Origin of the sequence: Lactobacillus delbrueckii subsp. jakobsenii ZN7a-9 = DSM 26046, assembly GCF_001888925.1 — a bacterium.
GTDB classification, from domain to species: domain Bacteria; phylum Bacillota; class Bacilli; order Lactobacillales; family Lactobacillaceae; genus Lactobacillus; species Lactobacillus delbrueckii.
Window position 1 is genome coordinate 1,660,918 of sequence record NZ_CP018218.1, and the last position, 57,671, is coordinate 1,718,588.

At 50.2% G+C, this 57,671-nt stretch carries 46 protein-coding genes, 8 tRNA genes, 3 rRNA genes, 1 pseudogene and 1 riboswitch (2 of these 59 only partly in view); of the genes and pseudogenes, 10 read left to right on the forward strand and 48 right to left on the reverse strand.

Translation table 11 applies throughout. The annotated features are described in order from the left end of the window. Positions 1-71, forward strand: the final stretch of a protein-coding gene (locus LJ046_RS08450; protein WP_002879794.1) for a peptidylprolyl isomerase PrsA. Its footprint begins 853 nt before the window's first position; the window shows 71 of its 924 coding nt (coding positions 854-924); the start codon falls outside the window, past its left edge; it ends in the stop codon at positions 69-71. Positions 72-151: 80 nt separating this feature from the next. Here the strand turns inward: LJ046_RS08450 and LJ046_RS08455 are convergent, their stop codons facing one another. The 7 genes from LJ046_RS08455 to LJ046_RS08485 all read right to left on the reverse strand — a co-directional run bounded on the left by LJ046_RS08455 (position 152) and on the right by LJ046_RS08485 (position 8,712). After that, a complete protein-coding gene (locus LJ046_RS08455; RefSeq protein WP_231128103.1) occupies positions 152-985 on the reverse strand; it encodes a chorismate synthase in 834 nt (277 codons plus the stop codon). Then, positions 907-1,275 carry a shikimate kinase gene (locus LJ046_RS08460; protein ID WP_072557750.1) on the reverse strand — a complete coding sequence of 123 codons (369 nt, stop codon included), beginning with the start codon at positions 1,273-1,275 and terminating at the stop codon, positions 907-909. Before LJ046_RS08460 ends, LJ046_RS08455 begins: the two co-directional genes overlap by 79 nt. Before the next feature lie 380 nt (positions 1,276-1,655). Then, positions 1,656-2,606 carry a 3'-5' exoribonuclease YhaM family protein gene (locus LJ046_RS08465; RefSeq protein ID WP_002879791.1) on the reverse strand — a complete coding sequence of 317 codons (951 nt, stop codon included), beginning with the start codon at positions 2,604-2,606 and terminating at the stop codon, positions 1,656-1,658. After that, a complete protein-coding gene (locus tag LJ046_RS08470; RefSeq protein ID WP_002879790.1) occupies positions 2,599-5,025 on the reverse strand; it encodes an AAA family ATPase in 2,427 nt (808 codons plus the stop codon). The genes LJ046_RS08465 and LJ046_RS08470 overlap by 8 nt, the downstream gene beginning before the upstream one ends. Continuing rightward, positions 5,022-6,227 carry a metallophosphoesterase family protein gene (locus LJ046_RS08475; RefSeq protein WP_003613943.1) on the reverse strand — a complete coding sequence of 402 codons (1,206 nt, stop codon included), beginning with the start codon at positions 6,225-6,227 and terminating at the stop codon, positions 5,022-5,024. Before LJ046_RS08475 ends, LJ046_RS08470 begins: the two co-directional genes overlap by 4 nt. Positions 6,228-6,229: 2 nt before the next feature. Next, positions 6,230-6,583 carry a YlbF/YmcA family competence regulator gene (locus LJ046_RS08480; protein WP_002879787.1) on the reverse strand — a complete coding sequence of 118 codons (354 nt, stop codon included), beginning with the start codon at positions 6,581-6,583 and terminating at the stop codon, positions 6,230-6,232. A 41-nt stretch (positions 6,584-6,624) separates the two neighbouring features. Then, positions 6,625-8,712 (reverse strand): PBP1A family penicillin-binding protein, encoded by a 2,088-nt coding sequence (locus tag LJ046_RS08485; RefSeq protein WP_035176796.1) that lies wholly within the window; start codon positions 8,710-8,712, stop codon positions 6,625-6,627. Positions 8,713-8,852: 140 nt separating this feature from the next. Here LJ046_RS08485 and LJ046_RS08490 point away from each other — a divergent pair, with 140 nt between their 5' ends. Further along, positions 8,853-9,701 carry an RluA family pseudouridine synthase gene (locus LJ046_RS08490; protein ID WP_002879784.1) on the forward strand — a complete coding sequence of 283 codons (849 nt, stop codon included), beginning with the start codon at positions 8,853-8,855 and terminating at the stop codon, positions 9,699-9,701. Between the two features lie 94 nt (positions 9,702-9,795). Here LJ046_RS08490 and LJ046_RS08495 read toward each other — a convergent pair whose 3' ends face one another. The 4 genes from LJ046_RS08495 to LJ046_RS10490 all read right to left on the reverse strand — a co-directional run bounded on the left by LJ046_RS08495 (position 9,796) and on the right by LJ046_RS10490 (position 16,232). Beyond that, positions 9,796-10,707, reverse strand: coding sequence for a class II fructose-bisphosphate aldolase (locus LJ046_RS08495; protein WP_002879783.1), 912 nt, complete (start codon positions 10,705-10,707; stop codon positions 9,796-9,798). Positions 10,708-10,832: 125 nt separating this feature from the next. Then, entirely contained in the window at positions 10,833-11,537 is a 705-nt protein-coding gene (locus LJ046_RS08500; RefSeq protein WP_035176794.1) for a L,D-transpeptidase, read from the reverse strand. 223 nt (positions 11,538-11,760) lie between these two features. After that, positions 11,761-12,051 (reverse strand): sortase, encoded by a 291-nt coding sequence (locus tag LJ046_RS08505; RefSeq protein ID WP_002879781.1) that lies wholly within the window; start codon positions 12,049-12,051, stop codon positions 11,761-11,763. Between the two features lie 44 nt (positions 12,052-12,095). Then, on the reverse strand, positions 12,096-16,232 hold the full coding sequence (locus tag LJ046_RS10490; protein WP_231128027.1) for a glycoside hydrolase family 70 protein: 4,137 nt from the start codon (positions 16,230-16,232) through the stop codon (positions 12,096-12,098). Positions 16,233-16,300: 68 nt separating this feature from the next. On the opposite strand from LJ046_RS10490, the pseudogene LJ046_RS08520 reads away from it, so the two are divergent. After that, positions 16,301-17,223, forward strand: a pseudogene (locus LJ046_RS08520) (IS982 family transposase). A gap of 19 nt (positions 17,224-17,242) precedes the next feature. Here LJ046_RS08520 and LJ046_RS08525 read toward each other — a convergent pair. From LJ046_RS08525 to LJ046_RS08540, 4 genes are all read right to left on the reverse strand, one after another. After that, positions 17,243-17,467, reverse strand: coding sequence for a hypothetical protein (locus tag LJ046_RS08525; RefSeq protein ID WP_002878981.1), 225 nt, complete (start codon positions 17,465-17,467; stop codon positions 17,243-17,245). Positions 17,468-17,567: 100 nt separating this feature from the next. Then, a complete protein-coding gene (locus LJ046_RS08530) occupies positions 17,568-19,121 on the reverse strand; it encodes a Rib/alpha-like domain-containing protein (RefSeq protein ID WP_002878980.1) in 1,554 nt (517 codons plus the stop codon). A 15-nt stretch (positions 19,122-19,136) separates the two neighbouring features. Then, complete coding sequence (locus LJ046_RS08535) at positions 19,137-19,988, reverse strand: NAD(P)H-hydrate dehydratase (protein WP_002878979.1); 852 nt, start codon at positions 19,986-19,988, stop codon at positions 19,137-19,139. A gap of 1 nt (position 19,989) precedes the next feature. Then, positions 19,990-21,276 carry a serine hydrolase gene (locus tag LJ046_RS08540; protein ID WP_002878977.1) on the reverse strand — a complete coding sequence of 429 codons (1,287 nt, stop codon included), beginning with the start codon at positions 21,274-21,276 and terminating at the stop codon, positions 19,990-19,992. Positions 21,277-21,374: 98 nt separating this feature from the next. Here LJ046_RS08540 and LJ046_RS08545 point away from each other — a divergent pair. Beyond that, positions 21,375-21,458 (forward strand) — tRNA-Leu (locus LJ046_RS08545). 203 nt (positions 21,459-21,661) lie between these two features. Here the strand turns inward: LJ046_RS08545 and spxB are convergent. From spxB to leuS, 5 genes are all read right to left on the reverse strand, one after another. After that, positions 21,662-23,512, reverse strand: coding sequence for a pyruvate oxidase (spxB, locus tag LJ046_RS08550; RefSeq protein WP_072557738.1), 1,851 nt, complete (start codon positions 23,510-23,512; stop codon positions 21,662-21,664). A 221-nt stretch (positions 23,513-23,733) separates the two neighbouring features. After that, positions 23,734-24,897, reverse strand: a complete 1,164-nt coding sequence (locus tag LJ046_RS08555; protein WP_002878809.1) for a hypothetical protein — start codon at positions 24,895-24,897, stop codon at positions 23,734-23,736. A 161-nt stretch (positions 24,898-25,058) separates the two neighbouring features. Next, positions 25,059-27,473 (reverse strand): phosphoenolpyruvate synthase, encoded by a 2,415-nt coding sequence (gene ppsA / locus LJ046_RS08560; protein ID WP_002878808.1) that lies wholly within the window; start codon positions 27,471-27,473, stop codon positions 25,059-25,061. A gap of 365 nt (positions 27,474-27,838) precedes the next feature. Next, entirely contained in the window at positions 27,839-29,458 is a 1,620-nt protein-coding gene (locus LJ046_RS08565; protein WP_002878807.1) for a putative polysaccharide biosynthesis protein, read from the reverse strand. Between the two features lie 94 nt (positions 29,459-29,552). Further along, the gene (leuS, locus tag LJ046_RS08570) at positions 29,553-31,967 is read right to left on the reverse strand and encodes a leucine--tRNA ligase (RefSeq protein ID WP_002878806.1); all 2,415 of its coding nucleotides are present in this window, start codon (positions 31,965-31,967) and stop codon (positions 29,553-29,555) included. Positions 31,968-32,263: 296 nt separating this feature from the next. Here leuS and LJ046_RS08575 point away from each other — a divergent pair, with 296 nt between their 5' ends. Continuing rightward, complete coding sequence (locus tag LJ046_RS08575) at positions 32,264-32,923, forward strand: phosphatase PAP2 family protein (protein ID WP_035176628.1); 660 nt, start codon at positions 32,264-32,266, stop codon at positions 32,921-32,923. A 54-nt stretch (positions 32,924-32,977) separates the two neighbouring features. Here the strand turns inward: LJ046_RS08575 and LJ046_RS08580 are convergent, their stop codons facing one another. The 12 genes from LJ046_RS08580 to LJ046_RS08635 all read right to left on the reverse strand — a co-directional run bounded on the left by LJ046_RS08580 (position 32,978) and on the right by LJ046_RS08635 (position 41,518). Beyond that, entirely contained in the window at positions 32,978-34,426 is a 1,449-nt protein-coding gene (locus LJ046_RS08580) for an MDR family MFS transporter (protein WP_002878803.1), read from the reverse strand. 62 nt (positions 34,427-34,488) lie between these two features. Further along, positions 34,489-35,685, reverse strand: a complete 1,197-nt coding sequence (gene metK / locus LJ046_RS08585) for a methionine adenosyltransferase (RefSeq protein WP_002878802.1) — start codon at positions 35,683-35,685, stop codon at positions 34,489-34,491. After that, positions 35,683-35,770, reverse strand: a riboswitch (SMK box riboswitch). It overlaps the preceding gene by 3 nt. A gap of 65 nt (positions 35,771-35,835) precedes the next feature. Continuing rightward, a tRNA-Val gene (locus LJ046_RS08590) sits at positions 35,836-35,908 on the reverse strand. Positions 35,909-35,911: 3 nt separating this feature from the next. Beyond that, positions 35,912-35,983: transfer RNA gene (locus LJ046_RS08595), tRNA-Glu, on the reverse strand. 160 nt (positions 35,984-36,143) lie between these two features. After that, a tRNA-Met gene (locus LJ046_RS08600) sits at positions 36,144-36,217 on the reverse strand. Between the two features lie 6 nt (positions 36,218-36,223). Next, positions 36,224-36,314, reverse strand: a tRNA-Ser gene (locus LJ046_RS08605). A gap of 8 nt (positions 36,315-36,322) precedes the next feature. Further along, a tRNA-Asn gene (locus LJ046_RS08610) sits at positions 36,323-36,395 on the reverse strand. Between the two features lie 7 nt (positions 36,396-36,402). Further along, positions 36,403-36,519, reverse strand: a 5S ribosomal RNA gene (rrf, locus tag LJ046_RS08615). A gap of 71 nt (positions 36,520-36,590) precedes the next feature. Further along, positions 36,591-39,498: ribosomal RNA gene (locus LJ046_RS08620) — 23S ribosomal RNA — on the reverse strand. A 127-nt stretch (positions 39,499-39,625) separates the two neighbouring features. Then, positions 39,626-39,698, reverse strand: a tRNA-Ala gene (locus tag LJ046_RS08625). Positions 39,699-39,767: 69 nt separating this feature from the next. Beyond that, a tRNA-Ile gene (locus tag LJ046_RS08630) sits at positions 39,768-39,841 on the reverse strand. Positions 39,842-39,954: 113 nt separating this feature from the next. Beyond that, a 16S ribosomal RNA gene (locus tag LJ046_RS08635) occupies positions 39,955-41,518 on the reverse strand. Together the 16S, 23S and 5S rRNA genes with 7 tRNA genes alongside form the textbook arrangement of a ribosomal RNA operon. A gap of 545 nt (positions 41,519-42,063) precedes the next feature. Between LJ046_RS08635 and LJ046_RS08640 the strand changes: the two genes are divergently transcribed. Together LJ046_RS08640 and LJ046_RS08645 are read left to right on the forward strand one after the other, a co-directional pair. After that, a complete protein-coding gene (locus LJ046_RS08640) occupies positions 42,064-42,990 on the forward strand; it encodes an NAD(P)/FAD-dependent oxidoreductase (RefSeq protein WP_002876600.1) in 927 nt (308 codons plus the stop codon). Positions 42,991-43,024: 34 nt separating this feature from the next. After that, positions 43,025-43,684, forward strand: coding sequence for a VTT domain-containing protein (locus LJ046_RS08645; protein WP_002876599.1), 660 nt, complete (start codon positions 43,025-43,027; stop codon positions 43,682-43,684). Positions 43,685-43,756: 72 nt separating this feature from the next. On the opposite strand, the gene LJ046_RS08650 is transcribed toward LJ046_RS08645, so the two are convergent. The 6 genes from LJ046_RS08650 to LJ046_RS08675 all read right to left on the reverse strand — a co-directional run bounded on the left by LJ046_RS08650 (position 43,757) and on the right by LJ046_RS08675 (position 48,488). After that, positions 43,757-44,362, reverse strand: coding sequence for a TIGR01906 family membrane protein (locus LJ046_RS08650; RefSeq protein WP_002876598.1), 606 nt, complete (start codon positions 44,360-44,362; stop codon positions 43,757-43,759). Then, positions 44,359-45,129, reverse strand: a complete 771-nt coding sequence (locus LJ046_RS08655; RefSeq protein WP_002876596.1) for a TIGR01457 family HAD-type hydrolase — start codon at positions 45,127-45,129, stop codon at positions 44,359-44,361. Before LJ046_RS08655 ends, LJ046_RS08650 begins: the two co-directional genes overlap by 4 nt. Beyond that, positions 45,126-45,659: a YutD family protein gene (locus LJ046_RS08660; protein ID WP_002876595.1), complete on the reverse strand. Its 534-nt coding sequence runs from the start codon at positions 45,657-45,659 to the stop codon at positions 45,126-45,128. Before LJ046_RS08660 ends, LJ046_RS08655 begins: the two co-directional genes overlap by 4 nt. Then, positions 45,619-47,037 carry a bifunctional metallophosphatase/5'-nucleotidase gene (locus LJ046_RS08665; RefSeq protein WP_002876594.1) on the reverse strand — a complete coding sequence of 473 codons (1,419 nt, stop codon included), beginning with the start codon at positions 47,035-47,037 and terminating at the stop codon, positions 45,619-45,621. Before LJ046_RS08665 ends, LJ046_RS08660 begins: the two co-directional genes overlap by 41 nt. A 10-nt stretch (positions 47,038-47,047) precedes the next feature. Beyond that, positions 47,048-47,380: a hypothetical protein gene (locus LJ046_RS08670; RefSeq protein ID WP_002876592.1), complete on the reverse strand. Its 333-nt coding sequence runs from the start codon at positions 47,378-47,380 to the stop codon at positions 47,048-47,050. Between the two features lie 106 nt (positions 47,381-47,486). Next, a complete protein-coding gene (locus LJ046_RS08675) occupies positions 47,487-48,488 on the reverse strand; it encodes a substrate-binding domain-containing protein (protein ID WP_002876590.1) in 1,002 nt (333 codons plus the stop codon). Positions 48,489-48,640: 152 nt separating this feature from the next. Here LJ046_RS08675 and pepQ point away from each other — a divergent pair, with 152 nt between their 5' ends. Further along, on the forward strand, positions 48,641-49,747 hold the full coding sequence (gene pepQ / locus LJ046_RS08680; protein WP_002876588.1) for a Xaa-Pro dipeptidase: 1,107 nt from the start codon (positions 48,641-48,643) through the stop codon (positions 49,745-49,747). A 64-nt stretch (positions 49,748-49,811) separates the two neighbouring features. Here pepQ and LJ046_RS08685 read toward each other — a convergent pair whose 3' ends face one another. The 3 genes from LJ046_RS08685 to LJ046_RS08695 all read right to left on the reverse strand — a co-directional run bounded on the left by LJ046_RS08685 (position 49,812) and on the right by LJ046_RS08695 (position 50,958). Then, the gene (locus LJ046_RS08685) at positions 49,812-50,018 is read right to left on the reverse strand and encodes a hypothetical protein (protein WP_035176382.1); all 207 of its coding nucleotides are present in this window, start codon (positions 50,016-50,018) and stop codon (positions 49,812-49,814) included. Between the two features lie 129 nt (positions 50,019-50,147). Continuing rightward, positions 50,148-50,516 (reverse strand): hypothetical protein, encoded by a 369-nt coding sequence (locus LJ046_RS08690; protein WP_002876584.1) that lies wholly within the window; start codon positions 50,514-50,516, stop codon positions 50,148-50,150. A 22-nt stretch (positions 50,517-50,538) separates the two neighbouring features. Next, positions 50,539-50,958: a DUF948 domain-containing protein gene (locus tag LJ046_RS08695; RefSeq protein WP_002876583.1), complete on the reverse strand. Its 420-nt coding sequence runs from the start codon at positions 50,956-50,958 to the stop codon at positions 50,539-50,541. Positions 50,959-51,089: 131 nt separating this feature from the next. Between LJ046_RS08695 and LJ046_RS08700 the strand changes: the two genes are divergently transcribed. Beyond that, a complete protein-coding gene (locus LJ046_RS08700) occupies positions 51,090-51,941 on the forward strand; it encodes a mechanosensitive ion channel family protein (protein ID WP_002876582.1) in 852 nt (283 codons plus the stop codon). 41 nt (positions 51,942-51,982) lie between these two features. Here the strand turns inward: LJ046_RS08700 and LJ046_RS08705 are convergent, their stop codons facing one another. Next, the gene (locus LJ046_RS08705; RefSeq protein WP_002876580.1) at positions 51,983-52,603 is read right to left on the reverse strand and encodes an XTP/dITP diphosphatase; all 621 of its coding nucleotides are present in this window, start codon (positions 52,601-52,603) and stop codon (positions 51,983-51,985) included. A gap of 238 nt (positions 52,604-52,841) precedes the next feature. On the opposite strand from LJ046_RS08705, the gene LJ046_RS08710 reads away from it, so the two are divergent. Then, a complete protein-coding gene (locus LJ046_RS08710) occupies positions 52,842-53,237 on the forward strand; it encodes a YslB family protein (RefSeq protein WP_002876579.1) in 396 nt (131 codons plus the stop codon). A gap of 81 nt (positions 53,238-53,318) precedes the next feature. Here the strand turns inward: LJ046_RS08710 and trxA are convergent, their stop codons facing one another. The 6 genes from trxA to alaS all read right to left on the reverse strand — a co-directional run. After that, positions 53,319-53,630: a thioredoxin gene (gene trxA, locus LJ046_RS08715; RefSeq protein ID WP_002876578.1), complete on the reverse strand. Its 312-nt coding sequence runs from the start codon at positions 53,628-53,630 to the stop codon at positions 53,319-53,321. Between the two features lie 93 nt (positions 53,631-53,723). Beyond that, complete coding sequence (locus tag LJ046_RS08720; RefSeq protein ID WP_002876577.1) at positions 53,724-56,084, reverse strand: endonuclease MutS2; 2,361 nt, start codon at positions 56,082-56,084, stop codon at positions 53,724-53,726. A gap of 66 nt (positions 56,085-56,150) precedes the next feature. After that, positions 56,151-56,474 carry a DUF1292 domain-containing protein gene (locus LJ046_RS08725; protein WP_002876576.1) on the reverse strand — a complete coding sequence of 108 codons (324 nt, stop codon included), beginning with the start codon at positions 56,472-56,474 and terminating at the stop codon, positions 56,151-56,153. Between the two features lie 2 nt (positions 56,475-56,476). Continuing rightward, positions 56,477-56,905, reverse strand: a complete 429-nt coding sequence (ruvX, locus tag LJ046_RS08730) for a Holliday junction resolvase RuvX (RefSeq protein ID WP_002876575.1) — start codon at positions 56,903-56,905, stop codon at positions 56,477-56,479. After that, entirely contained in the window at positions 56,905-57,162 is a 258-nt protein-coding gene (locus tag LJ046_RS08735; protein ID WP_002876574.1) for an IreB family regulatory phosphoprotein, read from the reverse strand. Before LJ046_RS08735 ends, ruvX begins: the two co-directional genes overlap by 1 nt. A 65-nt stretch (positions 57,163-57,227) precedes the next feature. After that, positions 57,228-57,671, reverse strand: the 3' end of a protein-coding gene (alaS, locus tag LJ046_RS08740) for an alanine--tRNA ligase (protein WP_002876573.1). Its footprint extends 2,190 nt past the window's final position; 444 of the gene's 2,634 nt are visible here — the last part of the coding sequence; its start codon lies beyond the right edge, outside the window; it ends in the stop codon at positions 57,228-57,230.

Genomic DNA, 57,671 nt, shown 5'->3' on the forward strand with positions numbered 1-57,671 from the left:
AGAGCAAGAACCTGCTGGCTAACTACCTTGGCACTTCATTATCATCTAGCTCATCATCAAGCTCAAACTAATGCGGGCCGACGATTAGACGATAAAAAGACGCGATTCACTGAATCGCGTCTTTTTTCTTTGTTTCTTTTGATACTACTTTTCAGCTCATAAGCGGCCAGGATTTCCTTAGCCTGCCGGCGGTCAGCCAAAAGGCTGCTGAAGACATGTCGCCGGGCACTTCTACTTCCTGGCCCAGCAATTCTTGGCCCGGCTGGACATGGATGGTCAAATTGTCCGCCTCTGTTGTGATATCAGCGCCAAACTGTCGCAACATGATCTCAGTATGGTTTCTGGTCGGCAATTTTTCGATGATGGTTGACGGGCTACCTGCTTCAAGGGCAGCAAAAATCACCGAGCTTTTGACCTGAGCGCTGGCAACTTCCAGCTGGATTTCCGCCCCATGCAGCTTTTGCCCTATGACCGTGGCTGGCAGGGTTCCGGCCGGGCTCAAGGCAATCTCTGCCCCGAATTTAGCCAAGGGCTGGCTGACCCACTTCATCGGCCGCTTACTTAAAGAAGCATCCCCGATCAATTGACTGGCAAAGGAGCTGCCGGCCAAAATTCCCAGCAAAAGACGATTCGTCGTGCCGGAATTGCCCATGGCATTGACCCCGACAGCGGCCGGGGCAAGCCTGGCGTCCAATTTCGTGTCCCAGCTGACGTAACTGCCCAGCCCTGCCGGCAGGCCAGTTGCTACCAGGCGGATAATCCCGCCCAGTGTATCACCCTTTTCCTTAGTCTCTGAAATCAGCTGATGCAGGTCTTCCACCTTGTCCTGGTCGATAACATGCATGTCATTTTGAAAAATTTTCTGCCGGATCTCACTGACGTCTAAGGGCTTTTCAGAATCAGCTTCTACTGGCCCGACTTGCGCCACATAAGCCACCAGGTCGATATCCAGCTGCCGCAAAAACTGCTGGACGATATTGCCCAAAGCAACCCGCAGGGTAGTTTCCCGGGCTGAGGACCGTTCCACGACATTGCGCAGATCCCAGTGCCGGTCGTGATCACCGCGTCTTTGCCAATATTGGCCAGCAGGGCCCGGTGCTCGCAGAGGCGGAAGTGGTCTTCGCCGAACTTGGCAAAAATTTCCGGGATGGTCAGCTTTTCTCTTTCCACAATAGCCTGGTCTAAGTCGATCTGCAGCTTGTTCAGCTTTTTCGCCAGCAAATCGCCAACCGTCGTTTTCCCGCATGCCATGAAGCCAACTAATACAATTCTCATCTTGTCCACTCTTTCTAATCTAAAAATAAAAACCACCTATTTTGGAAGACGTCTCCAATCCAGATGGTTACATATCTATAAAAGAGTGGGCCCTTGCCCCCAGCCATGTTAGATTAAATGTGTATCTAGAAGGCTCAACAAACATTGGCTAGCTGAGATACGAACGTCTCGCGTCCGCGGATACGGACGCTTTAGTCGAAATAAGCATAGCCATAAAAGAAACTAGTCATGTTTGTCTTGAGCAAGTTCATTGCTAGATCCTCTCTTTTCAAATGATTGTTTGATTAAAAAACTCTCATTGAATCTATCAAGAGTTTAATCTAAAAAATCAAACAAGGAAAGGGAGAGATATAAAAGGAATAGAAAAATAAGAATTTTCCCTATCTTTCCTGTCTTGGCCGGTAATAGCGGCGGCCGTCCTGGGACATCAGCGGCGGGGTGAATTCCCCCGGCTTGGTCGTGGACAATTCAGTCGTGATGGCGTTGACCGTCGCGTCCAGGTCATCGATCCGGTGTAAAAGCTCTGCTTCAAGCAGCGCCGGCAATTTCGGTGACCCGTACTCATAGCGGCCGTGGTGGGATAAGACCATGTGCCGCAGCAAAAGCAGGTCTTCACTGGACAGGTCGATTTTCAGTTCCTGGGCAGCTAGCATCAGCTGCTCATCGATCAAAACCAGGTGGCCAATCAAGTTGCCTTCTGCCGTGTACTGGGTCGCTACCGGGCCGGATAATTCCAGCACCTTGCCCATGTCGTGCAAGATGCAGCCGGCATAAAGCAGAGACCGGTTGACGGCTGGGTAGTTGTCTGCTAAGCCTCTGGCGTCTTTCAGCATGGTCAAAGTGTGGAAGGCCAGACCGCCTTTGTAGGCGTGGTGGTTGGACTTGCCAGCCGGGTAAGCGAAGAAGCGGCTGGACCACTTTTTCAAAAGGAAGTCCACCAGATCATGCCAGTTCTTATTGTCGATCTGGGCCACAAAGTCCTTGATCTCCTTCTCCATTTCTGCTGGCTTTTCCGGAGCAGTGGCCACCAATTGGCTCAAGTCCACCTGGTCGTCCGGGCTGACCGGATGAATGCTGAACAGCTTAATCTGGTCATGGTTGTGGTAGTCCTCAATCATCCCTGAGGCCTCGACCACCGTGCCGGCGTTGAAGCGGCTGGCGTCCTCAGCCTGGGCCTGCCAGTAATTGGCCCGGATGCTGCCGGAAGAGTCAGCCAATTGCATGAGCAGGTAGTGCTTGCCCCTCTTATCTTGGCGCAGCTGGGAATTCTTGACCATCAAGACCAGGTCAAATTCTTCCCCTTCATTGTAATCCAGCAAACGTTTAAGCATCCTGCTCCTTCTTTCTGTATCTGATTGGCGCGGCGCTGACGGCTTCAGCCAAGTCTTCTCTGGCCGTAAAGACCAGGATCTGCTTGTCTTTGCTCATCTTCTTGAGCATGTCTACAATGTAGCCGGTCCGCGGGCCGTCGAAGTTGACGAATGAATCGTCGATCAAGACCGGCAAGTCGATCTTGTCCTTGATCTGCATGACAAAAGCCAGTTTCAAGGCAAAATAGAGCTGCTCCTGGGTCCCCCGGGACAGGTAGGCCAGGGGGATCTTCTTTTTGTCTTTTCTGACCACCTTGAGCGGGGTCTTCTTGGACAATTTGGCAGGCAAAAGGATTTCCCGGTAGCGGCCGCCGGTCAAAATTTCCAGGTAGTCCTGGGCTAATTTCAGCATCTTCGGGAAGCGGTCATTTGAGGCTAGATCCAGGGTCCGGCCAATGACTTCCCCGGCCAAAAGGCTGGCCAGGTAGTCCTGGCTGTCTCTTCTGAAGCTGTCGGCGATTTCAGCCAAGGTCTGCTTGTCTTCAGCCACCTGGCTGGAAGAAGCATAGCGTTTTTCCTCAGCCAAAAGGTTGGCCATTTCCTGCTGGCGGGCTGAGACAGCTTTTTGCTTATCAGCCAGTTCTTTTTCCAGCTCTTGCTTTTGCCCCAGCAATTTGCTTGAATCCAGGCCATTTTCTTCAAAAGCCGCTAACTGGTCACCCAAGTTGTTCTTCAAAGCGGTGATCTGGGCAGATAAAGCCTTTTGCTCTTGCAGTTTTTGCGCTAATGCCTGGTAGGCTGCCAGGTTTTCTACCCCGGCAGTCTGGTAGATGGCCAAAAGCTGTTCAGTTAAAGCGCTGATTTGCTTTTGGTAGTTCAAGTTGGCCGCCTTGACCTCCTGGCTGGCCCTAAGCGCCGCATTATCAGCTTCCACCTGCTCTTCCAAGCGGCCCAGCTGCTGGCTGACAGCTGTAAGGTCACTGCCATCCAAGCCCAATTGGCGGGCCAGGTCAGCGGCCTGTTTTTCTTTTTGAGCGAGTTCTGCCTGGCTATTTGCCAAGTCCCGCCGGTTGATGGCCAGTTCCCGGTAAGGGGCAAGCAAGGAGTCGACCTTAACGCTGGCATCGATACCGTACTTTTCCTTAAAGGCTCCCGCCTTGTCCGGTCCCTTGGCGGGCTTTTTGAAGTAGGCATAAGCTACTAAAACCGCGCCGGCAAGGATTAACAATATTGCCAAAATCCGGTTTTGCCCGATCAAAGCCAGACCAATTACCGCTACGATCAAGCCGACATATGTCGGCAGGGTCTTAGGCGCGGCTTCTGCCTTCTGGCTTTCTTCCCAGTCAGCCTGCATCTGCTGGAACTGGTCCATGGATAAATCTGCCACTTGCTCTAAATGCGGGGTCAATTCTAAGAGACTGGCCTGCTTTTCTTCCAGCTGCTTGACCTGCTGCTTGAGCATTTCCATGCTCTGGCTGATTTGCCCCAGTTCCTGCCGCCAGGCCCGGACCTGGTCCTTTCTTTTGGCCAAAAGGGCCGGGTCAACCGCTGTTTTTTCTTCCTTGATGGCGGCCTTGAGGGCCTTGATCTGGGCATTAAGCTCCAGGGCCTTCTGGTAGAGCTCCTGGTCAAAAGCGACCGGGCTGACCTGCTTTTTTAGGTCCAGATAAGTCTGGTAGTTCTGCACCTGCTCCAGCTGCTTTTCCAGCTTGCTTAGCTGGCTGGAGATTTCCTGGACTTCTTTTTCCAGCTTTTTAGCTGCTTTCTCTTCAGCCAGCCGCTGGCCTTCCAGCTGCTGGTAGGCGTCGAATTCCTGGCCGTCAGCGGCCACCTTGTCTCTTTGCTCAGCCAATTTGAGCAAGTCCTGGTTGACCGGGGCCTTCTTCCCGTTTGGCTTGAAGAGGTCCTTGGCTTCCTTGTCAAAGTCAGCCCGGATGGCTAAAAGCTGGCTGCTCTGAGCCGCCCCCAGATAGTAGATGTTCTCCAGGATCTCGCCTTCAGACAGGGAGCTGACCTGGCGGAGGAGGTCTTCATTAAAGATAAAGCTTTCAGCGTAAAAGCTCCCGTCGATGTTTTGAATCTGGTCGTAAAAGAGGCTGGCCGGGACTTCCTGGCCGTTTAAGAGGACCTTGACTGCCCCGGTCTTGCTCTTGTCCCCCTTGCTCCAGGTCCGCTCTAAGACATATTCCCCTGCATCACTAGTAAAGACCAGCTGCCCGCCCATCGGGTAGCTCTTGGTCAAGGGTTCGTAGTCTTCAAAAAAGACTGAGCTAGTATTTTTCAAATTGAAGCCAAAAAGGATCTGCTTGATGAAGGCCACGGTCGTGCTCTTGCCGGCCTCATTGCCCCCGAAGAAGGCTGCTAAATTGCCCTCTGGCAGGTCAAAAGTCTCCTGGCTGAACTGACCGAAATTATAGATTTGAATCTGCTTGAGTCTCATTCTTCTCCCCCAGTCATTGCCTGCAGGCGCCTGGCCAGCTTGACGGCCACCAAGTCCCGGACCTGGCCGCGGAATTCCCCGTCCTCTAAAAGCCGGCGGGCATATGGGTCCTTCTTGGCCCAGGAAGCGGCCAGCTGCTGGATCTTCTCGTCAGTCAAAACTTCTGCTTCAGCAGCAGCCAGGGCTTCCCGGTCGCTGTTGTTGAGGCTGACCAGGCCCCGGACGGATAAGCGGACATCAACCAATTGTGCTGGGGCTAAAGCCGCGGATAGACCGGCCCAAGCCTCCTGGTCCTGCCAAAGGTCTATTTCTTCGCTGGTCAAATATTCTGAGCCCGAAATCTTCAAGCTGAAGTAGGTCTTGCCTTGGATATTTTCTTGCAAAAGTTCCAGGGCTTTGGCATGCAGGCTGCTCTTATCAATTGCCTGGTCCAGCTCTAAAGTCAGCTGCTTCCAGGTAATCGGTGCTGTTTGGACAAAAGTCAAGCTGGTCTGCCCGCTGGTCTCATCGACTTCAGCCAGGTAGCAGCCCTTCTCCCCCAGTTCGCCGACATCCCGGCCTTGGATGTTGCCGGGGTAAACAATTAGCGGCTTCTCGCTTAAAATTTGCCGGGCGTGGATGTGGCCCAGGGCAAAGTAGTCATAGTTCAGCTCCTTCATCTGGCTTAAGTCAAAGGGAGCGTAGACATTGCCGCTGGCCGCTCTTTGGGCCGCGTGCATCAGGCCGATGGTATAGCCCTCTTTTTCCGGGAACTGGTCCAGGAGGTCAGCTTCAATATGGTTCTGGCTATAGGAAAAGCCGGTCACATTGTAAGCAAAGCCGGTCTTAGTCTTAAAAAATTCCCGGGCAACTTTTTCCTGGTCACCCAAGAGGCAGAAATAAGGACTGTTTTCGACCAAGAGATCCTGCCGGGTCATGTAATCGTGGTTGCCGAAGATCATGACCACTTGTATCTGGGCGTCAGTCAGCCGCTTCACCTGCCGGGCTAAAAAAAGCTGGCTGGCCGGAGACGGCTTGTTTGAGTCAAAGGTATCGCCGGCGATTAAAACCAGGTCGACCTGCTCTTTTAAGGCCAGGTCCACGATCCTAGTCAAAGACTGGGCAGCTGACTGGCGGATTTCAGCATATTCCCTGTTTGGCAAAAAAGATAGTCCACGAAAGGGGCTATCTAAGTGCGCGTCAGCTAAATGAATGAATTTCATGATTAGGCTTTTCTCAAATCCTCGTATGCTTTAGACAAAGGCTGGCCGATATTCTTTTGTACGTCGTTGAGCAGGGTGTAAACAGCTTGTTCTGCCAAAAGCATGCTTTGCAGGGTGGTGTTTTGGCTGACCCGTTCGTTCAAGCTCTTGAAGTGGTCTTGCTGCTCCTCAGTCAATTCCTTGCCGGTTTGCTGGGCTTCCATGATTTCCATTTGAGCCGCGTCCAGTTCCTTGAACAAGGCCAGGCTGCCCTCATCCGCCTTAACAGCGTCCATGACTTCCTTCAAAGCCAAAAATTGCTGGGTTTCCCGCAGGTCGTTAGCTAATTGGTTGGCAGTATCGTAAATGTTGACCATTTCCTCTTCTCCTTTTTTATTCCATAAAAAATTCTGTTTGCTTATTTTCCAGTAATCTTATTGTACCATGACTGAATCGTTGATTCGGCATTCTTTACCCCATTGCTGATCGATTCTTTCAGCTTCTTGCTCCAGTCCGAAGAACTTGAAGAAGAGCTGCTTGTCCCATTGCTTTGGGCCATGGAGTCAGCTGACTGAACGGTAAAGCTGGTCTGCTTGCTGTAAGGAAGGATCCGAGTCATTTCGTCTTTATAAAGGGTGGTAATCCCGGTTTCCGAAATCCCCTGCATGTAGTGGTTCTTGTCGATCTTGTCAAAGCCGACCCAGGTAGCCACGACCACGTCCGGGGTATAGCCGACGATCCACTGGTCCTTAGTCCCGTAAGCAAAAGATACTTCAGTTGACCCGGTCTTACCAGCTACTGAGTAGCCGGCTGGCTTAGCGTTAACGGCCGTCCCGGAAGTGAAGACGCTGAGCAGCATCTGGGTCATTTCCTTGGCCGTGTCAGCTGAAATAATCTGGCTGGTCCCGGTATTGTTGTTTTCCGCGATCACGTTGCCGCTGGCGTCGGTGATCTTGGTGATCATATATGAGCTGTCCGGCAGCTTCCCGCTGTTGGCAAAAGCTGAGTAGGCCCGAGCCATCTGCAAAGGACTGACCCCGGTGGACACCCCGCCCAGGGCCAGGGCCAGGTTCTGGTCACTCTTTGAGACGGTAATGCCGAACTTCTTCAAGTAGCTGACCCCGGTAGACACTCCGATCTTGTTTAAAAGCCAGACAGCCGGGACGTTCTTGGACTGGGCCAGGGCCTGGTACATCGGGATCGTGGTCGAGTACTGGTTGTCGACGTTGACCGGCTCATAGCCGTTCCTGCCGAACTTCTGCCGCTTGTTGGAGAGGTCAGAGTCATAGTGGTAGCCGTTCTCCAGAGCCGGCGCGTAGACAGCCAGGGGCTTGATGGCACTGCCGGGCTGGCGTTGCATTTGCGTGGCCCGGTTGTAGCCTCTGAAGACGTGCTTGCCGCGTCCTCCGACCAGGGCCTTGACTGCCCCGGTCTTGGGATCCATGGCCACGCTGGCCCCTTGGGCCCGGGCCGTGCCGGCCGGGTTGACCGGGAAGTTGTACTTGTTCTTGAAGCTGGCCTGCATAGACTTCTGGTAGTTCTGGTCCAGGGTCGTGTAGATCTTCAGCCCCTTGCTCATGATCTCGTTTTCGCTTAAACCGTACTTGCTGATGGCTTCAGAGATGACGGCGTCAAAGTAGTAAGGATACTTGTAGCCTCTGGTCGCCTTGTAGGTATCAACCAGGTTCATTCCCTCTTTTTTGGCTTTGTTGGCGGTCGTCTGGCTGATAGACTTGTTGTCAACCATCAGCTGCAGGATCAGGTTTCTTCTGGAAACCGAGTGCGAGAGGGAATCGATCGGGTTGTAGTAGGAAGGGTTCCGCAAGATGCCGGCCAAGGTTGCCCCTTCAGCCACCGTCAATTGGCTGGCGTTCTTGCCGAAGTACTTGCGGCTGGCATCCTGGACCCCGTAGACCCCGTTGCCAAAATAGGCATTGTTGAGGTACATGGCCATGATCTGCTTTTTAGAATAGACCTTGGTCACCTGGATGGCATAGAACATTTCCTCCACCTTCCGGGACAGAGTCTGCTGCTGGGTCAAAATGGAGTTCTTGACCAGCTGCTGGGTGATGGTCGACCCGCCCCCGGCGATATTGCCCCCGTGGATGACATAGCTGACCGCCGCCCGGAGGATGCCCTTGGGGCTGATCCCGATATTGGTCCAGAAGGTCCGGTCTTCGGTGGCGACTACGGCCTTTTGGACATTGGGGGAAATCTTGCTCAAGCTGACATAGGTCCCCTTGCCGGAAGACACGGACCCGGCCTTTTTGCCATTCTGGTCATAGATAACCGTGGTCTTGGCCAGGGAAGCCTGGAGGTTGGACAGGTTGGCTGTTTTGACTTTAAAGGTATAATAAGAAGATACAGCTAAAAAAAGGCTCAAAACGATCAAAATCAACCATCTTAGCAGTTGGAAGCGGTAGTTGATCATTTTCAGCCATCCCCACAAGCCCTTTTTGGGCTGGGAGTCGTTCATTTGTTTACGCGCTTTGCGCCTGTTTTCCATTAATATCTGCTCCTTCGTTAGAACGTGGTCTAAACAGTTTGATTTTATCATAAAAGCTGGCCGCGGCTATCCTGCAAGGAGCAAGTTATCCATTTCTTAATTGCGCTAACAAGGTTTTTAGAAAGAAAATAAATCCCGTCATGATCTATCATTTCAGCTTAATCTATCCCGCAGACCGTCCCCCAGTTTCCGTCAGTGACCTGCTTAGGCAGCTCTTAATTCCCCGCAAATGGCGGCACTATCTTCGTACTGAGCGGCAGGTTTTAGTCAACGGCCAATACCGCAGCTTCAACCAACTGATCAAGGGCAATGAAAAAGTCGACCTCTACTTAGACCAGGTGGAATCCCTGCAAGGAGACTACCCGGCCAGCGGCAAAATGCCAAAAGTCGTCTATGAAGACGAAAATGTTTTAGTCATTGACAAGCCCAAGGGTCAAAAGACCCACCCCAACCAGGGGGAAAACGGAACAGCCCTTAACGACTGCGCCAGCTACTTAGGCTACAGCCCCTACATCGTCCACCGCCTGGACATGCTGACGGGCGGGCTCTTGCTGGTCGCTAAAAATCCTGCAGTCGTCCCGATCTTAAACCGGCAGCTGACTAGCAAGACCTTAAGACGAGACTACCTGGCTACGGTTGACTTAAACAAAGAAATACCCGATCAAGGCACAATTGACCTGCCGATCGGGCAAGACCCGGCAGACCAAAGAAAAAGGCAGGTCAGAGCTGACGGCTTAAGAGCAGTCAGCCACTTCCAGGTCTTAGAAAAAGACGAGGAGAAAAAGCAGGCTAAACTGCTGGTAACTTTGGAAACCGGCCGGACCCACCAGATCCGGGTCCACTTGTCAGCCTCAGGCTGGCCGATCGTGGGCGATCCCCTCTACAACCCAAATTTTGCCGGCGAAGACTTGGCTTTAACCGGATGGCAGCTGACCTTCGTCAAACCCTACAGCTTTAACCAGGTCGCAGTCAGATTAGACAAAAAATAAGCACAAAATTGAATAAGTGAAAAAGAAAAAGGCTCTATAGCAGCAAATGCTGTTGTAGAGCCTTTTCTCATGAAAAATAATCTGAAGCTTCAGATTATTCTTCGTTAAGTGAGCTTCTGTCGAATGAAGCGTCAGCTTTCTTGTCGTCGATTGATGGAGTACCCATCCAGCTGATCATTTCCTTCATTGAGTCAGTGATAGCTTCAGTACCTGGCAAGAGCAGCTTACGTGGGTCGTAACCCTTCTTGCTCTTGTCTTGGTCCTTGCCTTCTTCGATGTACTTGCGAGTAGCTTCTTGGAATGCAAGTTGGAATTCAGTGTTGATGTTGATCTTTGAGATACCCAAAGAAATTGCCTTTTCGATTTGGTCTTGAGGAATACCTGAACCACCGTGCAAAACAAGTGGAGTTTCAGGAACAGCTTCAGCGATTTCCTTAAGACGGTCGAAGTTCAAGCCGCTCCAGCCTTCTGGGTAAACACCGTGGATGTTACCGATACCGCAGGCAAGCTTGTCAACGCCAGCAGCTACGAAGGCCTTAGCGTCTTCTACTGAAGCAAGTTCACCGGCACCTTGGTTTTCACCGATCTTGCCGATTTCAGCTTCAACAGAAATGCCGCGTTCGTGAGCCAGCTTGATGATTTCCTTGGTCTTGGCCAAGTTTTCTTCAGTTGGCAATGCGTGGCCGTCGAACATAACGCTTGAGTAGCCAAGCTTGATACATTCAACAGCTGAGTCGTAGTCGCCGTGGTCCAAGTTCAAGATAACTGGAACTGAGATGTCCATAGCGTCCATTGAGTCTTCTACCAAGTCCTTAACGAGCTTGTAGCCACCCATGTACTTAGCAGCACCAGTTGAAACTTGAATCAACAATGGAGTTCTGGTTTCTTCAGCACCACGAAGAAGAGCGCGGGTCCATTCCAAGTTGTTAGTGTTGTAGGCACCAACAGCGTAGTGTTCCTTACGAGCCTTCTTAAAAATGTCATTACCATTAACGAAATAAGCCATAAAAATACCTCCTGAGCTTCTTACGACTCTATTGTACCCAATAATGAATATTAGAGCAAATAAATTCTCTCTTGTAAGCGTTTTATGTCAAAAATATTTGTGTTCGCTTTCTCTATGCAGATTTCCTAACGCATTTTGAGGACAACCTTGCTGCCAACTGGCAGGCCCCCGTTCAATCTTTGCTCATAGATCCACTTGGCATCGCTGACTGACATACGAACGCAGCCATGGCTGTCCGGCTTCTTGCCCAGGGTGGTCAGGTGGGCTCCGCCCTTGTAGCCATAGTGATATTTGCCGGCCTTAACCCCGGAATTGAAGTTGTTGATCGGGACTGAGTGGAAGAGGTAGACCCCGTGCTGGTGATAGGAGACGCAATAGCGGGCCCCTACCCCATCATTATTGTAGAAGACCTCGCCGGATTCTTCCTGGATCCGGTAGTTGCCGACTGGGGTCCGGCTTTCACCGTTCTTCTTGATCGCGCCCGGGGAAGCGTACATGGTGTAGATGACTTTCTTGCCAGACATGACATAGGCCCGGGCTCCCAAAATGGAGACGCGGATCCAGACATCCTTGTACTTACGCAGGTCAGGGTACTTGCGCTTGGTTTCGCTGGAATACAGGTAGTAGTGGCCGGTCATGGGGCGCATGTCACTCGGGTCAGGGTAAGGGCGGTCATTTTCTTTCTTGGCAACCTGCTCCTTCTTCGGGGGGTGCTTCTGAACCTTGCTCTTTCCGCCGACCTCCGGCAGGGGCTCAAAGACTGGAATGACCATCAAGCACGCGATTATGGCAATCAGCAGCATTCCTATTCGTTTATGGGCCTTGTTCATCAGTTACACTCTTTTCCTAATTTCTTTTCAAAAGCTTGCAATCTCCAATATAGCGATTTCACACAAGATTAAGCTTATTATCTTACAAATCAGCATAAAAACATAGTCAAACCACTTCAGTTTGCCCGAATTTTAAAGAAAAAGCAATCCAAAATGGATTGCTCTTAAAAAAACTTATTTGATTTGTAATAAACGACATCTAACTGTAAAACGAGTCGTGCCGTCATAAGTACAAGTGAACAGGCTCAGACAGGCTCAGATCGTACTTGCTTTGAATCATCTTGCTGATGGCGGTCGGCTGCAGGACTTCCATTTTCTGGACCTGGTAGACATAGCGCTGGCCGGCCGCGGCTTCAAAACAGACCTTGTCGCCGACTTTCAGCTGGTTCAAGCGGCCAAAATTGTTCACGAAATTGTGCCCGGCCACGGTCCAGTCCCGGTCTTTTGCCGTCCCCGTATAAGTTGCCGGGGACACTTCCAGCTGGCTGAAGCGCCACTTGCTGGCTACCGGCAAAGTCAGGTTTAAAGTCGGGAAACTAAGATAACCGCTGTAGGCTGTTACGTTGACTTTAATCGCGTCCTTGCCAGATTTCTTTGCTTTCGCAGTTTTTGGCGCCTGCTCGATCGTCCGTACGATTGCCTTGGCAGGAAAGCCTTATTTTTTAATTCCTGTTGAACATAGTAACCAATCGATCCCATCTGTTCTGGAAGGGTCGTCTTAAACTTATCGTTATTACCACCATTCAGGTAAGCGTAATGGCCATTAGGTAATTTCACAGCTAAACCAATTCCAATATTTTGAAGTGATGTACCGTTTTCGTATTTAGCAGACCACTTAGTAATATGAGTAGTTGGATCAGGAGCTACGCCGGTAGAAATGGCCCTTGTGGTGAACAAGTCAGGATACTTGGACTGTAACTCTGACAGATACTTACCACCATAAGTTTCCTGTCCGTTTCCACCACCGGTTGTGTATGCAAAGTAGATTTGATTAGCATATGTCTTACCATTGACGTAAATCTGAATTCCACGATTGTTAGTTCTGGTAACCGTTACTGCTTCTTGACCGGAAAAGCCAATCATCTGGTTCATAACAATATCTTCCTGAACCTTTAAGCCAGCGCTATGCAAAGCGGCAATCGCGTTTGCTAATTCTTCACCACTTCCATACTTGGTTGGATTAGCATTAGTCCCTAGGTTATAGCGATCAGTCATAGAATAACCTTCGTTATAGCGACTCATACTAAACGGTGTGTAAGCAGGGGCCATCCAGAAGTCAGTGATTCCCAGGTTGTTAAAGAGCGCAGCGTTTTGGGCAATAATATTATATGCATGATTCTCTGTACTTGTTGGTTCAGGTTGATACAAACTAAAGTCTTCATAGATCATATGAGAATCAAGTGCAGCATTAGATTCGAAGATCTTATTACTATCTGCTGAAACAGTGGCGGCATTAGTAGTAGCATCCTGATTTCCAGAAACAACTGGGACCCACACACCAAGATATCCACTTACATAAGGATTGCTGTATCCCTTAACAGTAACCTTCAAAATACCATTATCATCAGTTGTTAAGGTCTCTGGATTTTCAGCACCATCAGCATTATATGTTAAACCATTATCCGTTGTGTCAAGCAAGTTACGATACTGCTCATTAGCATGGGCACGACCCATATTAATAGAAATTGTTTGCTCTGCCATTTGTGGATTGTTACCAACGATAACTGCCATTCCACTCGTTCGACTCAAACTATCAGTACCCTCACTATTAGCATTAGCAACGCCCTTACCGTAACGAACGCTTGCAATTAAGTTATCGCTAAGCTTGGTCATTGTTTGTCCGCCGCTAACAAATTGTTTCCGTGCCTTCATTAACGTCGTAATTGCATCATAGTAGATCGACTTTTCCTGCATATATTGTGCAGTTTCGTTGTAAAGATCACCATAGTAAACCTGCGGTACAGTATCTTTATTGCTTAGAAGAATTGCATATTGTGCTGGAACGTTATACTGAGCATACTGCTTATCGGTCTTCTTTTGATCAGCATAAAACTCTTGCCAAGCTTGGTTAGCATATTCTGCTTTATATGCGGATCCCATAATGTAAGCTATGCCAGGATGGTCTTTAATAATTAACCTATTAATCAAGTTCTTGCGTTGATCATGGTTAGTGACAAATGACCAGTTTGGAGTAGCTTCATTTTCCGTAACGTCATTTTGCCGGTTAACAATACTATTAGTAACCAAATCACTAATATTATCACGATTGTTAGCACGTCCGAGGACATTCTCTAAAGTATAGAATTCTCCAGAATCCATGTACAATTGTGGATTACCCTTCTTGTTCAACATCCGGGCAGCACCTGAATGGTATCCTTCGTTATAGCTTAAGTGATTATTAGCATTTTGCGGGTTACCCTTCATATGGTACATATCATTCATTAATTGTCCCATCTGGTCGAACACATCAGCATCAATATTATCAGCAGCATCAACCCGGAAACCGTCAAAATTACCATCCTGGTTATAACCCATCAGCTTACCATAATTTAACAAGAAGTATTCCCAGTTAAGGTTCTCAGCTTGTACCACCGGATTAGAGTTATCAATATCATTTCCAACCAATAACTCAGGACTGTTATCGCTATTATCATTACCAGTTTGGTTATTGATCGTACGGTTCATTAAGCGATACTTACTATCAGCGTCATTAACGAAGATTACTTGATCGTTATCTACAGTTCCGCTTTCATCAGGCTTATAATTTGGTATGCTCTGTACTGATAATTCAGATGAAGCCGATAGTTCAGGAACAGTAGCTGCAAAACCATTAATGTCATTTGCTAACTTACCCGTTCCCTTATTAGTAGCAATACTTTGTTCAATTACGTAACGAAGATTTTGTGCTGCCGTGTTAAGAACTGTTGCATCTGTGTCCTTATTAAGATTTGCTACCGATACCTTTGTTAATCCATAATTAGCATTCTCATAACCATGATTAACAAAATACTTAATGAATTGTGCCTGAACATCCTTATTTGGCCATGCATACATCAAGATTGGCCGCCAGTCAACAGCCCGGGTCTTGTGCCATGTCTTACCATTTTGGCTTGTTCCAATTGGTCGGTACCAACCAAGGTAGCTAAGGTAGCCATCAATATTGTTAATGGATTTGGCATCCATAGAATAGGGCAAGTTCTCCCAAGTACCAGCGTTGAGGCTCTTAATAAGCTTATTTGTCCGCATATCATAAATATTAAACTTGCCTTTTTCAATTGCCCCACGGATGGTGACCTTTGCGTCACCGTTACCACCGAAGTAATAGAATTTATTACCTTCGTGATAATACCGGTTACGATATTGAACGTGGTCCGCGCCATAATATTCTAGCTTGTTATTGCCGTAATGACGTAAGCCAGTTACTGCGTCACCATTGCTACCAAAGTAATACCACTTATTTCCCTGACTAGCATAACGATTACGATACTGAACATGATCTTTGCCGTAATATTCTAGCTTGTTATTGCCGTAATGACGTAAGCCAGTTACTGCGTCACCATTGCTACCAAAGTAATACCACTTATTTCTATGACTAGCATAACGATTACGATACTGAACATGATCTTTGCCGTAATATTCCAGCTTCTTATTGCCGTAATGACGTAAGCCAGTTACTGCGTCACCATTGCTGCCAAAGTAATACCACTTATTTCTATGACTAGCATAACGATTACGATACTGAACATGATCTTTGCCATAATATTCTAGCTTGTTATTGCCGTAATGACGTAAGCCAGTTACTGCGTCACCATTGCTGCCAAAGTAATACCGCTTATTTCTCTGACTAGCATAACGATTACGATACTGAACATGATCTTTGCCGTAATATTCCAGCTTCTTATTGCCGTAATGACGTAAGCCAGTTACTGCGTCACCATTGCTGCCAAAGTAATACCACTTATTTCCCTGACTAGCATAACGATTACGATACTGAACATGATCTTTGCCATAATATTCTAGCTTGTTATTGCCGTAATGACGGAAGCCAGTTACTGCGTCACCATTGCTACCAAAGTAATACCACTTATTTCCCTGACTAGCATAACGATTACGATACTGAACATGATCTTTGCCATAATATTCTAGCTTGTTATTACTGTAGTGTCGTAGACCAGTGATAGGTTGTCCATCATTTACTTGGCTAATAGAACCAGAGGCAGCACTAGTTGTGTGAGCTTTCGCCTCATGGCTTTTGTTATTACTGGAGCTTACTTTTTGGCCCGCTTGGTTGGCGGCACTCGAAGCAGCCTTGGTGGTTGTACTTGAGGTAGCGGTTGCTGCTTGGCCCTGATTTTGGGCAGAAGAAGAGGCAGCCGTCGATTCCGTGGTGGTTTCTTGACTGCCGTTGTCAGTTGCCGCGCGAGTTTCTGCAGTCTTGCCTGCATCTGCATTGGCATTATTGTCTTCTGTCTGCTTGGTACTTTCCGTGCCAGCTTTTCTCGCTGTATTCGTCTGCGTCTGGGCTGCTTGCTCGCTAGCAGTCGTGGTATCAGCCTTTACTTGGCTGCCCGCGCCACTAGCCCAGAACATAGTCGCCCCAAGAAGCACAGACGTCATACCTACGCTAAGCTTTCTTAAGGACCATCTTTGCTTTTCGCTAGATGGTTCATTCATCATTTTCTTTCCTGAATTCATACTCTGATGCATCTCCTAATTTTTCCTGAGAAGTTATTTGCGTATACTAATACACTGTAATTATATAACTGGCATTTCTTTATTCAAAAACAGAAAGGAGTCCTTACAATGTTGAACCCCAACTACAGATTAAACGTTATAGTCACCGTTTGCAAGTAGAGTTTAGAACTTTGTCGAAAATCTACAAGAAACTTTATTACAAGTACGCCCCATCTCGGTTAACTCACCGCCGCAATGCCAGTCTGGTAAAGGTTCCAGACTACGAAATCATTGCATTACTTGTCTGGCAAGCTGAGGAAGGTATATCTTCTCAGCACAGATTGCCCGTTGCTGGGGACTTTGTGGTCTTTCTAGGTCTCGTTTTAAGCGCAGGGCTAGAGCGCTTCTTGGCATCACTGCTCAGATCGTCAACGATCTGAAGTCAAAAGTCGATCTGTTTGATCAGTATATGATCATTGACAGTCTACCCATGCCTTTGTGTCAGCCAACCAGAAACCGCAGAGCTAAGGTGTTTGAAGGAACAGCCAACATTGGCTATAACTCAACCAAAAAGTTTTACTACTACGGTTTTAAAGGCCATTTTGCCGTATCTCAGGACGGGTATGTTCTTGGCTATGTAATCACCAAGGTATCAATCCACGATGCAAAAGAAGCAGAAGAGCTGATTCTCAGTACCCGTCCCGAAGGGCACTTTATCTTAGGCGATGAAGGTTATATAGGCAAACGACTGCACGATGCCCTCAAGATAGACGGTTATATACTGTGGACACCTTATCGGAAAAATATGATGGGTGCTAAGCAGCATAACAAAAGAGAGCTAATGGCAATTCGCAGAACAATCGAGAGTGTGTTTTCAGTACTAAAGTACTACGGAATTGAAAATATACTTGCAAGAAGTGTAGATGGTTTCCAACAAACTGTCGAGATAATTGTACTAACTTACAATATCAGCTACATCCTACAGAGATATGGATTCAGATTCTTCAACTAGCACCACGCGTAGTTCTATATTACTTGTTACTAATTAGTAGCTCTTGATCAAGGACATAAGTCTTGTCATCGTCAGTCAAGCTCTGCTGGCTCTTGTCGGTTAATTCCCGGTAAAGCTCACTGGTTAAAGCGTAGTGGGTGCCGGTCCCCCGGTCAGTTACGGCTTCATCATGGCTGGTATAGCTGGTCGCGTTATAGATGTCGTCCTGCAAAACCGCAACAATCAGCAATTCAATTCTATACAAGGCAAAAAACAGGGCTCTTCCACATTGTGTGAAAAAGTCCTGTTTACTTTTACATTAACAAGTAATATTAATTTTTTGACTAGAAATTCTACTTAAAGGCCTACTTGTACTTGATAACGACCCTGGTACCCACCTTCAGCTTGCCTGAAGTCCGTTGACCGTACAGCCAGCGGGCGTCACTCAGCGTCAGCCGTATGCAGCCGTGAGAGTCTGGCTTGGTCCCTTGCACAGTCAGGTGGGCCGTGCTGCCGACGCCGCCGTAGCCGTAGTGGTAGCCCTTGTAGTAGACGCCAGAGCCATAGTTGTTGATTGGCACGCTGTGGAACAAGTAGTCACTGCCGTAGTAAGCCATGTAGTAACGGGCCCCTACGCCGTCTGAAGACATGAAGGACGGGCCATAAGCTGCCTTCAAGTAGAAGGTGCCACGCGGCGTGTCACTTTGGTACTTGCCGTTAGTCATTTCAAAACGGCCGGCTGAAGAGTACATAGTGTAGATGACCCTCTTGCCGCTCATGACGTAAACCCGGTTGCCCAGGATGGAAACCCGGATCCAGACATTCTTGTACTTGGCCAAGTTCGGGTAAGCCCGCTTCTCACTTGACTGGAAGTAGTAAGCTCCAGTCTTGGGCCGCATGTCGGCTGGGTCATAGTAAGGAGCGTTGGCTGGCTTATGCAGAACCCGCTTGTAGCCGACCTTGACGGTAACATTCTTGGTCTTGCTGGTCACCGTCTTGGCCTTAACTTTAGTAGTGCTGCGCTTGTAGCCGCTTATTGCAGGAACATTATAACTCTTCCAGGTCCCTTTTGACCACTTGCCATAGCTCTTCTTCGCCTTCTTGGAAGTCTTGGTTAATTTGCCATCAGTATAGGTTTTAGTCGTCGTGGTGGTGGTCGTTACCGTTCTGGACAGCTTAACCTTTTGGGTGATGGTCTTGTTCTTGCCCGGCCGGTCCAGGATGATCTTCCGGGTCTTGGTAGTATATTGCTTCTTCTTGCTCTTCTTGACCGACTTCTTGGTCGTCACGACGGAAGACACTTTAACCGTAACATCAACCGTGTCAGTGGACTTGTCAGTGTAGGTTACTAAAACAGTCCCCTTGACCGTGCCGGCCTTGGCCGTGCTTGGTGCCTGCTTCCAGGTCACGCTGTCCACGTTCTTAAGGCTGGAAAGGTTGCTGATGGCTGATCTGGCCGTCAGGCTCTTGCCCACCTTGACCGTCAAGCCAGTCTTGGCTACAGGGCTGTTCTGGCTGGCATAACTGGTTACTACTTCCAGGTCGACTTCAACTTCGCTGGTCGTCCCGTCAGTATAAGTGATGACTACCGTTGCCTTCTGGCTGCCGGCAGCTGACACGTCTGGCTTGGTCTTCCAGCTGTAACCCTGGACGTGCTTTAAAACAGCCTTGTTGCTGATGGCGTCAGAAGGATTCGGCAGAGTGCCCACAGGCGTGGTCAGCTTCTTCCCTTTGGCTTCCTGCTGGTTTAAAGCAGTTGACGTTTCTGACGTATCCGTTGTGTTGGTTGACGTATTGGTCGTCGTCTCTGCCTTCTGCGCCGTGTCCGTGTCAGCCAAGACTCCTTGGCTGCCCAGGCCACTGGTCAACAGGGTCAAAGCTGCCACTGAAAGCAGGGTAAGATACTTTGACTTTTTCATAATTCCCTCCGATATCTAACAGGTGCTCAGGCGCTTCATCAAGCGCGGCATATAAGCAGAAATTTGCGTTGGCCGCACCAGGTAGAAGGACTGGTAAAGGTCGTCCCCTGCCCTTGAGTGGCAGTAAACTGCTGCTAAAACGCTGGTCAGCTTGGAGCCAAACTGGCCGAGAAAAGCGGCAATAATTCCAGCTAAAGTATCGCCCATTCCGCCTGTAGCCATTCCGGGGTTGCCGGCTGAATTGCGGTAGATTTCACCTGTAAAAGCATATACTCGCGTTCGATGTGCCTTCAAGACTAGTATAACATTTTTCATTTTGCCAGAGAACAAACGCGAAAGAGCCTCTTGGTTGGCCTGGTCTTCCTGGTCAGCAATCTTGATCCCGCTCAGCCTCTGCCACTCCATCTGGTGGGGAGTCAGAATGACCAGGCCGGCCTGGAGATTTCTCAGCAGGTCAGGCTTTTGGCTGAGCAAGTCTAAAGCGCTGGCGTCAAAAATAATAGTCTGGTCAGAACCTACATGCTGGCAGACTGCTTCTAAAATTTCCCAGGCTTTTTCCCCCAGGCCCAGGCCAGGCCCGCACAAAATTACATTAGACCGAGAAATCTGCTTAGCCAGATCTAAATTGTAGTCAAGCACGGCTGCTTCTGGCAGGCGGGCGTGGAGGGCGGCAAAATTGACCGGGTCAGTCGCTACCGTTGTCAGACCCGCCCCGGAGTAAACCGCAGCTTCGGCAGCCATGCTGATGGCTCCGCCATACTGGTGATTTCCGCCAATTAGCAGAACCCGGCCGTAATTGCCCTTGTGGCTTTCAGCCGGCCGGGGGCGGACCACCTGCCGGGCTAAATCTTCATCAATGCTTTTCATCTTACTTGCTGCCAAAGATGCTCCGCCACAAACGGACGAAGAAGTTGGCCTCCTGGTTGTCCTGAGTTGCCACAGCTGGGGCAGTCACCGTCTTGCCGCTAAGAGATGGCAATTTACCGCTAGTTGCTGAGAACTTATAGCTGGCCACCTTGCTCCCCTTCTTTACAGGGGCAGAAACAGTAGTCTTGGATAAAGAAGTCTGCAGCTTGCTGCCCTGCTTGGCCCAGATAGTCACCGTCTTGTCCAAAACAACCTTGCTGCTGGTTTCCTTGCCTTCTGGCACCTTGACCGTGTTGGCCCCGCTGATGCTGGACCCCTTCTTCAAGGTTACGGCCGTGTAGTTTTGGTAGACATAGTGCATCAATTTGGCCGTCTGCACGAAACGGGACGGGTCCTGGCTGTTTGCGTGCTTGGCACCCAAAACCACAGTGATGATCCGGTGGCCGTTTTTCTTCACAGTCCCGGCAAAACAGGCACCGGCCTTATCAGTCGTCCCGGTCTTCAAACCGTCAACTGGCAGGTCAGAGTAGTAGCTGCTCAGCCCCTTCAGCATCCAGTTCCAGTTGGTCATCTGGCTTTGCGTTGAACCGGATGAGAAGGTAGCGCTGGTAATTGAAGTCGTCTGCAAGACTTCCGGGAAGTCCTTTAAGAGCTTCTGGCAGACGATGGCCATATCAGTAGCTGACATCTCGTTTTCAACGTTCTTGCCCACGCCCGGGTAAGCGGCTGAGCCAAGGTTGCCATTAGCCAAGCCGCAGGCGTTGTAGATCTTGGCGTCCTTAATCCCCCAGCTGGTCAAAAGCTTCCGCATCTTTTTAACAAAAGTTACCTGGTCGCCGCTGACAGCCTGGGCCAGGGTCATGGCTGCCCCGTTAGCGGATTCGATCAAAGTGGCCCGGTAAAGCTCCTTGATCGTGTAAGCATGGCTGCTAGTTAATGGCACATTGGAATACTCAGTGTTCTGGCTGATCTTGGCAATCGCGGCCGTCGGTTTAGCCGTGCTGGTCCAGGACAGCTTGCCCTGCTTGATGGCCTGCAGGGTCAAGTAAACCGTCACCAGCTTGGTCATGGAAGCAATCTGCCGCGGGGTCGTGGCATTCTTGGCATAAAGGATCTGCCCGCTATCGGCATCAACGGCAATCGCGGCCTTGACGTCCAGGTTCAGATCATGCTGCTGGTAGTTGGCGGTTGCCGCCACAACCGGCGCGGCCTGCCAAGTACTTATTCCGGTCAGTAATAATCCACTTGCTGCCAGACTCAGCAGCGCCTTTTTGATCTTTTTTAACAAAATCGCTCCTCTTTTCAAAAAAATTACGAAAATTTTGAATTAGCACTTCCATTTTACCAAATTTTTGCTATTATTAAATATGTGCTGAGGCACGAGATGCCCACTTGGCGGAATTGGCAGACGCGCAGCGTTCAGGTCGCTGTTCTGGCAACAGAGTGAAGGTTCGACTCCTTTAGTGGGCATGAATGAATAGCTGGGACGTCCAGCATGGTAGTTTTAAGAGCTGACCTAAGGGTCGGCTCTTTTTTGCTTCTCCTGCCTTTTCAGCCTAACAAAGCAATGGAAAACTGCTCCTAAGAAAAAGTAAATTTTTCCTAAAAAAGCAAAAAGAAGATCTCCCTCAAAAAAGGAGATCTTCTTTTGATGTTACTAGTTATGCCGGCTCTTAGTGAGAAGCACCTGAAGTAGTGTCTGGTGCAGTTTCTGGAGTTGAAGCACTTGAAGTTGCTTGAACTTGCAATGCTTCTGCCTTGTCTTCTGAGTGACCAGATGCACCTGAAGCCGCGTCAATTTCCAAACCAAACTTTTCAGCAAAGTATGAGAATGGGTGCAAAGCTTCTGCGTGGTAGTACTTCACGAATTCTGGGTCATCCAGAGTGTTAAGTTCAGTTGAGTAAGCCATGTGCTTAGTGTACTTAACGTCGACGAAGGCCGGGCCGTCCATCTTCTTCCATTCTTCTACAGCGGCTTGGAATTCAGCCTTGTCGTGAACAGTGAAGGCCTTCATGTTCATACCTTCAGCAACCTTTGCCCAGTCGTTGTCTGGCAGGATAACACCTGACAGAGGTTGGTTGGATTCGTCACGCTGTTCTGCTTCGATGAAGCCCAAAGTTTCGTTAGTGAAGACAACAGTCAATACGTGCATGTTGTAGCGAGCCAAAGTAAGCAGTTCTTCGCTCATCATTGCGAAGCCACCGTCACCGGCCAAGTGCCATACTTCACGGTCTGGCATTGCAGTTGCGGCTGCAATGGCAGCTGGTGAGCCGTAACCCATAGTTGCGTACAAGCCTGAAGTAGTCCAGCGTTGCTTGCCGTTCATGTTCAACAGACGTGCGTGGTCCATGTTAACGTTACCAACGTCAATAGCGAAGACAGCGTTGTCTGCGGCTTCCTTGTTGATGACATCCCAGATTGGTTCCTGGCGTACACGGCCTTCGTCCTTCAAGTGGTCGTCAGCAAATGAAGCAGTCCATGCGTCCCATTCTTCACGGTCGGCCAAAGCAGCCTTGTAAAGTGGTGATTCTTCGCGGGCTTCACCGGCGTCGATCAAAGCACGCAAGCTCTTCTTAGCGTCTGCCAGGATTGATACGTCAACTGAGTGACGCTTGCCTTGCTTTTCTGGGTCAACGTCGATTTGGATAACCTTGGCGTTCTTAGGGAACCACAATACTGAGAATGGTGAGTTGTTACCAACCCAAACTACCAGGTCAGTGTGGCCTTGAACTTCGTTAGGAGCCTTAGCACCGAGACGGCCGATAGTCCCCAAGTATGGCTTGAAGCTGTCTTCAACGATACCCTTGCCCAGGTATGAGGACATCATTGGCATCTTGAACTTGTCAGCAAATTCCTTCAATTCTTCGGCAGCGCCTGAAGCACCCAAACCGAAGTAAACAACTGGGTTCTTAGCTTCCTTGATCAACTTAGTTGCGGCTTCAATTGATTCAGCAGTTGGAGCAGCGTAGTTGTCAGCAACGTGGTTGCTTGCGGAAACACGGTAGTTGTCTTCGATTTCTTGCCAACCGAAGTCCTTAGGAATTACCAAAACAGCTGGACCCTTCTTTGCGTAAGCTTGACGGATAGCAGTGTCCATCAAAACTGGCAAAGCTTCCTTGGTCTTGGCTTGGTGGACCCAAACGGCAACGTCACGGAACCATGGCGTTTCGTCAAAGGCTTGGAAGAAGTTGATGTCTTGACGAGGAGTTGGAACGTTAGCTACCAGGGCAACCATTGGGGTCTTGTCGTACTTAGCGTCATACAAGCCGTTCATCAAGTGGATGGCACCAGGTCCAGCTGAACCCATGCAGACACCAAGCTTGCCGGTCAGCTTGTATTCTGCTGAGGCAGCCAAGGCACCGGCTTCTTCGTGACGAACTTCGATGAACTTAATCTTGTCTTGCATTTCATAGATCGCGTTCATGGTTGAGTCGAATGACCCGCCAGGGAAGCCGTAGAGGTGATCAATGCCCCACTTGTACATAACATCTAAAACGGCGTTTGCGCCCTTAATTTTTGCCATAAGTGAATCTCCTTACAATTAATTCCTTTAAAAGTTACTTACAGTAATAATTATAGACTCCCTGTAAGCGCTGTCAACATTGTGAAAAGATTAATTTTATCCAGCCTGGATATTGCCAGGACAATCTTCTGCTTTTCGCAAGCAAAAAATACTTCTATGAATATTAGGCAAAGTTTTATTAATGAAAGCATGCAAAAAGCGGATCGTCAGATCCGCCTTTTTTAAACTTCTTCAAATTCGATGATAATCTTGGTTGAGATGTAGGCTGGTGAAAATTCACCCCGGTTGTACTTCTCGACCTTCATGAAGCCGTCCTTGGATGAAAAGACGTATTCAGCCAGTTCTTCCAGGCTGGCAAACTGGTCAGTGTAGAAAGTCCCCTTTTCCGTAACCAGCTTCATCTTGCCGGCAAAAAGTTCCCGCCGCTTAGAGTAATTGTTGGTCCGGTTCTGGTTTTGGTAGCCGTTTCTCTGGTTGTTTCTGCGCTTGACGTAATTGCCCCGGCCCCGCTTGTCGTCGTTAGTGCGCTTTCTAACAACAAATTGCTGGTCATTGGCCGGCTCATGGCTCTTTTCGGCCTTTTCCGCTGGCTTTGCTTCTTCCTTGACTTCTGACCCGCGGCCTGGCTTGTCAGCCTCCTCAGCCTTGTTTTCGGCTTCCTCGCTGTCATCAAAGGCAAAAGGCAATTCAACTTGCGGGTGTTCAGCCAACTTTTCCGTTGCCGGGCGCGGCGCCTTCTTGATAAAGCGCGGGCCAGCTGGCTTATCTTCTTCTTTGACTTCTTCTGCAGCAGACTTTTCTTCTTCTACTACTTCTTCTTTGACTTCTTCCTCTGCAGTAGTCTCTTCTTTGTTTTCATCCTCTACTTGGCTTGCTTGTTCTTGATTTTCTTCCGTCTTTACTGCTTCTACAACTTCTGCAGCTTCTGCTTTGCCTTCAACTTCGGTATTCTTTTCTTCTGCTTGCGTGGTCTTTTCTTCTGCCTTTGCTTCTTCTGCTCCGAAGTGGTCATTAATGTACTGGATGGCGCTCGGACCCCAGTATTTCTTGTTGTGGTTCTTTTTATCAACAAAGTCTGGCTTCAAGTCCTTGTGTTCCCGCAAAAAAAGCCGCAGCTTCTTCTTGCCCAGGCCAGTAGTTTCCGCCAGGGCATTGATGTCCAGCAGGCCATTGTCGGTTGCCGGCGAAGCTGCCGACTTAGGCAGGGCCTTGCCCAGTTCTTGGAAAATCTGCCCCACCGCTCGCTCATCATAAAATTTATTGCCGCTGGGATCAGTCAAGGTCGGTTTGAACTTGAACTTCATGTTGATTAGGTAGTAGACCTGCTGCTGGGAAATCTGTGCCAATTTTGCGATTTGATCCATTGAGTAGTATTGTTGTGCCATTTATCTACTTTCCTCTTAACTTAAAGTGCTGTTTTTTACTAAAAAAATGATGATAATTCATTTTTAATTTTACGTCAAATTGGCATAAAATGCTTGATTTTTGCAATTATTCAACAAAAAAGCCGCTCCTTTCGGAGCGACTTATGGTCAAATCAATCTAATTACCATTCGTAGTCTTCAGTATCCTGCATCCCCAGACCAGTAGCCTTGTCCAGCAGAATTCTTTGTTCAAAGTGCGCTACGTTGAGCTTGGTTTCCTTAACCATGTCCGGGTTTACGGAAACGTAGTCAATCCCGCTCTTAACCAGGAATTCAGTGAAGTCTGGGTATTCTGAAGGTGCCTGCCCGCAGATAGATACGGTCTTGCCATCCTTGTGGGCGGTCTTGATCAAGTGGCGGATTGCCCGCTTAACAGCCAGGTTGCGTTCGTCGTAGAGGGCGGAAACAGCATCGTTGTTCCGGTCAGTCCCCATGATCAGCATGGTCAAGTCGTTTGACCCGATTGAGTAGCCGTCAACGTACTTGTTGAACTTGTCAGCCAAAATGATGTTGGATGGAATTTCCGCCATCATGAAGACCTTGAAGTCGCGGCTGCGCTCAAGCCCTTCATCAGCCATGATCTCGGTTACCTTTTCTGCTTCTTCAACAGTTCTGCAGAATGGGATCATGACATTCAGGTTCTTCAAGCCGAATTCGTTTCTAACCTTCTTGACTGCTTCCAGTTCCAGCTTGAAGGCTTCGATGTACTTCGGGTCGTAGTAGCGGCTTGCCCCGCGCCAGCCAAGCAGGTCAGCTGGTTCATGCGGTTCGTACTTGTCCCCGCCCTTCAAGTTCCGGTATTCGCTGGACTTGAAGTCAGAGAATCTCAAGACGACAGGTCTTGGGTTCATGGCCCGGCAGACCTTGCTGATCCCGTTAGCCAGTTCGTTGACAACCCGTTCTGGGTGGCCGGTTTCGATCAAGTAAAGCGGGTGCTGGTGGATGTAAGTGGTCCAGAGGAATTCTTCTCGCATCAAACCGATACCATCAGCTGGCAAAGTTGCGTACTTTTCAGCCAGGTCCGGGTCACCCAGGTTCATCATGACTCTGGTTGCCGTTGGCGGGAAGTATTCAGCTGCAGCCATTGGGGCAGTCTCGGCCTTCTTTGGCTTAACGACTTCGTCAGCCACCCCTTGGTAGACAACCCCGTTCTTGGCGTCAACCGTTACTTCCTGGCCGGTCTTCAGCAATCTGGTTGCAAAGGTCCCCCGGCTGGCAGTACCAACGATACATGGGATCTGCATTTCCCGGGAAACGATAGCGGCGTGGCAGGTCATCCCACCGTTGTTGGTAACAATAGCGGCCGCCTTCTTCATGGCTGGGACCCAGTCTGGTGAAGTCATCAAGGTAACCAGGATTTCGCCTTCCTTGAAGTCACCGATGTCCTTCGGGTCGTCAATTACGTGCACGATACCTGAAGCTACACCAGGGCTGGCTGGCAGACCCTTGACCAAAACCTTGTTGGAGCTTGGAGCCTTAGCGTCAGTTGCTTCCTTGGCGCCGCCCTCCTTCTTTCTTTGTGACCAAACAGTTTCCGGCCGGGCTTGAACGAGCCAGAGCTTGTCGTCTTGGTCTCTGGACCATTCCATGTCCATGTAGCAACCATAGTGCTTTTCAATTTGTTTAGCGTAGCCGGCAAGTTCAATAACTTCTTCATCAGTCAAACATGGACTCTTGGCCAAGTCTTCTGGGACGTCTCTTTGTTCAACCCCGCCGCCTGGCAGACGGATCAATTCAATGTTCTTGTTGTTGATGGTCTTGCTTACGATCTGCATGCTTTCCTTGTCAACTTCGAAATTGTCCGGGGTAACCGTCCCTTGGACGATGTATTCACCCAAGCCCCATGAACCTTCGATCATAACCTTGGTATCATCACCGTTGGCAACGTTGACCGTGAACATAACCCCGGCTGACTTGGAGAAGGCCATCATTTGGACAGCGGCTGACAGATCCACCTTCTCTTGCGGGAACTTCTGCTTGATCCGGTAGTAGGTTGCCCGGTCAGTAAACAGGGAAGCGTAGCAGTCTTGGACCTTGCGGATAACGTCCTTGCGGCCTCTAACGTTAAGGTAAGTGTCTTGTTCCCCGGCGAATGAAGCGTCTGGTAGGTCTTCAGCCGTAGCACTTGAACGTACGGCAACGTATGGTTCGTTTTGTCCGGTCATCTTGGCCAGTTCGTCATATGAGTTGCCGATGTCTTCGGCTAAGTCTTCCGGCATTGGTGCCTCGCGCATGATCTTTCTGATCTGGCTGCAGACCCGGTGCAGTTCTTCTGAGTCTTCCGGGTCCTTCAAAGTTGCCAGCAAGGCATTTACCTTCTCATTCAAGCCATTGACTTCCATGAAGTGCCGGTAGCCGTGTGCGGTCGTTGCGAAACCATAAGGCACTGGCACGTCAGTACCTGAAGTCAATTCACCCAATGATGCTGATTTGCCCCCAACCAAGGCCACGTCAGCGCGGCGCAGTTGGTTGAACCAAAGAACGTATGCATTTTTGCGTTCTTCTTCAGTCAATTCCTTCTTGTTGTTAATTTCCATTGTTTTCACCTCATGCCACTTGTCTTGTAAGCCTTTTCACTTTTGATTATTGTCCTTTTGTGATAAAATGTCAACATTTTCTTACAAGCTTTTTTGGAGGGATTTGCTGTAACCGTTTCCTTTGTTAAAATAACAGTATTTTAAAAAGTCTTTTTTGTTAAAAGTCCGGCAACTATTGAATTGTTTTTATTCACAAGCTAAAAAATACTTTTATCAAAAAAACTGCTTCGTCCCTTACCGTACCTAGGCTTTTTGCAATTTTTTCGCAAGATTTTCTCCATGAATAAACGTTTTGGACAAAAATACCCAAAAGAGGCGCAAAAAAAGATCCTCCAAATGGAGGATCCTTAACTGGCTCTATTCTATTATCTGAACTTTTGCATGATCCGGGTCACCCGGCTGCCCAAAATGTTTTCAGCCAGGCCGGTCTTAAGACTCAAGACCCCGTAAACAAGCACGCCGACAGCTACCGCCAAGCCGCTGAGTAGCATGGCTGACAAGCGCCGGTAAGGGCTGAGGAAGAGGCCGCCCAGCTTAACGGCAGCAAATACCGCCGCGAACATCACTATGGAGAAGCTGGCAATCCCGATAAAGCGCCGCATGATCCGGTCAGCCTGCCAGCGGTATTTCATGCTAAGGTGCTTGAGGGACATGGCGATGACCGCCAAAAGGCCAAGGTTGGTCGCCAAAAGCGGACCATAGACCTTGAAAAGGCGGATCATCGGATACTGGACGATCGCTTTGATGACCAAACCAAAGATCAAGTAGCGGATGGCATACATGTTCTCGTCCAGACCTTGCAAGATGGCCATGAGGACCGTAAACATCCCCAAGCTGATGGCCGTAAAGGAGGACAGGTACAAGACATGGGCCCCCAGCCGGTCATAGCCGTAGAAAATGGTGTACAAGGGGTCTGAGATCGCGGCCATCCCCAGCGAAGCCGGCAATAAGACGAACAAGAAAAGTTCCAAGGTATTGCCGATCTGCCGGGAAATATCCCGGTAGTCCCTTCTGGCGTGGGCCCCTGACAAGAGCGGAATAGCCGTAACTGCCATGGCCGTTGACAGGGAGACCACGATCATGATCAGCTTGTTGGCGTTCAAACCGAACAAGGCATACCAGATTTCGATCGCGTCATAAGGCACGTGCATGAAGCTGGCGATCATCGGGTGGAAGGTATACTGGTCCACCAGCTGAAAGATGTTGATCCCGGAGTCAATGATGATGAAGGGGATCGACTGCTGGATGATTTCAAAGAGCAGGCTGTTGGTTGAAACCTGCACCTGGTTGTTGGACCGGGCAATCAAAGGATCAACCGTCCGCTTCTGCCTAAGGTAAAAAATTACCAGCAGGCCAATACCGAACACGGCCCCGATCGCGGCGGCCAGGTTGGACTGGGTTACCGCGTCGACATAGTTGCCGTGCTGGACCCGCATGATCACATAAGCCGTCAAAAGCATCCAGATCACCCGGGCCAGCTGTTCCACGAACTGGGACATGGCACTGGGCATCATGTCGTTGAAGCCCTGGAAATAGCCCCGCAGGATGCTCAAAATCGGAATGATCAAAACGGCCAAAGCCAGGCTCCGGATCACCGGTACCTCCTGGGGGTTAAAGCCAGTCAGCGGCAATGCCAAAAAGTACATGCAGGCCGCTGAAATAATCCCGAAGACCCCCATTAAGGCCAGGCCGTGCCTGAAGAGCTTGCGGCCGACCCCGTACTCATTCAAGGCATTGTACTTGGCGATCTGCTTGGCGATCGCCCCTGGAATGCCCGCGGTGGAGATGATAATGAACAGGCTATAGATGTTGTAGCTCTTCGCCGTCAGAGAGTTGGCCAAGTTGCCATACTTTCCCATCCAGGCATACCAAGGGATGATATAGATCGCCCCGAGAATCCGCGACAGGATCGAGCCGATAGTCATCCAGGCCGAGCCCTTTAACAACTGGGCCTGGGAGTTGGTCTGTGATTTGTTCTTTGCCATAAAACTTCCCTAATCTTTATACTTCAACCTACTATCATATTCCTGATCCGGTTTGAAATATACTATAAATTGATTTTTTAGGAAAATTTTAGATTTATTTGGCAACAATGTTCACGATCTTGTTTGGCACGACAATGACCTTCTTGATCTCCTTGCCTTCCAAAAATTCCTTTACGTGCGGCAGAGCGGTTGCGGCAGCTTGGGCTTCTTCTCTGCTTGCGTCCTTGGCGATTTGGAAGTTGCCCCGCTTCTTGCCGTTGACCGTAACCGCCATTTCAACCGTGCTTTCAACCAGCTTGCTTGCGTCGTAAGTTGGCCAGGCAGCAAACTGCACGCTTTCGTCGTGGCCGAAGACATGCCAGATTTCTTCCATCATGTGCGGAGCAACCGGAGCCATCAGCTTCACGAAGCCTTCAGCGTATTCCCGCGGAATCTTGTCGACCTTTTGGCAGGCGTTCATGAAGACCATCATTTGGGAAATAGCCGTGTTGAAGCGCAGTTCTTCAAAGTGTTCCGTAACAGTCTTGACCGTTTCATTGTAGATCTTGTCCAGCTTGCCGTCGTTTTTGTCAGTGATCTTTTCAGATGGGATCGGATCCAGGTCTAAGTCATTGACAAAAGTCCGCCATACCCGGTCAAGGAACTTCTTAACACCGGAAGGACCGTTGTCATCCCAGTCAATAGACGCGTTCAAAGGCCCCATGAACATTTCGTAAGTCCGCAGGCTGTCGGCACCGTATTCGTCAATGACGTCGTCTGGGTTAACCACGTTGCCCCGGGACTTGGACATCTTTTCATGGTTCTTCAAGATCAAGCCCTGGTTGTAGAGCTTTTGGAACGGTTCCTTGGTTGGAACGACGCCCAAGTCGTAAAGAACCTTGTGCCAGAATCTAGCGTAAAGCAGGTGCAGGGTCGCGTGTTCTGCCCCGCCGATGTAAAGGTCAACTGGCATCCACTTCTTCAAGAGTTCCGGGTCAGCCAGGGCCTTGTCGTTGTGCGGGTCAATGTAGCGCAGGAAGTACCAGCTTGAACCAGCCCATTGCGGCATGGTGTTGGTTTCCCGCTTGCCCTTCCGGCCGTTTTCGTCAACAACGTTGACCCAGTCAGTCAAGTTGGCCAGCGGGCTTTCCGGAGTGCCGGATGGCTTGATGTTGCTTTCCTTAGGCAGGCGCAGCGGCAGTTCGTCTTCTGGCACCAAAGTGGTTTCCCCGTCTTCCCAGTGGATGACCGGGATTGGTTCACCCCAGTAGCGCTGACGGGAGAAGTTCCAGTCCCGCATCTTGTAGTTGACCTTCTTTTCGCCGACGCCCTTTTCAGTCAGCCAGTCAACCATCTTGGCCTTGGCTTCTTCATTGTGCAGGCCGTTCAAAAAGTCTGAGTTGACGTGGACCCCGTCACCGACAAAGGCTTCCTTGCTGATGTCGCCGCCTTCAACGACTTCCTTGATTGGCAGGTTGAACTTAGTGGCAAAAGCGTAGTCTCTTTCGTCATGGGCTGGAACGGCCATAACTGCCCCGGTCCCGTAAGTTGCCAAAACGTAGTCAGAAATCCAGACTGGCACTTCTTCCCCGTTAACCGGGTTGATAGCGTAAGCACCAGTGAAGACCCCGGTCTTGTCCTTGTTCAAGTCAGTTCTTTCCAGGTCAGACTTGGATTCAATGGACTTGATGTAGGCGTCAACGGCTTCCTTTTGCTCTGGACTGGTGATTTCCTTAACCAGTTCGTTTTCCGGAGCCAAAACCGTGTATGAGCAGCCAAAGAGGGTGTCCGGCCGGGTAGTGAAGACGTCAAAGCTCTTGTCTGAGTCCTTGATCTTGAAGGTTACCTGGGCCCCAACTGAGCGTCCGATCCAGTTTCTTTGCATTTCCTTGATCGGTTCTGGCCAGTCCAAGTCGTCCAGGTCGTCCAGCAAACGGTCAGCATAAGCAGTGATCTTCAGCATCCATTGCCGCATCTTGCGCCGGTAAACCGGATAGCCGCCCCGTTCAGTCTTGCCGTCGATAACTTCTTCGTTAGCGACAACCGTGCCCAGGTCTGGTGACCAGTTAACCGGTACTTCAGCTTCATAGGCCAGGCCCATCTTGTACATTTGTTCAAAAATCCACTGGGTCCACTTGTAGTAGTTCGGGTCAGTAGTCTTGATTTCCCGGTCCCAGTCATAGGAGAAGCCCAAAGCTTGCAGCTGCTTCTTGAAGTGGGCAATGTTTTTGTCGGTGAAAGTTGCCGGGTCGTTACCAGTTTGCAGGGCGTATTGTTCTGCCGGCAGACCGAAGGCATCCCAGCCCATTGGATGCAAAACATTGTAGCCTTGGGCCCGCTTCATTCTGGCCATGATGTCAGTAGCGGTGTAGCCTTCCGGGTGACCAACGTGCAGACCCTTGCCAGATGGGTAAGGGAACATGTCAAGAACGTAGTACTTTGGCTTTTCCGGATCAGTCCCGGTCTTAAAAGTCTTGTTTTCCAGCCAGTACTTTTGCCACTTCTTTTCGACAACTTTATGGTTGTACATCTGATAAATCCTTTCTTAAAAACAAAAAATGCCCTATGTTCAAACATAGGACGAATTGTTTCGCGGTACCACCTAAGTTCCACGCTTTCGTGTGACACTCAAATGTTTCTTAAAGCGAAACAACACTTTGGCATTGTCCGGGTGAGTTCAAAATTCCTCTTTCAAGCCTCGCAGCCACCGGCTCTTCTCTGAAGAAAGAAAAATTTCTACTAGTCCCTGCCCTTTATTATTTTCTCGATAACGATTATACTTTACCACATGGCTAAAATTTTTCAAGGGAGAAAAATTAAAAACAATTGAATATGAAAGAAAATAAAGTTAATTATCAGCCACTTTTAATTTTTGGCGGTGCCTTCAGCCTCTTTTTTGCTTTTTGGGTTTACCTGATTGCCAGCAAGAATCCCTTTATCAAGACTTTTGATACGGTAGTCTACAATGCAATCAGAAACAACAATCCGGTCGAAAGGCAACTGGCCTTTTACTGGACCCAGCTGGGCAATACCTTGACGATCACAGTCTTTATCGTGGTCCTGGTTCTTTTCCTGGTCTACCAGCGAAACTATATCCACGCAGTTTTTGCCAGCTTAACCATGATCGCGGCAAACGCCTGCAACTCAATTATCAAAAATATCATCCAGCGCCAGAGGCCCCGGATGGACAAGGCGGTTCAAGCCGATGGCTTCTCCTTCCCGTCCGGCCACTCGGTCGGTTCCATGACCCTGGCCCTGGTCTTGATCGCCTTGATCGTCGTCTTGGTGAAAAAGAAGCCAGTCAAGACCTGGTTGATCGTCTTCTGCGTCTTCTTCACCCTGTCGATTGGCTTTACCAGAATGTACCTGCACGTCCACTGGCCAAGCGACGTCTTAGGGGGCTGGTGCGAGGGCCTGGCCTTCAGTTCATTGGCTAGCTGGCTCTTTTTCAAGGCCTTGGACAAAAAGGATAAACTAAATCCTTAATAAAAAATCTGCTCACATGCCGTGAGCAGATTTTTGTTTGCGTTCATATTTTAACTAATTCTGCTTTTGCCGGTAGATATGGTTGAAGGCCAAGGACAAAAGCAAGGCAATCAGAGAAACGATGTAGATCCCCCGCATGGATGAATGCAGGATCTCCCGCAAAGGGGCCAAAACGGTCGGATCCAGGCTTTTAGCCTGGACTGGGGAGACAATCTTGTTCATCATCTCACTGGTCAAGGAAGGCTGCTTTTTGAGCCCACTGGCCACGACCACGTTGAAGGTCATCCCGTAGAAGACCATCATGACAGTTTGACCCAAGTACTTCATCAGAGTGTTAAAGGAAGTTGCCACCCCTACCTGGCTCTTGTCAACCACCATCTGGGCCCTGACCTGGCTGGCCGTGGCAATACTGCCGAAGCCGATCCCGTTGAAGACGGCGATCAGGCAGAAGACCCAAAATGGCGTGTAGGTCGGAATCAGGATGAAGGCCAGGTCTGCCCCAATTAAGAGCAAAAGTGACGCGTCAAAGTACTTCTGCGTCCCCCACCGGCCCATAAGGTCACCGGCTAAAAAGGACCCGCAGACCCACAAAAGGGAGCTTGGCGTAATGGCGAAGCCGGCGATTGAAGCACTGACCCCGTTGATCCCCTGCAGCCAGGTCGGGATGTAGAATTCAAAGCCGATCACGACCCCGGAAACTAAGAGCTGCAAGATGTTGACCGCCAAAAATTCCTTGTCTTTTAAGATGCTGAAAGGAATAATCGGGTCAGCGGCTGTTTTTTCCACCTTGGTAAAGGCCCAGAGGCTGACCAGCATAATTGCTGCTAAAAGCAGCAGAGTCCAGTTAAATCCTTTTTCCAGCCCCTGCAAAAGCAGCATTAGGGATAAAAGGAAGATAACCAGGCTAAAGCTGCCCTTGAGGTCGATCCGTAATTTATTTTTAGCAAAATCTTCATGCAGGTAAAAGGCAACCAGCAAAAAGGCGAGCAAGCCGATCGGCACATTGATCATAAAGACCCAGTGCCAGGACAGCTTTTGGACGATAAAACCGCCCAAAAGCGGGGCGATAACCGAAGCCAGGCCCCAGAAGCCCGAAGTCAGGCCCAGCATTTTAGCCCGCTTGTCAATATCATACATGTCCGCTAAAACCGTCACCCCGGCTGTCTGGATAGCCCCTGAACCAAGACCCTGCAAGACCCGGAAGGTGATCAATTCCACCATCGAGTGCGAGAAGCCGCAGAGGGCTGACCCGATAACGAAGAGTCCAATGCCAAATAAAAAAACTGGCTTGCGTCCTACGCTATCAGCCAGTTTCCCATAAATCGGCGTTGAGACTGCCGTCATCAGCAGAAAGACAGACACCACCCAGCTCATGATTGCCAGCCCGTCCAAATCGGCGATAATGGTTGGCATCGCGGTCGACACAATCGTGCCTTCGATCGCGGACATAAAAGTGGTGATAAAGACAGCGAACGTGACCATTTTCACGTTTGTTTTCTTCATTCTTTTCTCCAACGAAATTTATGTTACGTTAATGTCTTACGTGTATTCAATTGTAAAAAATATTACTTGCGGCCATTAACAAAAGCCTGGAGGGCTTCCGCCTCGTCGGTCTTTTCCCAAGGCAGGTCGACGTCAGTGCGGCCAAAGTGGCCATATGCAGCCGTCTGCTTGTAGATTGGCCGGCGCAGGTCCAGCATCTTGATGATCCCGGCTGGGCGCAAGTCAAAATTGGCCCGGACAGCTTCAGTCAAAAGCTGGTCGCTCACCTTGCCGGTCCCGGCAGTATCAATCATGATGGAAACCGGGTGGGCCACCCCGATGGCGTAAGCCAGCTGGACTTCACAGCGGTCAGCCAGGCCAGCGGCGACAATGTTCTTAGCCACGTAGCGGGCAGCGTATGAGGCGCTTCGGTCGACCTTGGTGGCGTCCTTGCCGCTGAAGGCACCGCCGCCGTGGCGGGCATAGCCGCCGTAAGTATCGACGATGATCTTGCGGCCAGTCAGACCGGCGTCCCCCTTCGGCCCCCCGATAACGAAGCGGCCGGACGGGTTAATCAGGTACTTGGTCTCGTCATCCAAGAACTTGTCTGGAATGACTTCCTTGATCACGTCGTGGACCATGGCCACCCGGATCTCTTCATTAGTCACGTCAGGGCTGGTTTGGGTTGAAATAACGACCGTGTCCACCCGCTTAGGCTTGCCGGCGTCATCGTATTCCACCGTGACCTGGGCCTTGGCATCTGGCCGCAGCCAGGGGAATGTCCCCTCTTTTCTCAGCTGGGCCACTTTCCGCATCAAGCGGTGGGCCAGGGAAATCGGCAAAGGCATCAGTTCCGGCGTTTCGTTGATGGCGAAACCAAACATGAGCCCCTGGTCACCAGCCCCGATCTGGTCGAGTTCATCGCTGTCGTCTTCTCCCCGGACTTCCAGGGCTTCATCAACCCCGCCGGCGATGTCAGGCGACTGCTTGTCCAGCGCTACTAAAACGGCGCAGTTGTCGGCGTCAAAGCCCAGGTCTGGGTCATTGTAGCCGATTTCGCGGATCGTCTTGCGCGCGACCTGCTGGTAGTCAACATTAGCCGTAGTCGAGATTTCCCCGAAGAGCAAGACCAAACCTGTGGTTACAGAAGTCTCACAGGCCACGTGGGCTTGCGGATCCTGGGCGAGTACCGCGTCCAGAATGGCATCGGAGATCTGGTCAGCGACCTTGTCCGGGTGTCCTTCTGAAACTGATTCTGACGTAAATAAGTGCTTTTCCATCTATGTGTGTCCCCCTATAGACTAGCTACACGGTTACAAGGCATCTTCACCAATTTGGTGAATCCTATCAGGACTTGTAACAAATAACATTTTAACCATGTTCAGTTTTTTGTAAAAAAAAAGGTTACCGGACGGTAACCTTCTGAACAATGGAGGATACAGGGCTCGAACCTGTGACCCTCTGCTTGTAAGGCAGATGCTCTCCCAGCTGAGCTAATCCTCCATATGACCCGTACGGGATTTGAACCCATGTTACCGCCGTGAAAGGGCGGTGTCTTAACCACTTGACCAACGGGCCTTTTCATAAGCACGTTTACTAGTATACAGCAATTCCCGGTCAATGCAAGCTTTTTTCGGGAAAAAGTTTTCAGAAAAAATAGAAAAGGTTAAAGAATAGACAAAAGAGGAGAGAAATAAAAATCGAAAACAAAAACCACGACCAAGTCGTGGTTTGCTTATAGCGGCGGGGGGGATCGAACCCTCGACCTCCCGGGTATGAACCGGACGCTCTAGCCAGCTGAGCTACACCGCCATAAAACGGAGTGTGAGGGATTTGAACCCTCGATACAGGTATTTACCCGTATACATGATTTCCAATCATGCTCCTTCAGCCGCTCGGACAACACTCCATATTAAACTCCGCCTGTCAGACTCGAACTGACGACATCCTGATTAACAGTCAAGCGCTCTACCAACTGAGCTAAGGCGGAATGTTGAGCGCGGCAGCTTCCTATCCTCGCAGGCAGTTTCCCACCAACTACTTTCGGCGTTAAGAAGCTTAACTTCTGTGTTCGGCATGGGAACAGGTGTATCCTTCTTGCCATTGCCACCGCACTCTTTGATTGAGCTTGCACGCTCAAAACTGAATATCTTTTACCAAGTCAAAACCTCATTGCTTTGCTCTTTTGGTCAAGTCCTCGACTGATTAGTACCGGTCCGCTCCAAGCCTCACGGCTCTTCCACTCCCGGCCTATCTACCTCATCGTCTCTGAGGTGTCTTACTTTCTTGAAGAAATGGGAAATCTCATCTTGAGGGGGGCTTCGCACTTAGATGCTTTCAGCGCTTATCCCGTCCGCACATAGCTACCCAGCGATGCCTTTGGCAAGACAACTGGTACACCAGCGGTGCGTCCATCCCGGTCCTCTCGTACTAAGGACAGCTCCTCTCAAATTTCCTGCGCCCACGACGGATAGGGACCGAACTGTCTCACGACGTTCTGAACCCAGCTCGCGTGCCGCTTTAATGGGCGAACAGCCCAACCCTTGGGACCGACTTCAGCCCCAGGATGCGACGAGCCGACATCGAGGTGCCAAACCTCCCCGTCGATGTGAACTCTTGGGGGAGATAAGCCTGTTATCCCCAGGGTAGCTTTTATCCGTTGAGTGATGGCCCTTCCATGCGGTACCACCAGATCACTAAGCCCTACTTTCGTACCTGCTCGAGTTGTCTCTCTCGCAGTCAAGCTCCCTTTTGCCTTTACACTCTGCGAATGATTTCCAACCATTCTGAGGGAACCTTTGGGCGCCTCCGTTACACTTTAGGAGGCGACCGCCCCAGTCAAACTGCCCGTCAAACACTGTCCTCGGCCTGGTTCACAGGCCTGAGTTAGAGCATCCGTCAAGCAAGGGTAGTATCCCACCAGCGCCTCCGATAAGACTGGCGTCCTATCTTCTCCGGCTCCTACCTATCCTGTACATGCTTGACAGATACCCAATATTAAACTGCAGTAAAGCTCCATGGGGTCTTTCCGTCCTGTCGCGGGTAACCCGCATCTTCACGGGTATTATAATTTCACCGAGTCTCTCGTTGAGACAGTGCCCAAATCATTACACCTTTCGTGCAGGTCGGAACTTACCCGACAAGGAATTTCGCTACCTTAGGACCGTTATAGTTACGGCCGCCGTTTACTGGGGCTTCAATTCAAACCTTCGCTTGCGCTAAGCTCTCCTCTTAACCTTCCAGCACCGGGCAGGTGTCAGCACCTATACTTCATCTTACGATTTTGCAGATGCCTGTGTTTTTGATAAACAGTTGCTTGGGCCTTTTCACTGCGGCTGATCTTGCGACCAGCGCCCCTTCTCCCGAAGTTACGGGGCCATTTTGCCGAGTTCCTTAACGAGAGTTCTCTCGCTCACCTGAGGATACTCTCCTCGACTACCTGTGTCGGTTTGCGGTACGGGTGCACCGTTTCTGGCTAGAAGCTTTTCTCGGCAGTGTGACGTCGCAGCCTTCGCTACTTTAATTTCGCTCCTCATCACGCCTTGTCCTTATGAAAGCAAGCATTTGACTCGCTCTCAGACTTGACGCTTGAACGTGGTATCCAGCACCACACGCTGCTAGCCTCCTGCGTCCCTCCATCGCTCATAACGATTCGGTGCAGTACAGGAATTTCAACCTGTTGTCCATCGACTACGCCTCTCGGCCTCGCCTTAGGTCCCGACTTACCCTGGGCGGACGAGCCTGCCCCAGGAAACCTTAGTCTTGCGGCGGACAGGATTCTCACCTGTCTTTCGTTACTCATACCGGCATTCTCACTTCTAGAAGCTCCACATGTCCTCTCGGTCATGCTTCACCGCCGCTAGAACGCTCTCCTACCACGTGCATAAACGCACATCCACAGTTTCGGTATCATGCTTAGCCCCGGTAAATTTTCGGCGCGGCGTCACTCGACTAGTGAGCTATTACGCACTCTTTGAATGATGGCTGCTTCTGAGCCAACGTCCTAGTTGTCTGCGCAACTCCACATCCTTTTCCACTTAGCATGAATTTTGGGACCTTAACTGGTGATCTGGGCTGTTTCCCTTTCGACTACGGATCTTATCACTCGCAGTCTGACTCCCGCACATAAATGTCTGGAATTCGTAGTTTATCTGAATTCAGTAACCCTTGACGGGCCCCTAGTCCAAACAGAGCTCTACCTCCAGCATCCTCTTTGCGAGGCTAGCCCTAAAGCTATTTCGGAGAGAACCAGCTATCTCCAAGTTCGTTTGGAATTTCACCGCTACCCACAACTCATCCCCGCAATTTTCAACTTACGTGGGTTCGGTCCTCCAGCGCGTTTTACCGCGCCTTCAACCTGGTCATGGGTAGGTCACTTGGTTTCGGGTCTGCGTCAGCCAACTGCTCGCCCTCTTCAGACTCGCTTTCGCTGCGGCTCCGTCTTTTCTGACTTAACCTTGCTGACTAACGCAACTCGCCGGTTCATTCTACAAAAGGCACGCCATTACCCGTTAACGGGCTCTGACTACTTGTAGGCACACGGTTTCAGGTTCTCTTTCACTCCCCTCCCGGGGTTCTTTTCACCTTTCCCTCACGGTACTGGTTCACTATCGGTCACTGGTTAGTATTTAGCCTTGCGAGATGGTCCTCGCGGATTCAAACGGGATTTCACGTGTCCCGCCCTACTCAGGATACTGATAGGCCTTCTTTGGATTTCGCTTACGGGGCTTTCACCCTCTCTGGCGCGTTTTCCCAAACGCTTCTGCTATCCTCTGAAGTGCCATGTTTCAGTCCTACAACCCCGGCAGATAAATCTGCCGGTTTGGGCTCTTTCCTGTTCGCTCGCCGCTACTTGGGAAATCGATATTTCTTTCTCTTCCTGCAGCTACTTAGATGTTTCAGTTCGCTGCGTGTTCCCTCCTTAAGCTATGTATTCACTTAAGGATAGCATGTCTGCACATGCTGGGTTCCCCCATTCGGAGACCTCCGGATCAAAGCCTACTTACGGCTCCCCGAAGACTTTCGCGGTTAGTCGCGTCCTTCATCGGCTTCCAGTGCCAAGGCATTCACCGTGCGCCCTTCTTCACTTGACCTTGCAAGTTTGTTCTTTCGAACTCTCTCGGTCGCTTTGCAATGTTTTCATTGATCTCAATGATTCTCGGTTTTTTCTTGGAATTAAGATATTCAGTTTTCAACGTACAAACTTGGCCTTCCGGCCAATGGAGGCAAACGGGATCGAACCGATGACCTCCTGCTTGCAAAGCAGGTGCTCTCCCAGCTGAGCTATGCCCCCGTAAAATATCAACTTTTAAGATGTTACTCCATCTTGCCCGAAATGTAAAGAACTTTCTTTGCATTTCAATGGGCCTGGATGGACTTGAACCATCGACCTCACGCTTATCAAGCGTGCGCTCTAACCAGCTGAGCTACAGGCCCAAGTACTTATTGTTGGTACTCTCAAAACTGAACAAAGTTTCTTTTGCAGTGTGCTTCCGTAACTGGTGGACTTCTATTAGCATTTCTGCTCTCCATCCATCCGTTTTCCTTAGAAAGGAGGTGATCCAGCCGCAGGTTCTCCTACGGCTACCTTGTTACGACTTCACCCCAGTCATCTGCCCTGCCTTAGGCGGCTGACTCCTATAAAGGTTATCCCACCGACTTTGGGCATTGCAGACTTCCATGGTGTGACGGGCGGTGTGTACAAGGCCCGGGAACGTATTCACCGCGGCGTGCTGATCCGCGATTACTAGCGATTCCAGCTTCGTGCAGGCGAGTTGCAGCCTGCAGTCCGAACTGAGAACAGCTTTAAGAGATCCGCTTACCCTCGCGGGTTTGCTTCTCGTTGTACTGCCCATTGTAGCACGTGTGTAGCCCAGGTCATAAGGGGCATGATGACTTGACGTCATCCCCACCTTCCTCCGGTTTGTCACCGGCAGTCTCTTTAGAGTGCCCAACTTAATGATGGCAACTAAAGACAAGGGTTGCGCTCGTTGCGGGACTTAACCCAACATCTCACGACACGAGCTGACGACAGCCATGCACCACCTGTCTCTGCGTCCCCGAAGGGAACCATCTATCTCTAGGTGTAGCGCAGGATGTCAAGACCTGGTAAGGTTCTTCGCGTTGCTTCGAATTAAACCACATGCTCCACCGCTTGTGCGGGCCCCCGTCAATTCCTTTGAGTTTCAACCTTGCGGTCGTACTCCCCAGGCGGAGCGCTTAATGCGTTTGCTGCGGCACTGAGGACCGGAAAGTCCCCAACACCTAGCGCTCATCGTTTACGGCATGGACTACCAGGGTATCTAATCCTGTTCGCTACCCATGCTTTCGAGCCTCAGCGTCAGTTGCAGACCAGAGAGCCGCCTTCGCCACTGGTGTTCTTCCATATATCTACGCATTCCACCGCTACACATGGAGTTCCACTCTCCTCTTCTGCACTCAAGAATGACAGTTTCCGATGCAGTTCCACGGTTGAGCCGTGGGCTTTCACATCAGACTTATCATTCCGCCTGCGCTCGCTTTACGCCCAATAAATCCGGACAACGCTTGCCACCTACGTATTACCGCGGCTGCTGGCACGTAGTTAGCCGTGACTTTCTGGTTGATTACCGTCAAATAAAGACCAGTTACTGCCTCTATCCTTCTTCACCAACAACAGAGCTTTACGATCCGAAGACCTTCTTCACTCACGCGGCGTTGCTCCATCAGACTTTCGTCCATTGTGGAAGATTCCCTACTGCTGCCTCCCGTAGGAGTTTGGGCCGTGTCTCAGTCCCAATGTGGCCGATCAGTCTCTCAACTCGGCTACGCATCATTGCCTTGGTAGGCCTTTACCCCACCAACTAGCTAATGCGCCGCGGGCTCATCCTAAAGTGACAGCTTGCGCCGCCTTTCAAACTTGAATCATGCGATTCATGTTGTTATCCGGTATTAGCACCTGTTTCCAAGTGGTATCCCAGTCTTTAGGGCAGATTGCCCACGTGTTACTCACCCATCCGCCGCTAGCGTCCAACAAATCACCCCGAAGGGATCTTTGAATTCAGCTCGCTCGACTTGCATGTATTAGGCACGCCGCCAGCGTTCGTCCTGAGCCAGGATCAAACTCTCAATTTGAAAATTGAGCTTTTTAATCTGCTCCAGATTATTTGCTTGCGAATTGACTTCGCTTATTTGTTTGGATCAAACAATGTTTGACCCGCACACTGCGAAACTTTGTTCAGTTTTCAAAGTACCAACTTGTGTCTTAGTGACGCAACGTTTTATATCTTACTCGCTTATTGACTTCTTGTCAACAAGCTTTTGATATTTTCTTTTTGCCTCCGCGAGACTTGCTTGTCTCACGCAACAACAAATATTAGTATACTAGCTTTTTCTGATTCGTCAAATTTGCTTTTTCATTCGTTTTATGATTGGCGCACCCGGCCGAGTTGTGATTGCTAGTTTTCTGCTTATATTCCACTTTTCTACTTTTCGCTGAAAAATAATCTTTTCCCGGAAAAGATAGTTCGATTTTTGCCTTTTTTGGCTTTAAAATTCTGTAACAAGTTTTTTTACTTTTTCGTTTCGCTTCTTAATTAATTTTGCCGGCGTTCTATGGTAAAGTGGTTTTAGTATATTTTCGAAAGGAGATCTTACTTATCAAACAATATGATCTTGCCGTGATTGGCGCTGGACCAGTCGGCCTCTTCGCGGCCTACTTCGCCCGCCTGCATGGCTTAAAGACGGTTATCCTTGAATCCTTGAACGAGCCTGGCGGACAGCCGGAAATGCTCTACCCCTTCAAGAAGATCCTGGACATCCCTGTCTTCAATGAAATCACCGCAGCTGACTTAACCAAGCGCCTCTTAGCCAACTTAACCGACCAGGACCTGGTCACTGGCCACAAGGTCAGCCAGCTGGAGAAAACTGAGGAACTTGTGATCGATGGCGAATACCAGGTCCGCAGCATTATCGTCGCAACTGGCAACGGGGCCTTTAAGGCCAAAAAGTTCCCCCTCAAGGCAACCCCAGAAGCTGAAGACCACATCCACTACTTTTTCAAAAATCCTGACCTCTTTGCTGGCCAGAAGATCGGCATCTTTGGCGGCGGAGACACGGCCTTAGACTGGGCCCAGGAACTTTCCCAAATCGCTGAAGTCACCCTCGTTCACCGGCGCGACCAGTTCCGGGGCATGGAAAGCAGCGTGGAAAACTTGAAGGCTGACCAAAAGGTGACCTTGAAGACCCCCTACCTGCCAAAGAGCATGCAGGTCGAAAAGGGCCAGCTGGAAATTTCTTTGAAAAAGGTTGGCGGAGATGAAGTCACTCAAGAAACTTTTGACCAGATCCTGGTCGCCTACGGCTTCCGGGCCGACAACCGCTTCATCAGCAAGTGGGGGGTTGACCTGGACCAGGGCTTGATCACCGTTGACCGGTCCATGCAGACCAGCGTGCCTGGCATCTATGCCATTGGCGACTCCTGCGGCTACCCGGGCCGGGTGCCAGTTATCGGAATTGGGTTTGGGGAAGCCCAGATCGCGGTCAACGCGATTATGCAGGACCTATTCCCGGAAAAGAGCCTGACCATCCACTCAACCAGTATCTAGCGGAAAAAAGAAAAATAAGAAATGAGGTTAACACATGCCACTGATTGACTTTATCCTGCACATCGATGACCACTTGGTGACCATCGTCAACAACTTTGGGGCAGGAACCTATTGGATCATTTTTGCCATCATCTTTATCGAAACCGGTTTGGTCATCTTCCCCTTCCTGCCAGGTGACTCCTTGATCTTCGCGGCAGCCGCCATGGCCGCCAACCCGAAATACGGTTTAAATGTCTGGCTGCTCTACATCGTTGCTGCCGCTGCCGCCATTATCGGTGACAGCATCAACTATGAAATCGGCAAGTGGTCAGTCACTTCCGGGGCCAAGCACAGCTGGTTCAACAAGCTGATCAATGAAAAAAGCCGGCTGGCAGCGGAGAAGTTCTTTGAAAGACATGGCTCCATCACCATCGTGATCGGCCGTTTCATCCCCTTCATCCGGACCTTCGTGCCTTTCATTTCCGGGGGCAGCAAGATGCACTACCAGACCTTCGTTATTTACAACATCCTGGGTGGCCTGCTCTGGACGGCCCTCTTTACCAGCATCGGCTACTTCTTCGGCAACTTCCCAGTCGTCAAGGACCACTTCTCCTTGATCGTGATCGGCATCATCCTGGTTTCAGTCGTGCCAATCCTGGTCGTGGCCTTGAAGAAAAAGCTCACCATGCGGCGCGAGCAGCAATTTGGCGAATAAAACAAAGCAAAAAAATAAGGACCGGCCGGTCCTTATTTTTTTGGTCTAAATTCTGTTTAAGTGCTTTCCGGTTTACTTTTTCAGCAAAAAGCGGGCCAGGTAGAGCTCGTAAATCGCTCCGCCAACCGCAAAGCAGGAGGCAAAGAAGCCTTCCGTCAGCACGTTGATGACCGGGTCAGTCGCCGGGTCAAAGAGCCAGTTGTCATTGCGGAAAAAGAAAGTATGAAAGACCCGGAAGAAACTGTCAAAGTCGGTCAAGGCAAAAGGCATGACCACAATTGGCAGCAGCATCAAGAGCAAGGCCTGGGTCTGGGTCAATTTAAGCGGCTTCTTGTAATTGCGGAAATAGCTGCTGAGAGCTAGGCAGAGCAGGAAAACCAGCTCGGCCAGAATAAAAAGATTTTTGGCATCGGCAAAGTGAGCAGCCGCTGAAGCCGAAGTCGGCAGGTTGCTCATCTGCAGCTTGGTCTGCCCAGGCCAAACCAGGTAAAGCAGGAGCTGGTTATAGTTGCTCATGACCTGGCCCACGGTCAAGTTAACCGTTTGGTAAGTCTTCTCCAGCAAGGTAAAAAGCAAAAGCAAGGGCCAGCTGACTACGATCGCGCCAACGACAGCGCTGGAGACCGCGAAAAAGAAATGGAAAAGGGGCTGGCCCAGCTTGCTTAGGAATTTTTTCATAGGCTAAATTCATCCAAATCGTTCACTAAATAAGTCGGCGGAGTGAGACCGGCCAGGTCTACCTTTTGCGTCACCCCGGTCAAGGTCAAGAGGGTGTCGACTCCGCTGTTGATTCCGGCCATAATGTCAGTTGGGTAATTGTCCCCGACAATCAAGGCCTCTTCCGCCCTGACCCCAGCCAAGTCCAGGGCGCGGTTGACAATAATGGCTTCCGGCTTGCCAATAAAAAGGGGCTTTTGCCCGGACGCGACTTCCAGAGCCGCGCAAATTGAACCGTTGCCTGGCCGCAGCTCCTTGCCCACCGGCAGGTTCTGGTCAGAATTGGTGCCGATAAAGACCGCTCCCCGGTGAATGCAGCGGGTGGCAACCATGAGCTTGTGGTAGGTCAAGTCCGTGTCCATCCCCACGATCACGTAGTTAGGATTTTCCTCGTCATAATAGAATTCCGGCCGGTCCAGGATCTCCTTCCACAGGCCAATTTGGCCAATGATGTAGACGCCGATTGGCCTTTCCGCATCTTTTTCCAAAATATAGCTGGCCGTAGCCATGCTGGGCGTGTAGATCTTGGAAACGTCGGTCTTGACTCCGTGCCTGGCCAGTTTGTCAGCTACCATCTGGGGCGTCCGGGTCGTGTTGTTGGTCAAAAATAAGTAATCAAGACCTGCCTTATCCAGGCGCTTGACAAAGCGGACGCCGGATTCAATGGTCTCCTTGCCCCGGTAAATGGTCCCATCCAAATCAATCAAAAATAAGCGGTAATCTTTCACGGCTTCTTCTTTCTAATCACAAAGGCCTGGTGGCGGCGGTTCTTCTTGCAGCTTTCAGCATAGCTGCCCTTCTTGGGCCGGCCGTCCTTGACCTTTCTTTCGCTAAAAGCCGCCTTGTTCTTCGGCCGCTTTCTGGCTGGCCGCCGGCGCTGGGTCGGCCAGGGCTTACGGCTGGGCTGGAGGGATTCCAAGATAAAGTAAGGCGCGCCAGGGTTGCAGTATTCAGTCAAGTAGTCAACAATCGTCGACTTTTTTCGGTCAATGGATGTCTTGACATAGTCATTGTAAAAGCCCCTGAGGCGGAGGTGGTCGCTGGATACATCCCCGACCAGATAATCATACTGGTCCAGGTATGGATCGTACTTTTTCTTCAAAACTTCCCGGTCTAAAGCATCCCGCTGGTTGACCAAAAGGCGGTATTCCCGCTGATTGATCACGACCTTTTCACCGGCAACCACCACCTCTGCCAGGGGGTGGAGAGGCTTAGCTTCAGCTGCCTCTGTTTTCGGCTCTTTCTGCTCTTTCCTCAATAAATTCACCTTCTTTTTTCACAGGATACTTGCGGCCTAAGTAGTCGCCTACGACTTCCCTTAAAAACTGCGGGAAGAGGAATTCATTTTCACCGACAATGGCCAAAGTCGGGAAAAACGGGATCAGGACATAGTGGTCCAAAACGGCGATCCGGTATTCTTCCGCCGGGTCCAGCAATTGCCCGTTGACGAAAACGTTCCTGGTCATTGGGTCATACTTGATCCCTCTGTAGTAGACCTGGCCAAAAATCTTCCCCCTAAAGCCCATCCCCACCAGAGGATAATGTTCCAAAAAGTGCCGGTTCTTTTCCACTTCCATGACCAGCCGCCACAAGTCCCGGCCTAAAAGGGTACTCCGGACGACATGCATCGGGTGCGGCAGGGCATGCTGAAGGTCAAACTGGTTGATGAGGCCGCTCTTAAATGGCGTCAGAAAGAGGCCGGTGCTCAGCATGGCCAGGTCAGTACCGGCAAAGTCAGCGATCGCTTCCAGGGAGACGTCGATCGCGGCCAGCTTGTCATCCTTGAACTTCTCTGGCAAGTCCGCCACCTGCCGGCTCTGCAGCATCTTCTTCCCCTCTTCATATAAGGCGGCAATTTCTGCTTCATCGCCCGCCTGGCTTGGCAAATCAGCTACCGGCACGGTAGTTGGTTTAATCGAAATGATCTTGTGGTCATCGCCGATTTCCAGGCTAATGTCGCCGACATAATTGCCCCACTTGCCCGTCTGGGTGATCCAGGTGCGGCCTTCCTTGACCCCTTTTTCCAAAAGGGTATGGCTGTGTCCGCCCACGATCAGGTCGATTTCCGGGTAGTGCTTGGCCAGCCACTGATCCATTCTGAGGCCCACGTGAGTCAGCAAAATCAAGCAGTCATACTGGCCGGCGATTTCCGGCAGGACCCGGTCCATAGTTTCGCCCAGCATCTTGATCTTCCAGTGGTTGGGACCGTATGTCATTGGATAAGCGGCCGTCAGACCCACCAAGGCCAGGCGGGTGCCCTTTTTGGTCTTGATGATCTTGTAGTCATTGGCCCAGGCCGGCCAGCTTTCGTCTTCTTCTCTGAGATTTGACAAGAGGACCGGGAAGTTGGCATGGTCAAAAAGCCGCTCCAAGACGGCATGCGGGTTGGAAATCCCCTCATTGTTGCCGATCGTGATGGCATCATAGTGAAAGTCATTCATCAAGCGGATGTTGGCCCGGCCCTCTGTAGCATCAGACAAGGGATGGGACCGGTCCATGAAGTCGCCGGCGTCAAAAGTCAAAACCTGGTCAGCAGCCGCCGTTTCTTGCACCTGCTTCAAATAGCGCCTGATTTTTGGAAAATGCTCAAAGTGCGAGTGCAAGTCGTTGGTATGCAGAATCCGCAAAGTTTCCATTGTCTTCCTCCTAGCCGATCTTGTTGGCTTTCAAAACCATTTCGTAAGCATCCCTGACCGGGCCTTTAGGCTTGTCCCATTCCACCCATTGCGGGTTCTCCCAGTCTTCTTCGTTCATCAAAGTATGCAGCTGGTAGGTCTTGTTAATGTACTGCTCGTAAGTTTCCAGCGCCTTGGTGCGCGGGATGTTGATGACCAGAATCCGCACGCTCTTGATTAAACCGTTGTTGGCCGCCAGTTCCGCGAAGCCGTTTTGGTCGATGTTGGAAATTTCATAGTACTGACTGCCGTCGTTTCTGGTAATCTCTTCGATCAAGTCGAATTGCTCGTATAAGTGATCCATTTGTGCCCCCCATTATCTTATAAAAAGATTGTAACACAAAGTTCAGCCGCCTTTGCCCGGGCGAAACTAAAAGAGCCCGCCGCTTGGTAGGCTCTTTCGAAAAATTTTACTTGTTCAAGGTACTTTGCTTCTTGATCAGTTCATATGGCAAAACGATGTGCTTGTCTTCCAGGCTTTCATCGTTCATCAGCTTGGTCAGCATTCTCATGGCCACGGCACCCAAGTCGTAGAGCGGCTGCTTGATCGTGGTCAAGGCTGGCCGGACAACTGAGGCGATCTGGGTCGCGCTGGCCGTAATGATTTCGAAATCTTCCGGCACCTTAGCCCCGCGATCCAGAGCTGAGTTGAGGAGGCCGACTGAGGAAACGTCCTTGGTGATGATGGCCCCGTTGATCCCCTTCTTGGCCAGTTCCGGGTAAAGGTTGTAGCCGTCAGAGTAGTCCTTGATGTTGTCAAAAATCTCGCAGCCTTCCAGTTCATTGTCAGCCACGAACTTCTCAAAGGCCGGAATCCGGTAGTTCCGGTTGATCGAAGCTTCCTTGTCGCCCACGATCAAGGCTAGCTTCTTCTTGCCGTCGTTCAAAAGCAGGTTCAAAGCTTCCGTGTCGGCCTTCTTGTAGTCGATGTTGACTGAAGGGAATTCCAGGTTGTCGGAAACAGTCCCGGCCAAAACGACTGGCGTGTCGGTCCGCTTGAATGCTTCCGCTACTTCTTCAGACAGCTTGTTGGACATGTAAATAACCCCGTCAACCTGCTTGTTGAGCAAGCCTTGAATGACGGCGTCTTCCTTCATCAAACGGTTTTCCACGCTGGAGATGATGATATTGTACTTGTACAAAACAGCAATGTCGTCGATCCCCTTTGACAATTCGGCAAAGTACAAATTGGTCAGGTCCGGCACGATCAAGCCGACCGTTGTGGTCCGCTTTGAGGCCAGACCCTGCGCTACCGCGTTTGGTTGGTAGTGCAGACGCTTGATAACTTCCATGACCCGGTCACGGGTTTCCTTGCGGACATTGTTGTTGCCGTTGACTACCCGGGAAACCGTGGCCATAGAAACCTTGGCTTCCCGAGCAACATCGTAAATGGTTACATCTTGCTTATTCATAATAACAGCCCTACCTATCTAAATACTAAATACTGATTTAATGATACCATGAGAACACTTTTTGTGCAATCGCTTACAGCTATTTTTTCAACTTTTTTCAGTTTTTTTAGTGCTATACTGAGGTTAATTTCATCAGTAAGGAGAATTTTGCCATGAATTTAGACAAATTACAAAACTGGCTGCAGGAAAACGGGATGGACGTAGCCTACGTTTCCAGCCCGACTACCATCAACTATTTCACGGGTTTCATTACCGATCCTGAAGAAAGAATCTTTAAGCTTTTCGCCTTCAAGGACGCTGAACCCTTCCTCTTCTGCCCGGCCTTGAACTATGAAGAAGCCAAGGCATCAGCTTGGGACGGGGACGTGGTCGGCTACCTGGACAGCGAAGACCCATGGAGCAAGATCGCTGAAGAAATCAAGAAGCGGACCAAGGACTACCAAAACTGGGCTGTCGAAAAGAACGGCTTGACGGTTGCCCACTACCAGGCCCTGCACGCTCAATTCCCAGACTCCGACTTCTCCAAGGACTTGTCTGACTTCATCGCCCACATCCGCCTCTTCAAGACGGAAAGCGAACTGGTCAAGCTGCGCAAGGCCGGGGAAGAAGCTGACTTTGCCTTCCAGATTGGCTTTGAAGCCCTCAGAAACGGGGTTACCGAACGCGCCGTGGTCAGCCAGATTGAATACCAATTGAAGCTGCAAAAGGGCGTGATGCAGACCAGCTTTGACACCATCGTCCAGGCCGGCAAGAACGCGGCCAACCCGCACCAAGGCCCAAGCATGAACACGGTACAGCCAAATGAACTGGTACTTTTTGACTTAGGGACCATGCACGAAGGCTACGCTTCTGACTCCAGCCGGACGGTCGCTTACGGGGAACCGACTGACAAGATGCGGGAAATCTACGAAGTCAACCGGACTGCCCAGCAAGCAGCCATCGACGCGGCTAAGCCAGGCATGACAGCCAGCGAACTTGACGGGGTAGCCCGCAAGATCATCACTGACGCCGGCTATGGTGAATACTTCATCCACCGCCTGGGCCACGGGATCGGGATGGAAGTCCACGAATTCCCATCAATCGCTAACGGTAACGACGTCGTTTTGGAAGAAGGCATGTGCTTCTCCATTGAACCCGGGATCTACATCCCAGGCTTTGCCGGTGTCCGGATCGAAGACTGCGGGGTCCTCACCAAGGATGGCTTCAAGCCATTCACCCACACTAGCAAGGAATTGAAGGTTCTGCCAGTTAAGGAATAAAACCGAAAACAGAAAAAGGCTTCTAGAAGTATCTCTCTTTTAGAAGCCTTTTTTTCGTATACAATTATACCTTACGAAGGCCGCGAATCAAGTAGTAGACGCCAATTAAAGTCAACAGCAAGAAGACATTCTGAAAATCATGATAGCCTTCCTTCATGACAAAAATGGCAAAAAACGCGGCAGGCAGGATAGTCAAGATTATTCCCCGATATTTTCTCAGCTTCAAAACAAAAGGATTATCTGATTTTCTGAAGGAAAAATACATTGCCATTAGGTAAATCAGAAAAAGGACCATGTTTGTTTTCGGCATGTGATTTATCCTCAACTAGTAAAAAAGCGAAACCCGAAAGCATCGAGTTCTACTTTTCTGCTTATTAAAAATCTATCGTGAAAAAAATTACTATTCCTGATCCGGACTAGTCGGCGTGCTTGGTTCTTCCAGCTTCTCTTCCCCTTCTTCGCTCTTTTCAGCATTGTCCAGGTCGCTGGCGTCTTGTTCGCCGGCGCCGTTAGCTGAATCGTCGATTACGATGTCGTCGAAGTCCTTCAGTTCAGAATCATCTTCAATGTTCTTTGGGAAAGAAGCCAGTTGGTTTTTCAAGATTTCTGTCCCGTTGTCGTACTTTTCCTTCAAGTCTTCAACGTTTGGATTACTCTTGATCTTGTCCTTAACTTCTTTAAGCTTGTCGTCTGAGATCAGGCTGGCAGCTGCAACCCCAGCAGCAGCCCCAAAGACGGCCCCTAATAAAAAGCTACCAAATTTGCTCATGGTTGTTCTCCTTTTCTTAATCCTAACCCTTCCGCCGGAAATGTCTGGCAAAAGCCGACATAATTACGGAAGTGATCATTCCCGTCCGGGTAAAGTGGGCATTGGAAACCTTGTTGATCATCTTCTTGGATGATTCGTTGATGTCTGAGACGCTTTGGCCCAGGTCAGCGGCGGCCTGAACGACCGGCTGCAAAGTTTCCATCTTACTATTGACGTCTTGCAAAAACGCGTCAGTCTTTTCCAAGAGTCCGCCGGTCTGCTTCATCAAGTCATCCATGTCTTCAGTCAGCTTGGCCATAGATTCATTGGTCAATTGGACTGTCTTCTCAGCCTCTTTCAAAGTCTTCGAAACATTAAGCAACATGGGAATCGTGAACAGGACCAGTACCAAAAAGGCAATGGCCGCGATCAAACCGGCTAAAGCGCCAAATGAAATTGTCATAGCTTACTTCCCCTTTCCTTTCTAAAAAGAGTCTAGCATGAAAACGATTTAGACACAATCGAAAGATTTTCCGAAGTTTTTACCCGCTTTTCTGTTATCCTTTAAGCATAGCTGAAAGGAGCATTTTTTCAATGAAAAATCTTGATTTCAAAATTGCCGGCATCTCTGTCGACGTCGACAAGCTTTTTACCAGCGGCGTGACCATCCTCTGGAAGCTGCTGATTTCGACCCTGGTCTTCTACCTGGTCAGCCATTTTGGTCGGAAAATTATCAAGCGCTACCTGGACAAGCACAACGACAAGCTTGTCCTCTCCAAAAGGTCCCAAACCATCTCAGCCTTGGTGAACAGCCTCTTCCACTACATCATGGTCTTCTTCTATGTCTACTCCATCTTAACCATCCTGGGCATCCCCGTCGGCACCTTGATTGCCAGTGCCGGGATCTTCTCTTTGGCCATCGGCCTTGGGGCCCAGGGCTTCATGAGCGACCTGGTCAACGGCTTCTTTATCCTCAGTGAAGGCCAGTACGATGTCGGCGACAATGTCGAGATCGGGACTGAAGCCGGGACCGTGACCCAGCTGGGCCTCAGAACCACCCAGATCGTCACCACTGACGACACCTTGATCTTCATCCCCAACCGGCAGATTTCCATCGTCAGAAACCTAACCCACGGCGGGATTGGCCTTAACTTGGACCTGAACCTGGATGCAAATACCGACTTAAAGCGGCTGGCCAGCCTGCTTGACCAGGCTGATGAAGATATGCTTGCCTGGCATGACAAACTAGTCAGCGGACCAACCCAGATCGGGGTCGTCGGCCAGCAGGGGCAGACAATCACCTACCGGGTCCACTTCCAAGTCAAGCCGGGCTTTGAAGGCAAAATCCGCCAGGCCTACTGGCAGACCTACCTGCAATACTTACGGGTCAACCAGGTCAAATTTGGCCAGGAACCAGTTATCATCAACAACAGTAAAAAAGCTTGATCTAAAAATGCTGAGCCGCGGCCCAGCATTTTTCTTTGATCTTAGTTGAATTGAGCGAGCCAAGCTGGCAGTTCTTCGATCAAAGCCTTGACTGCCTTGCCCCGGTGGGAGACTTCGTTCTTTTCTTCAGTGGTCATTTCGGCGAAAGTCTTGCCCTTGCTTGGTACGTAGAAGAGCGGGTCGTAGCCGAAGCCGCCCTTGCCGCGCGGAATTGCCAGCACTTCACCTTCGCAGGTGCCAGTTACAACCAAGTCCTTGTCTTCGTGGCCTGGCATGGTCAAAACAAGGGTAGTGACAAACTTGGCTTGGCGCTCGTCTTGCGGAACCCCGCCCAAGGCTGCCAAAAGCTTAGCGTTGTTTCTGGCATCGTTGTGGGCCTCACCGCCGTAACGGGCTGAGTGTACGCCAGGAGCGCCGTTCAGTTTAGCAACCTGCAAGCCTGAGTCGTCAGCCAGAGTTGGCAGCTTGCTATAGTCTGCCAAAGCGTGTGCCTTCAGCTTAGCATTAGCTTCAAAAGTCGTCCCCTTTTCGTTAACGTATGGCGGGTTATCCAAATCTGCATTTGATTTAAGCTCAATGTCCAGACCAGCCTGCTTGAAAGCTTCTTGCACTTCCTTAACCTTGTTTTGATTATTTGTAGCAAACAATAGTACTTGAGTCATATGGTACTCCTATCATTTCAAAATATAAAAAATCTCTCTACTGAAATTTTACCACTTATTCAAGCCTTTTCGAACTTACAAATAGAGTAATTTCTGCTATTTTCACCGCTTTTTCAGCCGGCAGGAACTTTTTCCTTTTTTTCGGCGATTTCCTAGCCTTTTTCTAAAACTTGTTAAATAATTTCACCATCCTGTAATATTTAAGGTAGAATAAAAACAGAGAATAAGGATGAGGATTATGTCAGAACACAACGACCACGTATACTTTGTTAATCAACTATACCGCGACTTCTTGTTGCCAACCATTTTAGGCGGAGACACGCCGGCGATTCTCTACTGGGCCGGCAAGCGGATCACCCGCAAATATGCCTTGAGTGAATTTGAAGACTTAAGCGAATTCTTCAAGATGGCTGAATTCGGCAATTTAACCATTGTCAAGGAGCGCCGCTCCTCAGTCATCTTCTCCTTGAGCGGGCAGCCAATCAGCGACCGCCTGGCCGCCGGCAGCCGGGAATTCTCCCTGGAAAGCGGAATGATCGCCGAAGCGGTTGAACAGAACCGGGGCCGGTCAGCTGAAGCCGAAATCGCCATCGACGACAAGAAAGAGACTGTTCAGATCACCGCCTTCTTCTAACAAGCAAATTCAGCAAGATAAAGAAAATACAAACGAAAAAGACCAGAGCCAATGGCTCTGGTCTTTTAACATGCTTATTTCTTAGTCAGCGTACTGGTCAAGAATTTCGTTCAGCTTTTCCTTTGGAGTGTAGCCAGTCAAGCGGTCAACCACTTGCCCGTCCTTCTTGATCAAGAGGGTTGGGATGGCCATGATGCCAAAGTTCTTGGCCGTTTCCGGGTTGTCGTCAACGTCCATCTTGGTGAAGTGCACGTCTTGTCTTTCTTCAGCCAAAGCTTCGATGACTGGTGACTGCATCCGGCAAGGACCGCACCAGGTTGCCCAAAAGTCAACCAGAACTAAGCCATCCTTGGTTTCTTCTTCAAAAGTTGCGTCAGTAATTTCATCTACCATATAAATACCTCAAATTCGTTAATCTGAAAAACATTATTATCTACTTACTGCTTTAAGTTTACTAGACTTACTTACTTTTTGCAAGTAGATTGCCTACTTTAAGGTCACGATCGTGGCCCCGGTCCCGCCTTCATTGGCTGGCGCGTAGCTGTAGGTCTTGACATGCTTGTTGCGCTTGAGATACTGCTGGACCCCCTGCCGGATGGCCCCGGTCCCGATCCCGTGGATGATCGTGACCGTGCTAAGGCCGGACAAAAGGATGGTGTCAAAGTACCGGTCCAAATTGACCATGGCCTCTTCATAGCGCTGCCCTCTAAGATCCAGGGAACTGCGGGCCCGGCTGGACCGGGAGGCAGAAGTGGCCCGTCTTTGGGCCTGCTGCTTCTGCCCGGCGGCCAGCTTGTCGATGTCCCTGTCGGTCACCTTGAGCTTGATCCGGCCCAAGGAAACCTCATAGTCATGCTCACCCAGCTGCTTGGTCACCGTTCCGGTCTGCCCGTAAGACAGGACCTTGACCTTGTCACCCACCTGGACGTGGTGGCGTTTCTTTTCCTTTTGCAGGACCTTGTTTTTGGCCAGGTTGGCCTCCTGCTTGGCCAGCTGGTTTAATTCGCCCTTGGCGTCCATCAGCTGGTTGGTCTTGACCTGCATCCCTTCCTTGCGGGCTTCCTCCAGCTCGGCGATGATCTTGTCGGCCTTCTTGCGCTTCTTGGCCACGATTTCATTGGCCCGGTCCAAGGCAAAGTCCAGCTGCTTTTGGACCCGCTGGTTGTAGATATCCAGGGCATCCTGCAGCTTCTTTTCCAGCTGCTTGGCCCGGTCCAGGCTGGTCTGCAGCTTCTGCTTGTTTTCCGTGACCAGTTTGGTCTGCTTGTTTAATTCGTCGATCATGTGGTTAATGTCAGAATCATCGCTGCTCATCAGCTTCTCAGCCCCGGCCACCACGTCTTCCCGCATGCCCAGCCGGCGGGCAATGGCAAAGGCATTACTGTGACCCGGGATCCCCATCTGCAGGCGGTAGGTCGGCGACAGGGTCTTGATGTCAAATTCCATGGAGGCGTTGGTGGTCCGCTCTCTGTTATAGCCATAGAGCTTGAGTTCCGGGTAGTGGGTCGTGACGATGATCTTGGCCCCCTTCTTTCTGAAGAAGTCCAAAATTGAGATGGCCAGGCGGGCCCCTTCTTCCGGGTCGGTCCCGGCCCCGATTTCGTCGATCAGGACCAGGCTTTTGTCGCTGACCCGCTTCATGATCGCCACGATATCGTTGATATGGGATGAAAAAGTACTCAGCGACTGCTCGATTGACTGTTCGTCCCCAATATCAGCAAAAATCTGGTCAAAAACCGCCACGCTGGAGCCCTCATTAGCCGGAATAAAGAGACCGGACTGGGCCATCAGCTGGAGCAAGCCTGCCGTCTTCAAAGTGATCGTTTTACCACCAGTGTTGGGCCCGGTGATCAAAATCGTGTCAAAGTCCTGGCCTAAAGCAATGTCATTGGCCACGACCTTGTCTGGATCAATCAAGGGGTGACGGGCCCCCAGAAGCTTAAAGGACTGGTCAGCAGACAAAGCCGGCTGGCTGGCCCGCATCTGCTTGGCCAGCTTGGCCTTGGCCTGGAGGAAGTCCAATTCGCTTAAAGCCGCGGCCACCCGCTTGATAGCTTCCATTTCTTCTCTGGCGTCCAGAGACAGTTCATGCAGAACCCGGTGGATTTCCTGCCGCTCTTCAGCCAGCAAGTTTTGCAGGCGGTTGTTTAACGGCAGGATGGCAGCCGGTTCAACAAACAAGGTCTGGCCGGAGGCACTTTGGTCGTGGACCACCCCGCCGAACTTGTAGCGGTATTCCTGCTTGACCGGGATAACGTAGCGGTCATCCCGGATGGTCACGATCTGATCAGACAGGTACTCGCCGTTCTTGCCCTTGGTGTAGGCGGTCATCTTTTCCTTGATTTCCGCTTCCGTGGCCAGGCGGCCGTGGCGCAGGCGGGCCAGGTCAGCTGAAGCGGTATCCAGGACTTCCCCGTCATAAGTCAGCGAAGTCCGCAGGCGCCGGTAAAGGTCATCCGGCAATTCCAGGTCCTCCAGCAAAGTTTCAATCGCCGCCAGGTCCAAGGTCTCATTTTCTTCCGCGTCTTCTACAAAGCGGCTGATTTCCTGGGCCAGGGTGAAAATCAGCAGGATATTGCCTAATTCCAGGGCGTTCAAGTCGGCCTTGACCTTCAAACGCTTGAGGCTGGGCGCAACATCTTGAAAGTCGGTCAAAGGCAGCTGGCCCTTGATCCGGTTCAAGTCAACCAGGGCCTTGGTTTCGCTTAAGGCCCGGCTGACCGTCTCCCGGTCGCTGGCGGGCTGGAGGTTCAAGGCCTTGCTCTTGGCCGGAGCCGTTACCGCTTGTTCAGCCAGGCGGTTGCTAATTTCCTGGTATTCCAGAATGTCTAAAATTTTATGATTCATCATCTCAGTAATTTTATCTAAAAAATTTTCCTAACAAAAAAAGCGGGCTAAACACCCGCTTCTTTCTTATTCTGCAGAATCGTCACCGCTCAAACGGTCATCTTCAAGGAAGGTGTTGAGCACCCCTTGAACCATGTCCCATTCAGCGTCAGAAGTGATTTCGTGCAGGTCGCTGCTGGTTACGTCGCCATCTTCATCGGCGTCGTAGCTGAAAGCCTGGACTTCAATTTCGTCGTCATCTTCTACAGCTGCCGGGTAAAGCAGGATGTAGGACTTGTCATTGTCGTCAGAATGGAAAGTAAACAATACTTCAAATAATTCTTCGTTGCCGTCTTCATCGATCAAGGTCAATTGTCTGTCTTGATCTTCGGCGCTAACTTCAAAAGCCATAGTTATTCCTTTCGCTGTAAATCCAAATAGTTCTGCAAAATCAACACGGCTGCCATTTGGTCAACGACCTCCTTGCGCTGCCGGCGATCATGCATTCCCGCCTCTTCAACCAAAATCCTCTCTGAGGCCACGGTCGTCAAGCGTTCATCGTCATAGTAGACTGGTAAGCCAAACTTCTGCTCCAGGCGCTCGCCCATGGCCTTGCTCCGGCTGACCGACCGACCGGCCGTTCCGTCCATGTTCTTAGGCAGGCCCAGAACAAAGCCGTCCGCTTCATATTCGCGGACCAGCTTCTTTAAAGACCGCATGCCGAAATTGTGCCGGTCTTCATCAATCGGGATCGTCATCACGGCCTGGGCGGTGATGCCCAAGGGATCACTGACGGCCACCCCGATGGTCTTGGAGCCGACGTCCAAACCCAGCAGGCGCATTACTTGTCCTTGCCCAGGTAGCTCTTGACCAGTTCTTCGATGATTTCATCGCGTTCGTGCTTCAAGATCAGGTTCCGGGCGTCGTTGTGGCGTGGGATGTACGCTGGGTCGCCTGAAAGCAGGTAACCCACGATTTGGTTGATCGGGCTGTAGCCCTTTTCTTCCAGGGCCTTGTATACGTCTTCCAGAGTGTCGCGGATGTTCTTTCCCTTATTCTGATTAAAATCAAAGTGCATCGTCTTATCAAGCGAACTCATTGTTATTCCCCCTCTTTTGTCTATTCTACTTAAAAATTTTCCTTAACTCAATTATTTTAGCTTAATTAGTCCAGCTGGCTGACTGCAGCATCGATGGCATCCTGCAGGCCTTCTGGCTTCTTGCCGCCGGCTTGGGCCATGTTTGGCCGGCCGCCGCCGCCACCGCCAAAGATAGCAGCCACGCTCTTGATCAAGTCGCCGGCCTTCAGACCCTTGTCCAGGGCCTTTTGGCCCAGGCTGATCAGCATGTTGGCCTTGTCTTCAGACTTAGCGCCCAGAATCAAGACGTCAGACTTGCCTTCGCTCTTCCATTGGTCAGCGATTTCCCGCAAGTCGTTCATCCCCTTGACGTCAGCGATCGTAGCGATAACCGTCAAGTCACCAACCGTCTTGACCTGATCAAAGATCTTGCCGGCCTTAGAAGCGTTGATTTGGGCTTTGTAAGCGGCGTTTTGCTTTTCAGCGCTTCTGAGTTCTTCTTGCAGGCTGGCAATCTTGCTTTGGATGTC

Excerpts from the sequence above, each read along its gene's own strand:
- LJ046_RS08460 (WP_072557750.1), bottom strand. The coding sequence starts at position 1,275 with ATGAGAATTGTATTAGTTGGCTTCATGGCATGCGGGAAAACGACGGTT.
- LJ046_RS08465 (WP_002879791.1), bottom strand. The coding sequence starts at position 2,606 with ATGCTTAAACGTTTGCTGGATTACAATGAAGGGGAAGAATTTGACCTG.
- LJ046_RS08470 (WP_002879790.1), bottom strand. The coding sequence starts at position 5,025 with ATGAGACTCAAGCAGATTCAAATCTATAATTTCGGTCAGTTCAGCCAG.
- LJ046_RS08475 (WP_003613943.1), bottom strand. The coding sequence starts at position 6,227 with ATGAAATTCATTCATTTAGCTGACGCGCACTTAGATAGCCCCTTTCGT.
- LJ046_RS08480 (WP_002879787.1), bottom strand. The coding sequence starts at position 6,583 with ATGGTCAACATTTACGATACTGCCAACCAATTAGCTAACGACCTGCGG.
- LJ046_RS08485 (WP_035176796.1), bottom strand. The coding sequence starts at position 8,712 with ATGGAAAACAGGCGCAAAGCGCGTAAACAAATGAACGACTCCCAGCCC.
- LJ046_RS08490 (WP_002879784.1), top strand. The coding sequence starts at position 8,853 with ATGATCTATCATTTCAGCTTAATCTATCCCGCAGACCGTCCCCCAGTT.
- LJ046_RS08495 (WP_002879783.1), bottom strand. The coding sequence starts at position 10,707 with ATGGCTTATTTCGTTAATGGTAATGACATTTTTAAGAAGGCTCGTAAG.
- LJ046_RS08500 (WP_035176794.1), bottom strand. The coding sequence starts at position 11,537 with ATGAACAAGGCCCATAAACGAATAGGAATGCTGCTGATTGCCATAATC.
- LJ046_RS10490 (WP_231128027.1), bottom strand. The coding sequence starts at position 16,232 with ATGAATTCAGGAAAGAAAATGATGAATGAACCATCTAGCGAAAAGCAA.
- LJ046_RS08530 (WP_002878980.1), bottom strand. The coding sequence starts at position 19,121 with ATGAAAAAGTCAAAGTATCTTACCCTGCTTTCAGTGGCAGCTTTGACC.
- LJ046_RS08535 (WP_002878979.1), bottom strand. The coding sequence starts at position 19,988 with ATGAAAAGCATTGATGAAGATTTAGCCCGGCAGGTGGTCCGCCCCCGG.
- spxB (WP_072557738.1), bottom strand. The coding sequence starts at position 23,512 with ATGGCAAAAATTAAGGGCGCAAACGCCGTTTTAGATGTTATGTACAAG.
- LJ046_RS08555 (WP_002878809.1), bottom strand. The coding sequence starts at position 24,897 with ATGGCACAACAATACTACTCAATGGATCAAATCGCAAAATTGGCACAG.
- ppsA (WP_002878808.1), bottom strand. The coding sequence starts at position 27,473 with ATGGAAATTAACAACAAGAAGGAATTGACTGAAGAAGAACGCAAAAAT.
- LJ046_RS08565 (WP_002878807.1), bottom strand. The coding sequence starts at position 29,458 with ATGGCAAAGAACAAATCACAGACCAACTCCCAGGCCCAGTTGTTAAAG.
- leuS (WP_002878806.1), bottom strand. The coding sequence starts at position 31,967 with ATGTACAACCATAAAGTTGTCGAAAAGAAGTGGCAAAAGTACTGGCTG.
- LJ046_RS08580 (WP_002878803.1), bottom strand. The coding sequence starts at position 34,426 with ATGAAGAAAACAAACGTGAAAATGGTCACGTTCGCTGTCTTTATCACC.
- metK (WP_002878802.1), bottom strand. The coding sequence starts at position 35,685 with ATGGAAAAGCACTTATTTACGTCAGAATCAGTTTCAGAAGGACACCCG.
- LJ046_RS08645 (WP_002876599.1), top strand. The coding sequence starts at position 43,025 with ATGCCACTGATTGACTTTATCCTGCACATCGATGACCACTTGGTGACC.
- LJ046_RS08650 (WP_002876598.1), bottom strand. The coding sequence starts at position 44,362 with ATGAAAAAATTCCTAAGCAAGCTGGGCCAGCCCCTTTTCCATTTCTTT.
- LJ046_RS08665 (WP_002876594.1), bottom strand. The coding sequence starts at position 47,037 with ATGGAAACTTTGCGGATTCTGCATACCAACGACTTGCACTCGCACTTT.
- LJ046_RS08670 (WP_002876592.1), bottom strand. The coding sequence starts at position 47,380 with ATGGATCACTTATACGAGCAATTCGACTTGATCGAAGAGATTACCAGA.
- LJ046_RS08675 (WP_002876590.1), bottom strand. The coding sequence starts at position 48,488 with ATGAATAAGCAAGATGTAACCATTTACGATGTTGCTCGGGAAGCCAAG.
- pepQ (WP_002876588.1), top strand. The coding sequence starts at position 48,641 with ATGAATTTAGACAAATTACAAAACTGGCTGCAGGAAAACGGGATGGAC.
- LJ046_RS08685 (WP_035176382.1), bottom strand. The coding sequence starts at position 50,018 with ATGGCAATGTATTTTTCCTTCAGAAAATCAGATAATCCTTTTGTTTTG.
- LJ046_RS08690 (WP_002876584.1), bottom strand. The coding sequence starts at position 50,516 with ATGAGCAAATTTGGTAGCTTTTTATTAGGGGCCGTCTTTGGGGCTGCT.
- LJ046_RS08695 (WP_002876583.1), bottom strand. The coding sequence starts at position 50,958 with ATGACAATTTCATTTGGCGCTTTAGCCGGTTTGATCGCGGCCATTGCC.
- LJ046_RS08700 (WP_002876582.1), top strand. The coding sequence starts at position 51,090 with ATGAAAAATCTTGATTTCAAAATTGCCGGCATCTCTGTCGACGTCGAC.
- LJ046_RS08705 (WP_002876580.1), bottom strand. The coding sequence starts at position 52,603 with ATGACTCAAGTACTATTGTTTGCTACAAATAATCAAAACAAGGTTAAG.
- LJ046_RS08710 (WP_002876579.1), top strand. The coding sequence starts at position 52,842 with ATGTCAGAACACAACGACCACGTATACTTTGTTAATCAACTATACCGC.
- trxA (WP_002876578.1), bottom strand. The coding sequence starts at position 53,630 with ATGGTAGATGAAATTACTGACGCAACTTTTGAAGAAGAAACCAAGGAT.
- LJ046_RS08720 (WP_002876577.1), bottom strand. The coding sequence starts at position 56,084 with ATGAATCATAAAATTTTAGACATTCTGGAATACCAGGAAATTAGCAAC.
- LJ046_RS08725 (WP_002876576.1), bottom strand. The coding sequence starts at position 56,474 with ATGGCTTTTGAAGTTAGCGCCGAAGATCAAGACAGACAATTGACCTTG.
- ruvX (WP_002876575.1), bottom strand. The coding sequence starts at position 56,905 with ATGCGCCTGCTGGGTTTGGACGTCGGCTCCAAGACCATCGGGGTGGCC.
- LJ046_RS08735 (WP_002876574.1), bottom strand. The coding sequence starts at position 57,162 with ATGAGTTCGCTTGATAAGACGATGCACTTTGATTTTAATCAGAATAAG.